Annotated in this window: 45 protein-coding genes and 1 pseudogene (1 of these 46 running past the window's edge); 23 read left to right on the plus strand and 23 right to left on the minus strand. The window is 39.3% G+C overall.

All coding sequences use genetic code 11. The features are described from left to right. Nucleotides 1-1,782 (minus strand): calcium-binding protein (locus ASL19_RS17190; RefSeq protein ID WP_161808613.1); only part of this gene is annotated, 1,782 nt, incomplete at its 3' end. A 223-nt stretch (nucleotides 1,783-2,005) separates the two neighbouring features. On the opposite strand from ASL19_RS17190, the gene dusB reads away from it, so the two are divergent. From dusB to ASL19_RS15280, 3 genes are all read left to right on the plus strand, one after another. Beyond that, entirely contained in the window at nucleotides 2,006-3,028 is a 1,023-nt protein-coding gene (dusB, locus tag ASL19_RS15270) for a tRNA dihydrouridine synthase DusB (RefSeq protein ID WP_006278315.1), read from the plus strand. Between the two features lie 159 nt (nucleotides 3,029-3,187). Beyond that, a complete protein-coding gene (locus ASL19_RS15275; protein ID WP_057178990.1) occupies nucleotides 3,188-5,881 on the plus strand; it encodes an efflux RND transporter permease subunit in 2,694 nt (897 codons plus the stop codon). An 18-nt stretch (nucleotides 5,882-5,899) separates the two neighbouring features. Beyond that, the gene (locus ASL19_RS15280) at nucleotides 5,900-7,138 is read left to right on the plus strand and encodes a hypothetical protein (RefSeq protein ID WP_057178991.1); all 1,239 of its coding nucleotides are present in this window, start codon (nucleotides 5,900-5,902) and stop codon (nucleotides 7,136-7,138) included. On the opposite strand, the gene ASL19_RS15285 is transcribed toward ASL19_RS15280, so the two are convergent. From ASL19_RS15285 to gatA, 3 genes are all read right to left on the minus strand, one after another. Then, on the minus strand, nucleotides 7,127-7,804 hold the full coding sequence (locus ASL19_RS15285) for a uracil-DNA glycosylase family protein (RefSeq protein ID WP_057178992.1): 678 nt from the start codon (nucleotides 7,802-7,804) through the stop codon (nucleotides 7,127-7,129). The genes ASL19_RS15280 and ASL19_RS15285 overlap by 12 nt on opposite strands. A gap of 31 nt (nucleotides 7,805-7,835) precedes the next feature. Beyond that, complete coding sequence (locus ASL19_RS15290) at nucleotides 7,836-8,912, minus strand: helix-turn-helix domain-containing protein (protein WP_057178993.1); 1,077 nt, start codon at nucleotides 8,910-8,912, stop codon at nucleotides 7,836-7,838. 244 nt (nucleotides 8,913-9,156) lie between these two features. Continuing rightward, the gene (gatA, locus tag ASL19_RS15295) at nucleotides 9,157-10,617 is read right to left on the minus strand and encodes an Asp-tRNA(Asn)/Glu-tRNA(Gln) amidotransferase subunit GatA (protein WP_057178994.1); all 1,461 of its coding nucleotides are present in this window, start codon (nucleotides 10,615-10,617) and stop codon (nucleotides 9,157-9,159) included. Between the two features lie 365 nt (nucleotides 10,618-10,982). Here gatA and rpmG point away from each other — a divergent pair, with 365 nt between their 5' ends. The 5 genes from rpmG (at nucleotide 10,983) to ASL19_RS15315 (ending at nucleotide 15,530) form a co-directional block, all read left to right on the plus strand. After that, nucleotides 10,983-11,177, plus strand: coding sequence for a 50S ribosomal protein L33 (rpmG, locus tag ASL19_RS17000; protein ID WP_071985094.1), 195 nt, complete (start codon nucleotides 10,983-10,985; stop codon nucleotides 11,175-11,177). A 3-nt stretch (nucleotides 11,178-11,180) separates the two neighbouring features. Then, on the plus strand, nucleotides 11,181-11,396 hold the full coding sequence (rpsR, locus tag ASL19_RS15300; RefSeq protein WP_057178995.1) for a 30S ribosomal protein S18: 216 nt from the start codon (nucleotides 11,181-11,183) through the stop codon (nucleotides 11,394-11,396). 378 nt (nucleotides 11,397-11,774) lie between these two features. Continuing rightward, a complete protein-coding gene (locus ASL19_RS15305) occupies nucleotides 11,775-13,829 on the plus strand; it encodes a ribonuclease catalytic domain-containing protein (protein ID WP_057178996.1) in 2,055 nt (684 codons plus the stop codon). Nucleotides 13,830-13,975: 146 nt separating this feature from the next. Continuing rightward, the gene (gene radC / locus ASL19_RS15310) at nucleotides 13,976-14,707 is read left to right on the plus strand and encodes a DNA repair protein RadC (protein WP_006278307.1); all 732 of its coding nucleotides are present in this window, start codon (nucleotides 13,976-13,978) and stop codon (nucleotides 14,705-14,707) included. Between the two features lie 82 nt (nucleotides 14,708-14,789). Further along, nucleotides 14,790-15,530 (plus strand): ABC transporter ATP-binding protein, encoded by a 741-nt coding sequence (locus ASL19_RS15315; RefSeq protein ID WP_006278306.1) that lies wholly within the window; start codon nucleotides 14,790-14,792, stop codon nucleotides 15,528-15,530. Between the two features lie 32 nt (nucleotides 15,531-15,562). Here ASL19_RS15315 and ASL19_RS15320 read toward each other — a convergent pair whose 3' ends face one another. Continuing rightward, the gene (locus ASL19_RS15320) at nucleotides 15,563-15,799 is read right to left on the minus strand and encodes a hypothetical protein (RefSeq protein ID WP_057178997.1); all 237 of its coding nucleotides are present in this window, start codon (nucleotides 15,797-15,799) and stop codon (nucleotides 15,563-15,565) included. A gap of 166 nt (nucleotides 15,800-15,965) precedes the next feature. Between ASL19_RS15320 and ASL19_RS18850 the strand changes: the two genes are divergently transcribed. From ASL19_RS18850 to ASL19_RS15345, 6 genes are all read left to right on the plus strand, one after another. Continuing rightward, complete coding sequence (locus ASL19_RS18850) at nucleotides 15,966-16,088, plus strand: hypothetical protein (RefSeq protein WP_006278304.1); 123 nt, start codon at nucleotides 15,966-15,968, stop codon at nucleotides 16,086-16,088. Nucleotides 16,089-16,345: 257 nt separating this feature from the next. Continuing rightward, nucleotides 16,346-18,259, plus strand: a complete 1,914-nt coding sequence (locus ASL19_RS15325) for a glycosyltransferase (protein WP_057178998.1) — start codon at nucleotides 16,346-16,348, stop codon at nucleotides 18,257-18,259. A gap of 3 nt (nucleotides 18,260-18,262) precedes the next feature. After that, nucleotides 18,263-19,411, plus strand: coding sequence for a UDP-galactopyranose mutase (gene glf / locus ASL19_RS15330; RefSeq protein WP_057178999.1), 1,149 nt, complete (start codon nucleotides 18,263-18,265; stop codon nucleotides 19,409-19,411). Further along, a complete protein-coding gene (locus tag ASL19_RS15335) occupies nucleotides 19,401-19,715 on the plus strand; it encodes a hypothetical protein (RefSeq protein ID WP_057179000.1) in 315 nt (104 codons plus the stop codon). The genes glf and ASL19_RS15335 overlap by 11 nt, the downstream gene beginning before the upstream one ends. A gap of 39 nt (nucleotides 19,716-19,754) precedes the next feature. Further along, nucleotides 19,755-21,146, plus strand: a complete 1,392-nt coding sequence (locus ASL19_RS15340; protein ID WP_057179001.1) for a glycosyltransferase family 2 protein — start codon at nucleotides 19,755-19,757, stop codon at nucleotides 21,144-21,146. A gap of 19 nt (nucleotides 21,147-21,165) precedes the next feature. Further along, entirely contained in the window at nucleotides 21,166-22,122 is a 957-nt protein-coding gene (locus ASL19_RS15345; protein ID WP_057179002.1) for a glycosyltransferase family 2 protein, read from the plus strand. Here the strand turns inward: ASL19_RS15345 and ASL19_RS15350 are convergent. Next, nucleotides 22,119-23,669: an ATP-binding protein gene (locus tag ASL19_RS15350; protein ID WP_057179003.1), complete on the minus strand. Its 1,551-nt coding sequence runs from the start codon at nucleotides 23,667-23,669 to the stop codon at nucleotides 22,119-22,121. The two genes, ASL19_RS15345 and ASL19_RS15350, sit on opposite strands and share 4 nt — an antisense overlap. A 141-nt stretch (nucleotides 23,670-23,810) precedes the next feature. Here ASL19_RS15350 and ASL19_RS17005 point away from each other — a divergent pair, with 141 nt between their 5' ends. After that, nucleotides 23,811-23,978: a hypothetical protein gene (locus tag ASL19_RS17005; protein ID WP_200959893.1), complete on the plus strand. Its 168-nt coding sequence runs from the start codon at nucleotides 23,811-23,813 to the stop codon at nucleotides 23,976-23,978. On the opposite strand, the gene ASL19_RS15355 is transcribed toward ASL19_RS17005, so the two are convergent. From ASL19_RS15355 to ASL19_RS15370, 4 genes are all read right to left on the minus strand, one after another. Continuing rightward, entirely contained in the window at nucleotides 23,975-24,667 is a 693-nt protein-coding gene (locus ASL19_RS15355; protein ID WP_057179004.1) for a DevA family ABC transporter ATP-binding protein, read from the minus strand. The two genes, ASL19_RS17005 and ASL19_RS15355, sit on opposite strands and share 4 nt — an antisense overlap. A gap of 54 nt (nucleotides 24,668-24,721) precedes the next feature. Next, entirely contained in the window at nucleotides 24,722-25,894 is a 1,173-nt protein-coding gene (gene devC, locus ASL19_RS15360) for an ABC transporter permease DevC (RefSeq protein WP_057179005.1), read from the minus strand. 55 nt (nucleotides 25,895-25,949) lie between these two features. Then, nucleotides 25,950-27,149, minus strand: coding sequence for an ABC exporter membrane fusion protein (locus tag ASL19_RS15365; protein WP_057179027.1), 1,200 nt, complete (start codon nucleotides 27,147-27,149; stop codon nucleotides 25,950-25,952). A 244-nt stretch (nucleotides 27,150-27,393) separates the two neighbouring features. Further along, nucleotides 27,394-27,717 carry a hypothetical protein gene (locus ASL19_RS15370; protein ID WP_006278292.1) on the minus strand — a complete coding sequence of 108 codons (324 nt, stop codon included), beginning with the start codon at nucleotides 27,715-27,717 and terminating at the stop codon, nucleotides 27,394-27,396. Nucleotides 27,718-28,481: 764 nt separating this feature from the next. Here ASL19_RS15370 and ASL19_RS15375 point away from each other — a divergent pair. From ASL19_RS15375 to ASL19_RS15400, 6 genes are all read left to right on the plus strand, one after another. After that, nucleotides 28,482-35,324, plus strand: coding sequence for a type I polyketide synthase (locus tag ASL19_RS15375; protein WP_057179006.1), 6,843 nt, complete (start codon nucleotides 28,482-28,484; stop codon nucleotides 35,322-35,324). A gap of 168 nt (nucleotides 35,325-35,492) precedes the next feature. Beyond that, a complete protein-coding gene (locus ASL19_RS15380; protein ID WP_057179007.1) occupies nucleotides 35,493-38,300 on the plus strand; it encodes a PfaB family protein in 2,808 nt (935 codons plus the stop codon). 109 nt (nucleotides 38,301-38,409) lie between these two features. Next, nucleotides 38,410-40,074 (plus strand): PfaD family polyunsaturated fatty acid/polyketide biosynthesis protein, encoded by a 1,665-nt coding sequence (locus ASL19_RS15385; RefSeq protein ID WP_057179008.1) that lies wholly within the window; start codon nucleotides 38,410-38,412, stop codon nucleotides 40,072-40,074. After that, nucleotides 40,040-41,413 carry a condensation domain-containing protein gene (locus ASL19_RS15390; RefSeq protein WP_057179009.1) on the plus strand — a complete coding sequence of 458 codons (1,374 nt, stop codon included), beginning with the start codon at nucleotides 40,040-40,042 and terminating at the stop codon, nucleotides 41,411-41,413. Before ASL19_RS15385 ends, ASL19_RS15390 begins: the two co-directional genes overlap by 35 nt. A 39-nt stretch (nucleotides 41,414-41,452) precedes the next feature. After that, nucleotides 41,453-41,740, plus strand: a complete 288-nt coding sequence (locus ASL19_RS15395; RefSeq protein ID WP_057179010.1) for a phosphopantetheine-binding protein — start codon at nucleotides 41,453-41,455, stop codon at nucleotides 41,738-41,740. A gap of 133 nt (nucleotides 41,741-41,873) precedes the next feature. Further along, a complete protein-coding gene (locus tag ASL19_RS15400; protein WP_057179011.1) occupies nucleotides 41,874-43,751 on the plus strand; it encodes a hypothetical protein in 1,878 nt (625 codons plus the stop codon). 28 nt (nucleotides 43,752-43,779) lie between these two features. Here the strand turns inward: ASL19_RS15400 and ASL19_RS15405 are convergent, their stop codons facing one another. From ASL19_RS15405 to acpP, 6 genes and pseudogenes are all read right to left on the minus strand, one after another. After that, nucleotides 43,780-44,292: a L,D-transpeptidase gene (locus tag ASL19_RS15405; RefSeq protein WP_057179012.1), complete on the minus strand. Its 513-nt coding sequence runs from the start codon at nucleotides 44,290-44,292 to the stop codon at nucleotides 43,780-43,782. Between the two features lie 113 nt (nucleotides 44,293-44,405). After that, on the minus strand, nucleotides 44,406-45,257 hold the full coding sequence (locus ASL19_RS15410; RefSeq protein ID WP_071242405.1) for a 6-carboxytetrahydropterin synthase: 852 nt from the start codon (nucleotides 45,255-45,257) through the stop codon (nucleotides 44,406-44,408). A 27-nt stretch (nucleotides 45,258-45,284) separates the two neighbouring features. Then, nucleotides 45,285-45,668: pseudogene (locus ASL19_RS18960) on the minus strand (6-pyruvoyl tetrahydropterin synthase family protein); the annotation flags it as partial. Between the two features lie 144 nt (nucleotides 45,669-45,812). Next, on the minus strand, nucleotides 45,813-47,825 hold the full coding sequence (tkt, locus tag ASL19_RS15415) for a transketolase (RefSeq protein ID WP_057179014.1): 2,013 nt from the start codon (nucleotides 47,823-47,825) through the stop codon (nucleotides 45,813-45,815). Between the two features lie 169 nt (nucleotides 47,826-47,994). Continuing rightward, complete coding sequence (gene fabF, locus ASL19_RS15420; RefSeq protein WP_006278282.1) at nucleotides 47,995-49,242, minus strand: beta-ketoacyl-ACP synthase II; 1,248 nt, start codon at nucleotides 49,240-49,242, stop codon at nucleotides 47,995-47,997. Nucleotides 49,243-49,259: 17 nt separating this feature from the next. Beyond that, nucleotides 49,260-49,526 carry an acyl carrier protein gene (gene acpP, locus ASL19_RS15425; protein ID WP_057179015.1) on the minus strand — a complete coding sequence of 89 codons (267 nt, stop codon included), beginning with the start codon at nucleotides 49,524-49,526 and terminating at the stop codon, nucleotides 49,260-49,262. Between the two features lie 180 nt (nucleotides 49,527-49,706). Here acpP and ASL19_RS15430 point away from each other — a divergent pair, with 180 nt between their 5' ends. Next, nucleotides 49,707-50,597, plus strand: coding sequence for a CoB--CoM heterodisulfide reductase iron-sulfur subunit B family protein (locus ASL19_RS15430; protein WP_006278280.1), 891 nt, complete (start codon nucleotides 49,707-49,709; stop codon nucleotides 50,595-50,597). Nucleotides 50,598-50,603: 6 nt separating this feature from the next. On the opposite strand, the gene ASL19_RS15435 is transcribed toward ASL19_RS15430, so the two are convergent. From ASL19_RS15435 to glmM, 3 genes are all read right to left on the minus strand, one after another. Beyond that, entirely contained in the window at nucleotides 50,604-51,395 is a 792-nt protein-coding gene (locus tag ASL19_RS15435; RefSeq protein WP_057179016.1) for an ion transporter, read from the minus strand. Between the two features lie 85 nt (nucleotides 51,396-51,480). Further along, complete coding sequence (locus ASL19_RS15440; RefSeq protein WP_057179017.1) at nucleotides 51,481-51,978, minus strand: Spy/CpxP family protein refolding chaperone; 498 nt, start codon at nucleotides 51,976-51,978, stop codon at nucleotides 51,481-51,483. A gap of 146 nt (nucleotides 51,979-52,124) precedes the next feature. Continuing rightward, nucleotides 52,125-53,570 (minus strand): phosphoglucosamine mutase, encoded by a 1,446-nt coding sequence (gene glmM, locus ASL19_RS15445; protein ID WP_057179018.1) that lies wholly within the window; start codon nucleotides 53,568-53,570, stop codon nucleotides 52,125-52,127. 248 nt (nucleotides 53,571-53,818) lie between these two features. Here glmM and ASL19_RS15450 point away from each other — a divergent pair, with 248 nt between their 5' ends. Beyond that, entirely contained in the window at nucleotides 53,819-54,535 is a 717-nt protein-coding gene (locus ASL19_RS15450) for a heme oxygenase (biliverdin-producing) (RefSeq protein ID WP_057179019.1), read from the plus strand. 25 nt (nucleotides 54,536-54,560) lie between these two features. Here ASL19_RS15450 and minE read toward each other — a convergent pair whose 3' ends face one another. The 4 genes from minE to ASL19_RS15470 form a co-directional block, all read right to left on the minus strand. After that, entirely contained in the window at nucleotides 54,561-54,860 is a 300-nt protein-coding gene (minE, locus tag ASL19_RS15455) for a cell division topological specificity factor MinE (RefSeq protein WP_057179020.1), read from the minus strand. Between the two features lie 142 nt (nucleotides 54,861-55,002). Continuing rightward, nucleotides 55,003-55,800, minus strand: a complete 798-nt coding sequence (gene minD / locus ASL19_RS15460) for a septum site-determining protein MinD (RefSeq protein ID WP_006278275.1) — start codon at nucleotides 55,798-55,800, stop codon at nucleotides 55,003-55,005. A gap of 71 nt (nucleotides 55,801-55,871) precedes the next feature. After that, nucleotides 55,872-56,753 carry a septum site-determining protein MinC gene (gene minC / locus ASL19_RS15465; protein ID WP_057179021.1) on the minus strand — a complete coding sequence of 294 codons (882 nt, stop codon included), beginning with the start codon at nucleotides 56,751-56,753 and terminating at the stop codon, nucleotides 55,872-55,874. 55 nt (nucleotides 56,754-56,808) lie between these two features. After that, a protein-coding gene (locus tag ASL19_RS15470; protein WP_057179022.1) for a four-carbon acid sugar kinase family protein crosses the window boundary here: on the minus strand, nucleotides 56,809-57,671 show its 3' portion. Its footprint extends 472 nt past the window's final position; the window shows 863 of its 1,335 coding nt (coding positions 473-1,335); its start codon lies beyond the right edge, outside the window; its stop codon occupies nucleotides 56,809-56,811.

Here is a 57,671-nt window from a genome sequence, read left to right on the forward strand (position 1 = left end):
TCTTAAATCCAATACTAAATCTACTTCTAAACTAGTTAGGTCTAGGCTTTGTAGCGTATCACTACCCTCTCCCCCGTCAATACTGTCCCCAGCTTTAGCACTGACTACTATGTCATCCCCTGTTCCCCCGTTAATAACCTGACGACCTGTGCCACCATCAATGGTATCGTTACCATGCCCACCCTCAATTTCATCGTCTCCCCCTTCCCCTTTCAGGATGTCGTTGCCATCTCCACCCCTGATGAGGTCATTGCCATCTCCTCCTGCAATATCATCATTTCCCTCACCCCCAATCAGCTTGTCATCTCCACCATAGCCCCTTAGGTAGTCTGCATAAGCTGTCCCCGTAATCTCAAATATGTCTATATTGCTATAGTTTACTAGTATCTCACGGCCCCACCCAGCGGATACAGGGCGATACGCTTCAAAACTATCTGCCCACATGTTAGTTACCCCATAGCCAGCGTAATTTAAATATCCAAAACTAGCACTGCTATAATCCGCAATTAGGGTGTCTATACCACCCCCACTATTAATACTGCCATTGCTTACTAATAAATTACCAGTAGCTATTATAGTATCATAACCACTGCCTAGGGTCACAGATGATATGCTCTCAAAATTGTTAATGCGGGTGTTATTATCTCCACTTATCTGTTCTGTGGCTCTTAAATCCAATACTAAATCTACTTCTAAACTAGTTAGGTCTAGGCTTTGTAGCGTATCACTACCCTCTCCCCCGTCAATACTGTCCCCAGCTTTAGCACTGACTACTATGTCATCCCCTGTTCCCCCGTTAATAACCTGACGACCTGTGCCACCATCAATGGTATCGTTACCATGCCCACCCTCAATTTCATCGTCTCCCCCTTCCCCTTTCAGGATGTCGTTGCCATCTCCACCCCTGATGAGGTCATTGCCATCTCCTCCTGCAATATCATCATTTCCTTCACCCCCAATTAGCTTATCATCTCCACTGTAGCCCCTTAGGTAGTCTGCATAAGCTGTCCCCGTAATCTCAAATATCTCTATATTGCTATAGTTTACCAATATCTCACGGTTCCAATTCCACAACCTAGGCAATAAAGCTTCAAAACTATCGGTATACATGTTAGTTACCCCATAGCCAGCGTAATTTAAATATCCAAAACTAGCACTGCTATAATCCGCAATTAGGGTGTCTATACCACCCCCACCATCATATGTATCGTTACTTACTAATGCGCTCCCTAACAATTCTAGCCTATCATTGCTGTTACTACCAGTGAAGGTTGCTTGCTCAATTTTAATCACTTCACCACCTAGAGCTATAACAGCAGAATCATCCTCTGCTCTTAGGTTTCTCAAACTCTCATCATCCAGAGTTTTACCCAAGACTAGGGCTGCAAAAATCTCTCCCTCATCACCTGGGGTATCTTTGGCATTCACCTGGGCATCAATGTGATGACCATATTCTTCTAACAGCACTAGCACTAAATCAGCAAGTTTAGCAGCTACCACAAACTGCTCTGACATATATATTTTATCTGTATCTATACTATATGCTCCTAAACTGATGCCCAGTACCTCCTGGTTGACTATCTCTACTAGCGGTAATGCTCCCTTATCTCCTAGTCTCCATTGAGTACGCAGTTCTTTTACCCGCAGCTGATTGTATGTTTGCCCAAAGGCTGTGTCAAATATTTTCCAAAAGTTGGACTGCCCGGCAAATTCTTGCAGGGTCTCAATTAGTGAGGTTAACGCATTATTTAATTTGTTCCTGACCTGATTTTGCTGACTCATTTTTTTATCCTCCCTGGCTAGTAAACTGCAAAATATCAACAATAGGTTTCTTCAACCTAACTTACGTTGGTCTTGTATTTAATTCCACCCACTTAAGTTTAGGAGAAATGCGATCGCCTGCACATGATTCCGGAAAAAGAGCGATCGCTTGCGGTTTTGATATAGTGGAGTAAGATACCCTGTAGGATTAACGAATGCGCTCTTCCCATTTTCTATCCCTCCCATGCTTTCCCCTGATCTAAAATCTCGCCTTTCTCAACCTTTAAAAATCGGCTCCTTTGAGGTTAAAAGCCGGGTTCTACAGTCCCCCTTGTCTGGGGTGACGGATTTAGTGTTTCGTCGCTTGGTGCGTCGCTATGCGCCGGATTCCATGATGTACACTGAAATGGTTAATGCTACGGGTTTACATTATGTTAAACAACTACCCAAAATCATGGAGGTGGACCCTAATGAGCGCCCTATTAGTATTCAGTTATTTGATTGTCGTCCTGATTTTTTAGCAGAAGCAGCAGTGAAAGCAGTAGCAGAGGGTGCAGACACTGTGGATATTAATATGGGCTGTCCGGTGAATAAAATCACTAAAAATGGTGGCGGGTCATCTTTATTACGACAACCAGAGGTAGCAGAAGCTATTGTGAGGGAAGTGGTCAAAGCGGTAAATGTCCCGGTTACGGTGAAAACTCGTATTGGCTGGAGTGATAAAGAAATTACTATTCTAGATTTTGCCAAACGGATGGAAGATGCGGGGGCAAAAATGATTACTGTCCATGGTAGAACTCGTGCCCAGGGTTATAATGGTAATGCTCGTTGGGAATGGATAGCTAAGGTTAAACAAATACTTTCTATTCCAGTGATTGCTAATGGGGATATTTTTTCTGTTGCTGCTGCTGTTAAATGTTTGGCAGAAACTGGAGCAGATGGTGTAATGTGCTCCCGTGGAACTTTGGGATACCCCTTTCTAGTAGGTGAGGTGGATCATTTTTTAAAAACTGGGGAATTATTACCTCCCCCTACTCCCACTCAACGCCTAGAATGTGCTAGAGAACATTTGTATGCTTTGTGGGAATATAAGGGCGATCGCGGGGTACGTCAAGCTCGTAAACATCTTACCTGGTATGCGAAAGATTTTATGGGAGCAGCAGACTTACGAGGGAAGTTAAGCACTATAGAAACTGTACAACAGGGGTTAGACCTAATTGATAAAGCTATAGAAGGTCTCAGAATCCTACCGCTCATTAATGTCTAACCAAACCACTCAGACCTTAACAATCTGGGTAGGTGGGGTGAGCGTGCATGACTCCCCGATAAATCTGGGGTATTCTCGCGGGTTAAGATAAATTTTGAACGAATGATCGGTGGTTTAATGTAATATAGCTAGATGATTGTCCTAGCTACATAACTCCCAATGGTAAAAAATAACTACTCAAAATCCGCACGGGAGATTTTTAATATCTCCAGGTGGGCGATTAAATTTTCATGGCTGACGGTATGCTTCTGGATTGGGGTAACAGCAGCAGGCCTGTTAGCTTTTAGTTCCCTAAAATACGCACTTTTCCCAGATATTACTTTCCCTGTGGTTGTGGTAAATGCTCAAGCACCAATCACCTCAGCTATAGAAACAGAAGAAAAGTTAACTAAACCAATAGAAGCAAGTTTAAAATCTATACCAGGAATTGATAATATTCGTTCTTCTACATATCCAGGACAAAGTGCTATTAGCCTTTTATTTGCAGTTGGCACAAATTTAGAAGGTTCTACTCAAAAAACTACAAGTGTACTCAAGGGCGTAAAACTACCAGCAGGAGCAAGTTATAAAATTATTCCCTTGAATCTAAATGAGTCCTCAGTGGTAAGTTATGCCATTGAAAGTGAATCTAAAAACCTAGATGACTTGCATCAACTGGCAAAAACAAAAATTGTACCGACAATTGAAAACCTAGCGGGGGTACTCAAGGTCTCACTATTGGGCGCTGCACCAAAATCCGCTTTACCGAACACTAGCAGCTTAATTTCAGACAATGGAAATTTAATCAGATTTAATGGCAAAGATGTATTAGCATTTCAGGTGGTAAAACGTGGAGATGCCAATACCTTAGAAGTAGTAGATAAAGTGGAACAAGAAGTCAACAAGCTACGCTCTAGTCTGAAAAGTGTCACATTCACTCTAGCAGCTACTCAAGCAGACTATATTCGCGAAGCTACCCAATCAACTATAAATGCGTTAATAGAAGCTATCATCCTAGCAGTTGTGGTCATTTTTCCCTTTTTATGGAGTTGGCGAGCTACTTTAATTTCTGCTTTAGCAATTCCCATATCTTTACTAGCTACATTGATTGTGATGGCCTATTTTGGCTTTAACTTAGAAACAATTACCTTGTTAGCTTTAGCTTTAATCATTGGTAGTGTAATTGATGATGCTATTATTGATGTAGAAAACATACTACGTCATATTCAAAATGGTCAAAGTTCAAAAGAAGCGGCACACTCAGCTACTGATGAAATCGGTCTAACAGTAGTAGCAGCAACTGCTACAGCTATAGCTGTTTTCTTACCCATTGGTTTAATGGGGGGTGTGGTTGGACAATTTTTCAAACCGTTCGGAATTACTGTTTCTGCAGCTTATATTGCTTCTACATTGGTAGCGCGTACTCTCTCACCGGTATTATCCATTTACTGGCTTAAACCGCCTAAAAAAAGTTACTCCCTGGGACCAATGAGAGGTAAAAAACAGGATTTATTATCAAGTTTGACGAATGTGGGGGACTATGTTAACCAATCCTATGCCAATTTACTGTACTGGTCTCTCAATCACCGAAAAATTGTCATCCTATTGGCTATACTGAGTTTTGTGGCCGGTCTTGCTATTATCCCGTTTATTCCCAAAGGTTTTATACCCAAGTTAGACCGAGGTGAGTTTAATATTAGCTATACTGCACCACTACCAAAAATCCCTGATTTGTCAGCATTACAGCAGTTAAGAACTGCTCAGGATCCTACCGAACCCCTAATTGCCCTCCCTAATCCGCTTCAAGATTCCCTAACAGTGGCAAAAAAACTGGAAGCAGTTGTGAGAAAATACCCAGATGTAGAAACAGTATTTACTACAGTTGGTTCCCGTGGAGGTGAGCCCAATAAGGGCAATCTTTATGTGAAATTAAAAAAAGACCGCCAGCTGAAAACTGCCCAACTACAGGATCAATTACGACAAACTTTACCTAAAATTCCTGGTGTAAATACTAGTGTGGAAGATATTCAATTTGTAGATACTGGAGGAGATAAGCCATTACAAGTGGCCCTGCGCGGCAACGATTTAGCAACTTTAAGTTCAGTATCTAAAAAGATTAAAGAACGTATTATTAACCTACCCGGATTTGCTGATGTGACGGTGACGGGAGATGGCAATCCAAGGAACCAAGTTTTGCAAATCGAACGACTTAATCAGCAGCGAGTGGTCTATATCAGTGCTAATCTGGGTGGCAATTTAACTCTTGGTGATGCTACTGATAGAATTGTGACGGAAGCCAAATCTCTTTTACCTGCTGGTGTAACTCTAGATTTAGGAGGAGACTCTGCTAGACAAAATGAGGTGGTGGGTAGTTTTGTGTCAACCTTACTCTTATCAGCTTTGTGTATTATTCTGGTCTTGGTTTTATTGTTCAAAAGTTGGGTAGATCCTCTGGTTATTGGTGCTTCCTTACCTTTGGCATTAGTAGGAGCTATGTTGGCCTTATTATTCACTAAGAGTGATTTTGGTATGATCTCTCTAATCGGATTTGTGTTTTTGCTAGGACAGGCAAATAAAAATGCAATTTTGTTGGTAGATTATATCAACCAACTACGCCGAGCTGGAATGAAACGCACACAAGCTATTTTGCAAGCAGCACCTGTCAGACTTAGACCAATTATGATTACTACTTTTTCCACCATTTTGGGAATGTTACCTATTGCTTTGGGCTTTGGTGCAGGATCTGAGTTACGATCCCCCATGGCAATTGCGATCGCTGGAGGTTTGGTTACTTCTACTATTCTCAGTCTAGTTGTTGTACCAGTTGTTTATGCCATTTTAGATGATTGGTTTCCCAGGAAGAGTATGAATTGAACTACCAGAACTAAAGATATGACTGATATTCTAATTCTTTCTAATGGACCAGGAGAAGTAACAACTTGGGTACGTCCTGTGGTCATAGCTCTCAGAGAACAATTGGGCAATGATATTTCTCAGGTGAGAATTTCTGTGATTTTATCACCCTGTCCCCATGCTACTGGTAAGGAAGCTAGGATCGCTAAGTCCTATCCACAGGTGAATAGGGTTCAAGCTCCTGAACACTTCTGGGAGTTTGTATTCACGGGCAAAACTGCGGAAAATTGGGATTGGCGTAAAAAAGGTGTGGTGATATTTCTGGGGGGAGATCAGGTTTTCTCTGTAATTGTTGGCAGAAGGTTGGGATACAAAACCCTAGTTTATGCGGAATGGGAAGCTAGATGGCATGGTCTAATTGACTGTTTTGCAGTTATGAACTCCCAGGTGATGAAAAATGTTTCACCCAAGCATATTCATAAGTTTCATGTTGTGGGCGACTTGATGTTAGAAGCTGCTAATAAGGATTATGTAACTTCAAAGTCCCCTAGTTTAGATACTGGAACCCCCTTGGTTGGACTTTTGCCCGGATCCAAACCTGCTAAGTTGACTCAGGGTGTGCCCCTAGAATTAGCTATAGCCGAATATATTTATGCTAAAAGACCCCATACCAAGTTTTTTATACCCGTAGCACCGACTCTAGATTTACTGACCTTGGCCAGTTTTGCCAATCCTCAAAAAAACAAGTTTGCCCAATCCTTTGGTTTTCAAGGTGCATACTTAAAGGATAATTATCTAGAAACTTCTGAGGGGTTAATGGTAGAATTGACTCAAGAAAACCCCGCTTATCACTTGTTATCTTCCTGTGCTATTTGTTTAACTACGGTGGGAGCAAACACTGCTGAACTGGGAGCTTTAGGTGTACCAATGATTGTGTTATTACCTACCCAACAATTAGATGCTATGCGCTCTTGGGATGGTCTACCGGGACTGCTGGCAAATTTACCCGTTGTGGGTTCCAGTTTGGCAAAATTGATTAATTGGTGGTTCCTCCGAAATAAGGGTTTACTGGCCTGGCCTAATATTTGGGCGGGGCGAGAAATTGTCCCGGAATTGGTTGGTAACTTGGCACCTCACGCGGTGGGAGAAATGGTTTTAGACCTGTTAGAAAATCCTCTCAAATTGGCTCAAATGAAACACCAATTACTAACAACTAGGGGTGAAAGTGGCGCTGCGAAACGTTTGGCCCAGCTGGTAGGGACTTTGTTATCTGCTTGATATTTGATCATATCTGTTTCTGATTTGTTGTATGTCTTGCCACATTAACCACTTGGGGGACCCTTGCTCTTTAGAAGGGTTACGTAATAGATAGGAAGGATGAAAAATGGGCATACATAAGCGTCCTTCCCATTCTAACCACTGCCCGCGAATTTTCGTAATTGGCAGCTTGCTACCTGTAACCCCTTTTACAGCAGTAGCACCTGTTAATAAAATGATTTTTGGATCAATCAGGCGGATTTGTTCTAATAGGTACGGTCTACAAGCATCACTTTCCTCTGAAGTAGGAACTCGGTTTTCCGGTGGACGACATTTGACAATGTTGCATATATACACATCCTGCTCTGTGGTCAAATTCACGGATGCCAGGATTTTATCTAACAACTGTCCAGATTTACCCACAAATGGCAAGCCAGTTTCATCTTCATGTTGTCCTGGTGCTTCGCCAATAATCATGATTTTAGCTTGTGGGTTTCCCCTTCCTACCACTGCATGAGTGCGATTTTTACCCAGTCCACACCGATGACAATTTTCACAGTGGAGTGTTAACTCGTTCACATTTACATAGGTTCCCACGGGAACGGGAATTTTGGCATCAGTGGGAATCAGCCCCTTTTGGTCAAGGACTGATTCGTTAAATAGACTTAGTTGGGTGTCGCTGTTCATGAAGATGGCTTTCAACTGTTCCTGGTAGTTTCTATAGCGCCTCGGGTGGGGAAATTTGAGGACCGAAACAACTTCCTATTTTACCATGCTGTATGGGACTTTGATGATTAACATTTGTGGCTTTTTCACCTGACCCACATGATGATGACAAGGAAGGATTAATTGATTGGAAATTTTTGATCCCTTGATTATTTGCCTGTTCGTACATCATGGATAACCCACCTAGAGCACTAGCTACAAGAGCTGTATACCCCAAATATAAGTGAGTCGAACTAAGTTCCATGTTCAATGATCGAGAAGGCTTTTTATTTTTATACCAAGATGGTAGAATTGATTTACAATTGTCGCTTATGGGCAAAGAATTAGCCAAATTAGCTCCATTTAATCCCAAAGCATTACCCATAATTCTAATGAAGCCCCGAATTAACACATCTTCGGGCAATTTTTCCACCTCCCCATTTTCCACTGCTGCCATCTGATTTGGTGATATATAAGTATACATAGTTAGTTTATGTAGGGTTAACCCTTGAGATTCCCTAGCTTTTTTCAGTTGTGCACCTATTTGACGTAAGGCTTCTAATCTCTCTTCCTCCGCTTTTTTTGCAACTAGTTGACTTTTGGAAAGTTTTTGATTTTGCCATGGCCACTTTTTGAATGTTTTTTGTGGATCCGGTTTGTTTTCGCCTTTCACCCTGTCTGGTTTTTGCTCGCTTTTTGGTTTTGGACTCGGATCATTTGGCTGTGATCTATTTTCCAAAACTTGTTCAGATATCTTAACCGTTTGATTGCTGAGTTCTTTTATATCATTACTATCAGTAGAATCATTTTTGCTACTGTCCGTGCTAGTAGCGGATTGTTTGGTGACAAATCGCTCAAAAGTTAGCGCGATCGCTTCTCTACTAATAGCTTGTATTAACTTATTAAAATTAGTGAGCTGTTCATGAGATATGTCAAATAGTTTCTGTGCTTTATCCACAACCGCACGGTAAGCATGGCTATGATACAGCTGGGATTCTACCTCTTTAAGCAGCGATCGCAATTCTTCCTTACTGATTGGCTCAGTGGGATGCCCGGGAACATTTAGGGAGTAAGCAGATGCGGTAGTCATGATTTGAATCTCTTAGTTTTTTTTGTGAGAACATTACTTTTATACTGTTTATTCTGGGATTAATGGTCACATCAGGATTTTTATCCCTAGGGTCTTAAGTTAAGTAAGTGGGTGGAATTAAATATAAGATGAACGTAGGTTGGGTTGAAGTGTGAAACCCAACACCCGCCATCGCCAACCCGTCCTACAAATAATTGTGCCTCCCTACTTAGGTCAATTAAGACTCCCGATAAAATGACTGTAATTATTCGGATATCATGGCAGTTTTTAAATGCCAGTTATTTGACTGCTCATAGGCGTAGGCTACCTGAAAAAGTTGATCCTCCCTTAGCACCTTCCCAATTAATTGCATTCCAATTGGTAAACCCTTGCTATCAAAACCACAGGGCACGCTAATTGCAGGCAATCCAGCTAGATTAACAGGAATAGTCATTAGGTCATTGAGATACATACTTAAAGGGTCTGTTATTTTTTCCCCAGCTTTAAATGCTGTGGTTGGTGCTGTGGGGGTTAGTAGAACATCAACTTTAGTAAATGCCTGTTCAAAATCTTCCTTTATCAAAGTACGAACCTTTTGGGCTTTTAAGTAATAAGCATCATAATAGCCTGCACTTAAAGCATAAGTACCAATCATAATTCGTCGTTTAACTTCTGGTCCAAATCCTATGGCACGGGTGCGGTTATACATGGATAACAAATTATCCGGATCCTGGGCGCGAATCCCATATTTCACACCATCATAACGAGCAAGGTTGGCTGATGCTTCTGACGGAGCAATGATGTAGTAACTGGGAACCCCATAGCGGAAACGAGGACAGGAGATTTCCTGGATTTCTACCCCTAAATCTCTTAATTGGGCGATCGCCTGGTTGACTGCTGAGGAAACCTCCTCATCTAGACCCTCACCAAAGGTTTCCCTAATTACCCCCACTTTGAGTTTTTTCTCTTTTAAATCCGGGGTTAAATTGGCAGTGTAATCGGGAATTTCCACTTTTAAACTGGTGGAGTCGTGAGGATCATAACCGGCGATCGCATTTAACAAAATTGCTGCATCTTCCACGGTTCTACCAAAAGGACCTATTTGATCCAAAGAAGAAGCATAAGCAACCAATCCGTAGCGAGAAACCAGTCCATAAGTAGGTTTCATCCCTACCACACCACAAAAAGAAGCTGGTTGACGGATTGATCCTCCCGTGTCCGAACCCAGGGATACCACACATTCTGCTGCTGCTACTGCTGCTGCTGAACCTCCGGAGGAACCACCGGGAACTGTGGATATATCCCAAGGGTTAGCAGTGGTTTGATAGGCGGAATTTTCCGTAGAACTCCCCATGGCAAACTCATCCAAATTAGTCTTTCCTACTGTCACTGCTCCCATCTGATTTAACTTTTGAGTTACCGTTGACTCATAAGGGGGGATAAACCCTTCCAGAATTTTTGACCCGCAGGTGGTGACAATACCTTTGGTACATAGGTTATCTTTCACACCAATAGGTATGCCCGCCAAAATGCTAATTTCTTCCCCTGAAGCAATCTTACCATCTACATTACCAGCTTGTGCTAAAGCATGTTCCGCAGTAATATTCAAAAAACTGTGTAGCTTTGGTTCTAAAAGGTGAATCCGTTCTAGGTAGTCTTGGACAATTTCAATAGCGGAACGTTCTTTACTGACTAGCTGTTGGTGTAATTGGCGAATGGATGGCATAGATAAATAAATAAAGTAATCAATAATTTTCTTTGGTCTTGTTAAGCTGACCAGTCTGGAGACCCATTGTAATTTCCCGACTGTAACATATATTTTTTCCAAAGTTGAGTAACTCTTCAAAAATTTTCCACAAACCTGGTGTGGATCACCTTTAAATATATTAAATACAAATTGAAGAGAATAAATTCGCTTTAGCTATTGTATCTTGACTAATGAACACCAAGGAATTAATATTTAAAAAGGCATTAGTTAAGCATTGTGGCTATTTGTGGAAAAAGTTGAGCGAGTAGTTGAAAAAATGCGGCTATATGTGAGAAGATAGTTATTTGTGTTAAATTCCTCCCGGCTTTACTGTTTGTAAAATTATGGCTAAGAGCAAAGGTGCCCGCATAATAGTGACACTAGAATGCACCGAGTGTCGAACAAATCCAGACAAGCGTTCTCCAGGCGTTTCTCGCTATACTAGCACCAAGAATCGTCGGAACACGACCAGTCGGTTAGAGCTGAAAAAGTTCTGCCCCCATTGTAATAAGCATACTGTTCACAAGGAAATTAAGTAAAAAATGAGCTATTATCGTCGTCGTCTGTCACCTATTAAACCAGGAGAACCCATAGACTATAAAGATGTTGAGTTACTGCGTAAATTCATGACAGAACGTGGTAAGATCCTACCAAGAAGGATTACTGGGTTGACATCTCAGCAACAACGGCAATTAACTTTGGCGATTAAACGAGCCCGCATTCTAGCCCTGTTGCCATTTATCAATGCCGAAGGGTAAAGCTGTTGGGTGATTTTACCGCGCTGAGAATACAAGCCGTGCTTCTAGGAGGGCCTTTCCTGGGAAACAGGCTTGTTATTTTGAGTGAACCAGTGTATAGTATATAAATAGTTGGCATGAGGCGTGGGCAAGACCTTAAGCGGATGGTAAGCAATCGTAAGACTACTTAGGTAGCAAGTTTCTAACTAAAAGTTCAAGGTCAAGCCTCTAGTCAGATGTTTATAAGCCGTTAGAACGTAATATGGTCAAGTTATACTAAGTTATATAAGTTTAGATAGCTTTATCCACAAACAAACAAGCGGCAGCTGTTAGTCCAGTCAAATTGCCTAATCGAGTGTTAAGATATAGAATTTAAAATTACTAGAAAGTAAGAAGGTTGTGGAGAAGGGGACGCTGGTTGAATTTAGGGTTCAAGGCGATCGCCGACTGGGAGTGGTAGATCGTCCAGACGGTAAGACTCGTTGGTTTGTAGTGGATGAAAGGGGTCAATCCCACAGCCTGGCACCCCGACAAATAACCTATATCATTAGTAACGGAGAGGGTTATAAGTCAACACAGATTCCCAGGTTTTTGGAGCAGGTTGAACCGTACTTAGATCCATCTAGTCTAGAGGTAGCCTGGGAATTGTTGGTAGCTGAGGGAGAAAGTGTCACCCCCAGTCAAATGGCAAATCTACTGTTTTCTGAGACCTTACCATACCAGTGTTATGCCGCCCATTGCTTACTATCGGATGACAAACTATTTTTCAAGCAAAAGGGAGAAGTTTATGAACCGCGTAGTGCTTCCCAGGTAGCAGAAAGAAAACACCAGATAGAAGTAGAAACCCAAAAAGCTCAAGGACAACAGGAATTTTTACTCCGAGTAGAACGGGCACTCAAAGGTGACACAGTAGAATGGCAAAAGTCTGACCGTCAACGTTTAGATGCCCTGGAAAAATATGCTACTTTAGTAGCCGATATTATACGTATGGGGGTAAATTCGGAATCTTTGGTGCGTAACTATCCACCTCCAGGTTCCGTATTAGAAACTATGAATATGCTGGGACGTTCTGCAACTCCCCCAGCAGCTTTGCAATTACTGGTCGACCTAGGGTGGTGGAGTCCCCATGAAAACCTATTCCTGCGTCGTTCCTCAATTCCCATTCAGTTCCCTAGCAAAATATTAGAAGTGGCGCAAGAAATTTTGGATTCCCCACCAGCGGATTTAGATGTTAACCGGTTAGACCTCAAGCATCTTAAAGTCTACACTATTGATGATGAAAGCACTACAGAAATAGATGATGGTTTAAGTTGTGAATTGCTGGAGGATGGAAGACAACGGGTCTGGATACATATTGCTGATCCCACCCGGTGGTTAATACCAGAAGACGAGCTAGATCTAGAGGCCAGGAGACGGGGTAGTACGGTTTACCTACCCACAGGAATGATCCCCATGTTTCCAGAAGTGTTGGCCACAGGTCCCATGAGTCTGATACAGGGAAGGCTTTGTTGTTCCCTCAGCTTCAGCGTAATTCTAGATGATAGTGGTGGGGTTGCAGAGTATAGTATTCATCCCTGCTTAATTAAACCTACCTATCGCCTGACCTACGAAGATGTAGATGAAATGCTAGATTTGGCAGTGCAAGCAGAACCAGAAATTCAAGCGATCGCCGGTTTAGCACAGAAAAGGAAAACCTGGAGGAACAACCAGGGAGCAATCAGTATTACTATGCCAGAAGCGATGATCAAAGTCAAAAATGATGAGATCAGCATAGACATATTGGATGAGTCCCCATCTCGACAATTAGTGGCGGAAATGATGATTTTAGCGGGAGAAGTAGCAGCACGTTATGCTAAAAGCCATAATATTCCCCTACCCTTTCGTGGTCAACCTCAACCGGAACTACCACCGGAAGAGGAATTACTGCAACTCCCTCCAGGGTTTGTGAGATTTTGCGCTCTACGTCGATGTATGCCAAAAAGCGAGATGAGCACAACCCCCCTACGTCATGCAGGTTTAGGACTAGACACTTATACTCAGGCTACTTCCCCTATTCGTCGTTACAGCGACTTACTCACCCACTTTCAACTCAAAGCCCATTTAAGGGGTGAAGAACCACCTTTTTCTGCTGAACAAATCAGAGAGGTGATGATGACTGTGAGCAATACCACCCAAGAATTAACCATGGTAGAACGGCAAACCAACAGATACTACGCCTTAGAATACCTACGTCGTCATCTAGAACAAGTATGGGAGGTGATAGTTTTGATGTGGTTAAGGGAAGATAGTAATCTGGCATTGATTTTATTTGAGGATCTAGGTTTACAACTACCAATGATGTTTAAGCGCTCTGTAAAATTAGGTGAAAGGGTATTAGTCAAGGTAGCTCTTGCAGACCCGCAAAAAGATATCATCCAGTTTCAAGAAATAGTGTATCAAGACGTTGTAAATTAAGTCTTGTCCATACTATTACGTATAATCCAAGTAGAGGAGATGCAAATTTGATTGATTAGCCCTAGAAAATCTGACGATGGATATTTTGGGTTAGTAGGTTGTAAAATAGCCCTAAGTTTTTGTCACACAACCGTACAATCACTGATATGACCTATTGTCTGAGAATAAGTGACCTACCAGAAAATGAGCGTCCGAGGGAAAGACTAATTACCCATGGGGCGAAGGTTTTAGCTACTGCGGAACTGATTGCCATTCTACTAGGAACAGGACAAGGTCCTGGTAAACTATCCGCCGTAGGTTTGGGTCAACACATACTACAAGAACTGGGAAAAGATCAAGGGGATCCCCTAGCTGCTTTGCGGGATGCTACCCCTGCTCAGTTGACTGAAATTCACGGTGTGGGATCTGCAAAGGCCACATCGATTCTAGCTGCGGTGGAACTAGGAAAAAGAGTTTTTCTATCTCGTCCTGCGGAGGGAGCGATTATTGACAGTCCCATAGCAGCTGCGGCTACCCTGAGTCAAGACTTAATGTGGCAAAGTCAAGAAAAATTTGCAGTTTTACTATTAGACGTGAAAAATCGGTTTTTAGGAACGAAAATAATTACCATTGGTACTGCAACTGAAACCTTAGCGTCTCCCCGGGACATTTTTCGAGAGGTAATTCGACACGGTGCAACACGTATGATCATTGCCCATAATCATCCTTCGGGTAATTTAGAGCCTAGCCAAGCAGATATAGACTTGACCAGACAATTGCTATCAGGCGCACAGCTGTTAAATATTCCCATATTAGACCATCTGATATTGGGTAATGGCAATCATCAAAGTTTGCGAGAGATTACTAGTCTTTGGGATGATTTCCCCCAGGAGAATTAGTGGGTCTTTAGGATATGATTATGTCATCCCTGGCGTGGATTTATCTTCCAGCTAGGTGAAATCAATTTATGTACTTATTGTAATGGAAGTAATTCAGCTTAACCAAGTTTCCCTGTGGAGAAGAACACAAGAAGAGTTTTCCTACGATTTAAAAAGAACCCTACTTTCCATTGTGGAAGGTAAATATCGTAAACCCGTGAAAAAATTAGTTTTAGATAATATAAATTTAGTTGTAAAACAAGGGGAGAAAATTGGAATTATTGGTGCTAATGGTTCTGGGAAATCAACACTTTTAAAAATCATTTGTGGCATTTTGCAACCCACCCAGGGCAAGGTACGTATCAATGGCAAAATAGCACCTTTAATCGAATTAGGCGCGGGTTTTGATCCTGATATTTCCGTTATGGATAATATTGTACTTTACGGAGTATTATTAGGATTTTCTAGATCGGAAATGAAAGCAAGAGCATATTCAATTTTAGAATTTGCCGAATTGCAAGATTATGCTTTAGTTCCCGTTAAAGGATTATCCTCTGGGATGGTAGCAAGGTTGGGTTTTGCTATTGCTACGGATGTACAACCAGACATTCTAATTTTAGATGAAGTCTTATCTGTGGGAGATGAAAGATTTAAGCATAAATGTCAACAGCGGATTGAAAGATTTTGGAATGCGGATGCAACAGTTTTAGTGGTCTCCCATGATTTAGAGTTTGTTAAACATTCTTGTCAAAGAATAATTTGGTTAGATCATGGACAGATAAAATATATGGGTGATGGACAGCATGCTGTTCAGTCTTATTTAACTGGTACAGGAGGATTGTAACTCATGGGAAGACCCACGAGTTAGCGAGGAAACTAATTAATCACAATATGTCTTACCAGAATACTCATAACCTCCCCAGGGTTACCAGTTGGCGTGAGATCACTCCAATCAGTTGCATTGGCATAACCAAGCACGTGTAGATAGTGAATCGTACTAATAACCGCCTTTTTCGAGCCAATCAATAGGTGTTTTAGCGGTTCCCGGTGACCAGCTTGTGAAACCACCCTAGAGTCATCAACATTGCTGATAAAGTTTCTGGTGTGTGCCATAATTTATGTGCCTCCATGTTGGGGTGTAAGGTGATCAGAGGTTTCCGCCAAGAAATAGAGATCACCTTACTTTTTCCTAATTATAAAACTATTTGAACAGACATGCAAGTAGTTTATAGAAAATAATTAATAATTTTTGTAAAATTTTTCGACTTGTCAAGCATAAATGAAAAATGCCAGAATCTGGCACTCCCTAATGGGAGATCGCCAAGCACCCCGGTTAGGTAGAGAAAACTCAATATATCCCGTGGGTTTGTTGGGTTTCGTTCCTCAACCCAACCTACAATGACCTGCGATAAGACTGCGCTTTTAGATCGGGAATTGATTCCCGGTCTCCCCCACAGACTTAATTGGGGAATTAATGTACTTCAACACTATGATGGAAAACTAGAGTCAAAAATGGTTAAAGATTACGATTAATACATAATATTGACTTTTTAATTAAGTGTTTATTCGGTTTGCATCTTGATTATTGATTTGCCATAACAGTACAAACAGGATATTCACAAGGATGTGTTTATCCTTTAGATAAAGAACAAAAAATTTATGGTTAATCAACTGGAATTGCCCTCTCTCCATCAGATTCCTCGCCAGAAAATAGAGAACCATCATCTGCAAAATATTATTTTTCCCACAACTACTATTTGTACAGTTGAAGAATTATTTTTTAGGAATAATGACCAGGTAATCTTTAACTATGAGCATCAAATCCTGGAGTTAAAACCGGGTAATCTTGTTAGTTTAGACACATATTTTAATGGTTTTTATGTGGATAATTGGCGAGAATATACTAGTTTAGTAGATATAAATGTCAGTTTAAAGTTTCAAGGTACTGGCAAAGTGAGTCTTTATAACATTGACAGATTAGGTGAAACTAAAACCCTCTTGGCACAAAAAATAATCAAGACTAACACAACCAAGGAATTGGAGGAAATCCTAGTTTTTAAAAATCTGGATATATCATCCTATACGGGAATGATATATTTAGAAATCCTGGCTCTAGAAATGTGTCAGATTAGTCACGGTCACTTTTCAACTTCCGAGCAACCCAAGCAACAGGTAAAAATAGCACTGGTAATTTGTACTTACAAAAGAGAAAAGTATATTCAGAAAAATATTCAATTATTAGGATCACATCTCTCAGAAAATCCCCAATATAGAAATCAATTAGAAGTATGGATCATTGATAATGGTAGAACATTAAATATAGAAGATATTAAAGATATCAATAATAACCTAAAAATTCACCTTATACCTAATAAAAATGCAGGAGGGAGTGGTGGTTTTGCCAGAGGAATGCTGGAAGTAATTGAAAATTCAAATCAGTTCTCTCATATTCTGCTGATGGATGATGACATTCTCTTTCACCCAGAAATTTTTAACAGAGTCTGGGTTTTCTTGAGTTTATGCCATGGAAAATATGCAAAAGAAATTTGTCTTGGCAGTAGTATGTTAAGACTAGATAAGAAATATATACAGCATGAAAAAGGAGCATACTGGAACAGAAGTCAAGGTTTTGTACCCGTCAAGCAGAATATGGACTTAAGGAAATTAAAAGATACCTTGTTCAATGAAGTAGATGAGTATATTGATTACAGTGGTTGGTGGTTTTTTTGTTTTCCGGTTCACATAATCAAAGAGCATGGACTACCATATCCATTTTTTATCAAGGTAGACGATGTAGAATTTTGTCGAAGAATTGGTAAAAAAATCATCATTTTAAATGGTATAAGTGTATGGCATGAACCATTTGAAAATAAAAAAAATCCATCTATTGAATATTACTATTTCCGAAATAGTATGATTTACCATAGTCTATATTTTGAACAAGAATTTAGTAGAATAAAAGCAATCAAATGGTTTTTAAAACCCTTGTTAAGGGAACTATTTTGCTATAGATATGAAACAGCAAAAAGTATTATCAAAGCCACCGTAGATTTCCTCAAAGGTCCCCATGCTTTAGTTGCTAACCATCCCGAAGAAAAGCATAAACAAGTCTGTCAATCTGAGGAAAAAACCAGTAGAAATCCAGACCTATGCTTTGTGTATAAAAAATATTGGGAAAGTGTAGAAAAGACCGAAAGTAAATTACATAGGTTTTGGAGACTTTTAACCCTTAATGGTCATCTTTTACCCGATTGGTTATTTTTTGAGGATGACACATTGAGCGATAAGGGATATAGTATTGTGCCATCTAATAATGGTAGACCCTTAAATACCTTTAGGGTGAAAAAAGTTTTATATTACAACTTAACAACACAGGAAGGATTCATAGTTAAATTTTGCCGGAGAGAATTTTTTAGAATTTTTATATCGGCTTTGTGGTTGGCATTATTAATGATGATTCAACTAGAAAGAACTAAACGGCAATATATAGACTCATTTACTAAATTTACCAGTCCTAATTTCTGGGAAACTTATCTAGAAATAGCCCCACAGTCATCTAAATATGGAGAATAAATTATGTATGACAGAATGTTTGATTTTCTGATTGTTGGAGCTGGTTTTGCTGGTTGCACTCTAGCAAATTGTATAGCTACACAGCTGGATCGTAAAGTTTTGGTAATTGATACTCGTCATCATATTGGTGGTAATGCTTTTGATTGTTATGATAATGCGGGGGTATTAATTCATAAATATGGAGCGCATATTTTTCATACCAATAGTAAAAAAATCATTGATTACCTTTCCCAATTTACTCAATGGCGAGTTTATCAACATCAAGTTTTAGCCAGAGTTGATGGTGATTTATATCCAATTCCTATTAACTTAAATACAATCAACAAAATGTATGGTTTAAATCTTAATAATGAAGAAGTTGCAGATTTTTATGAACAAATTAAGCAAAAATATGACAGAATTGAAAATTCAGAACAAGCTGTAATCAGTAAGGTCGGAAATGATTTATATGAGAAGTTTTTTAAAAACTATACTTATAAACAATGGAATTTATGGCCTCACCAATTAGATGCTTCTGTGTGCGCTCGTATCCCCGTGAGAACAAATAAAGATAACCGTTATTTTGGCGATAAATATCAGTTAATGCCACTACATGGTTATACAAAAATGTTTGAAAATATGTTGGCACATCCCAATATTAAGATTATGCTCAATACAAGCTTTCAAGATGTGGAAAAGTGGTTAAAATTTGACCATTTAATTTATACAGGACCAATTGATCAGTTTTTCGATTACAAATTTGGTCAACTTCCCTATCGTTCCTTACGCTTTGAATTTGAAACTCACGATGTTGAATATTTTCAACCTGTTGCTGTTGTCAATTATCCCAATGATTATGACTTTACAAGAATAGTAGAATCTAAACATATCACGGGACAAAAACACCCGAAAACTACCATTTATTATGAATATCCCCAATCGGAGGGAGACCCATATTATCCCATACCTCGTCCAGAAAATCGTGATTTATTTGAACAATATAAAACTGCTGCAGATAAACTGGCATCAGTAACTTTTGTTGGTAGGTTAGCACAGTACCAATATTACAACATGGATCAGGTGGTTGCTGCTGCTCTCACAGTTTTTGAAAACCGCATTAGTCAACTTTCTTATTATCCTCTTATTACAGGTAAAATCTCTCATGGAAACTAGAATTAACGCTCAAATACAAAGCCAGAATTTATGGGATGGTGCCACTCTCATAGATATCATGCGTAAACAAGCAATTGAATATGATTTTAATAAGGGTAGAATGGTTATTAATTCTATTTTATTAGCTGATAAAACAGAAGTAAACAACCGAGGTTTTTTATTAGATAAAATCAGAGATTATGGTTGTGCATACCAAGGATGGAATCTTTACGCTCCTTATGAGGGCGTTGGGTTTCGTTCCTCAACCCAACCTACGTTCATGTTTAATTCCACTCACCCACTTATCCTATTTATCTTTACATAGTTTGGTCTTTTAACGCCAACTTACCTTAGTCTATGATTTATGAAAATCACTAAAGTCGCTGCTATTATTGTCACATGGAACAAACGTAAGGATGTTTGTGCGGTAATTAAAGACATAGAAAGTCTAGATTTACAGAACATATCTTTGGATATTTTTGTGGTTGATAATGCTTCACAGGATGGAACCCAGAATTATCTTGAACTCCATTATCCACATATCAAAGTTTTACAAACCGGAAAAAACCTTGGTGGTTCTGGTGGTTTTTCCCAAGGGATGAATTTTGTCAGTAACCTTGATTATCAATACATTTGGTTACTTGATAATGATGTACGGTTAGCTCCTTATGCTTTAGTCCCTTTAGTGGAAACTTTAAACACATATGCGGAAGTGGGGTTGGTAGGATCTCAAATTAGGAAGTTAGATAATCCAGATATTGTTCAAGAAATAGGGAGTTATATTCACGAACCCAAAGCCCACTTGCAAACCTATTTAGGTAATTCACCGGTTCAATCTCCAGCAGAAATTTTAAACAGTAAGAATTATCTCACTGTAGATATTTGTGCTGCTGCTTCACTATTATTCAGAAGGGAAATTATTCACCAAATAGGCGTTTTTGAAAACTATTTTTTACACTTTGATGACGTAGAATGGTGTTTGAGAGCTAAACAATTTGGTTGGGTGATTGCTGCTCATCCCGCATCGATTATTTGGCACTGTTCACCGGATTTTAAACAGCGTCCTTGGATTAGTTATTATGATGAACGCAATCTCCTCTATTGTTGGCACAAACACAGACCAGATCTCTTATTAAGACGCTTGAGAATATTATTTCCTAAGTTGGTTTATTATTCCTTAACTGGACGCCATTTTTGGGCATTAATTCATTTGCAAGCTATGACGGACTTCCTGAACCTCATTCAAGGTGAAATGCCCAATTTGTTATCAAGTTTTACTTTAGGAGAAATTTTACCTCATAATGGACAGGTATTAATACAAGATTCTATCTATCAACATATTTGCGATTTTTTAGATGTTAAGCAAGAGCAAAAATTTACTCTCTGGTATCCACCTAACAAATATAATAAGTTATGGGCTTGGGTTTATTTATCATTTATATCTTGTTTTTCTAAACCCGTAGACTTAGCAATTGTCAGCTACTGGAACCCAAATTTTTATTATCTTTTTTTGTCTAAACAACTTTATTTCTTTACCGGTAACGGTTATGTGAAATCCCAGATTTGTTTCACCCAAATTATATTGGATAGTCTGGGAGTAGTGTATGGGTTTTTAAAAATATACCTACGGATGACTCACTTGGTTAAAAAATCTGACAAATCTTTTAATAAGCTGGTTATCTCAAATCTACTTCACCCCTTTTGGGTAAATAAGGTAAAAAAATTGTTGTTGATAATTTCAACTATTTATAGTTAATCTGTCATGAGGGATAATTATGTCAAGTCCAGAATTAGTATCTATAGTTATTTGCACTCTCAACCGTTGTTGTTCTTTGGAAAAAACTCTCAAGTCGTTAAATCAGATTAATTATCGATATTTTGAAGTTATTATTATAGACTCCTCTGATGATGAAAGTACCCGAAAAATGGTGGATGACCTGAAAATGGATTTGGATTTTCCCATTCAAATATTCCGCTCCTCTGTCAAAAACATCAGCGTCTCTAGAAATATGGGCACACAAAAATCATCTGGCAAAATAGTTGCTTTTATTGATGATGACGCAATTCCCCAAAGAGATTGGTTAGATAAGTTACTTACTACATATACTTTAAAAGGCGATAAATGTGCTGGAGTCGGTGGGAGTGTAAAAGATATGACTAAAGCCGATCTTCCTTGGCAATATTATCAGGGTATTACTAATGTTATGAGTCATACTATTCCCATTCGTTTAGGAAAGGTGCCCAACCATAATCAATCCCAGGGTTTTTGGTACAATGGAATGATGGGAACAAATTCATCCTACCGTAAAGAACTGCTGGAAAAAATCAACGGTTATGATGAGTTTTTTGACTATTTTTTGGATGAAACTGATGTTTGCTTACGATTAATTCAAGCTGGTTATGAAATTCACTACTGCGATACAATTGTACATCATTATCCTCAACCCAGCCATAACCGTTATGATCAAAAGCATCTGACCTGTTGGTACTCATTGGCAAAAAATACGACTTATTTCGCTTTAAAGCATGGCTATAATAAAATGCCATCCTGGATATTTATATTACGTTTGAGTTCATTGTTAATTTATCGCTGTTTACTCAGAATATTACGCTTAAAATTCAGTCACAATCTGAATAATCACATTCTATTAGATTATATTAAGCAGGCAATTAAAGGTATATATCTGGGGTGGAGTTATGGTGTTAATACGTCTGTTCACTCCTCGAATTAACCACGAATGACAGTAATACACCTCCCAGCAGGACTAACTACTTCTTGAGTAGTTGTGCGATCGCCTATAGGAGGTAGGTTAGGACGGCGATCGAAAATGACTAGCCATCCAGTTTCCAGGTTTAGTCCAGCAAGGTACTTATCCAATTGTTTCAGTCCTTGACTGAGAGGGTCTTTTCGTTTTGGATGCCAAACTTTCAGTTCTATCCCCATTACCACTTTACCATAACGTAAACAAATATCCATTCTTCCCGAACCAATAGCATATTCCCGTTCTAACCTACCACCACCATTAACCACCCGGTGTAAAAAAGCCATTAGCACTAAATGGGGAGCAATTTCTGGATAGGGGGTGCTTTTCAGTAAGGGTTCTCCGTGTTGTCGCCAAAATTCCAAAAATACTTGTAATAATTTATCAGGCAATAATTCGCCTTGATCACTAAGCCAGTTGGGTTCTATCACCCCTATGGAAGAACGAGTAGTATATGTTAGCACTCTGGGAATAACTTCCCGATAGATGGGATTGGCAATTTCTAACCCCTGATCATTTTTATCCTGACAAAGTCCTAAATCCAGAACGTAGCGAATATCATCTGATGGAACATCTGGTAATTCCTCCCCAGCTAAAATTGGCTCTATAATAGTTCTGACTCTGGGTTCCCGCAGTCTTTCCGCAAGACTATCCAAATGGGTGTCTTGTCGCTGAATCAGAATTTCCTTGGCTTCTTCTATAACTTCAACGGTAATGGGTTGGTTAATGTCCTTCACCACATCTTCCGTAGCTTGACGAGCTAAAGCATTAACCAACCATGGTTGTCCATCGGTTAAATAAAAGGAATATTCCAGAGCTTCTGGTGTGAAAACCTGTCCTGTAGCTGTTGTATGTTGTTCATAAAGAGTCTTTACATCTGTAAAAGTGAAGTTACCCATAGTTAAAGACTCCACCTTAATATTAAAAGGACTTGCCGTATTCAGGCGATCGCCCCCACCGGATTTAACTTTATAGTCCCGTATATCTCGCATACCAATTAAACCTAAAGAATGGGGAAATCCCTGAGGGCGGTTAGGATAACCTGAGCGCAGTTGACGGAGGATGGAAATTAAGGTTTCATCGCTTAGTGCATCGATTTCATCTAAAAAAAACACTAAGGGACGAGGAGAGGTTACTGCCCAATTACTTAAGAATATGCTTAATTGTGAGCTGTTATCAACAGCAGGCCATCGGGTGGGTTGTAGTTCTGATGGTAGACGAAAACAAATGGATTGTTGCCATTCGGTTAAAATAGCTCCCTGCGCTGCTACAGGATCATGAGGGAACGCAGCACCTACTTCAGCAGAAAGCATAACAGCAGTATATTTTCCACCTTCGGTTAATTCTTGGGCTAAGGCCAACATAGCAGTAGTTTTACCCACCTGACGAGGAGCATGAATAACAAAGTAATTTTGTCTATCAATTAGAGTACGCACTTTAGGAAGGCGTTCCGTAGGAGGTAACATGTAGTGAATATCTGATTTACATGGACCTGCTGTGTTGAACCATTTATTCATAGTTGATTTTTATAGATCTTTGACATTCGTGCGATCGCATAAGTAGGGAGGCACAATTACTTGTAGGATGGGTTGAACTATGAAACCTGTCCTACGTTCATCTTATATTTAATTCCACTGATTTGCACAGCCAAAAAGATAATGTGTTTAGCACCAGAAACCCGCAAAGCCAAAATAGTCAAAGAGGTATTATATGGGGATATTTCTTCCAAATGTCCAGCTTCAATCTTACATCGTCAACCACAGGCCAGCTTGTTTTTAGATCTCAACTCTGCTAGAGAAATCTCTCTTGAATCCTCCAACACCTAATTATCAAGCTGAGTAAGTTTACCATCTTCCATTTGAATAATGCGATCGGCAATATCCAAAATACGATTATCATGGGTGACAATTAAAATGGCACAGTTTTGTTCTCTGGCTAATTCCTGCATGATATTGACCACATCTCGACCGGATTTACTATCTAAAGCTGCTGTAGGTTCGTCTGCTAAAACTAATTTAGGGTGACTAACTAAAGCACGTGCAATAGCAACTCTTTGTTTTTGTCCTCCCGACAGATCCTCAGGATAATAATTAATCCTGTTACCTAATTTTACGGACTCAAGGATGGATTGGGATTGCATTCTAGCTTGACCTTGAGGAATATGGGTCTGTAATTCCAAAGACATTTGTACATTTTCTCTAGCTGTTAAAAAGTCTAACAAATTATGTCCTTGAAAAATATAACCTATTTGACGACGTACTTGGACTAACTTCCCGTTTCTAACTCCACATAATTCCTCTCCCAGAAATTTTAAACTTCCTTCTTGAACAGAACGTAAACCACCAATCAAGGTTAGTAGGGTGGTCTTTCCCGATCCGGAAGGACCTGTCATAATCACAATTTCACCAGCGTCAATTCTTAAATTAATGTCAAATAATATCTGGTTCTTTAATTTGGGTTTACCAAAATACTGATTTAAGCCCTCAATTTCTATGATGGGGTTTGAACTTTTCATATTTCCTCCGACTTGGGAAACAACTTTAGACAACTGTGAGAGATGTTAATGTTTTTAAAAAATATCAGCCGGATCTAACTTTCGTAGTTTGTTAGTGGAGAAAAAACCTGAAGTTAAACACATAACCACAGCAGAGATAAATACAATAAATGCTTTATCACCATCCATGACAATGGGTAATTGGGTAGCATTTTTGGCTATGTCGTAAAGTCCTAAAGAGATAGCAAATCCAGGAATGTATCCCAAACCTGCTAAAATTAGAGCCTGTTGAAAAACAACTCTGAGGAGATATTTGTTTTTAAATCCCATGGCTTTGAGGGTAGCAAATTCAATCAAATGGCTGGATATATTACTATAAAGAATTTGGTAAACAACTATGACACCAACCACAAAACCCATAATTACCATCAAGTTAAATACAAAACCGATAGGTGTTCTTAAAGTCCAATAATTTTTTTCAAATTCGATGAAGTCATGACGGTTCATAACCATCACATCTTCGGGTAAGTTAGCTGATAGTTCACCTAATACCCTTTGGGAATCAGCACCAGGTCTTAGATGAATTAACCCTATATCTATTTGATTGGCATTGCGCTCTCGAAAAACTCGCATGAAAGTAGAATCGCTGACAATTAAATTCCCATCAACCCCAAAAGATGGACCAAGACTAAATAAACCACTTACCCTAACTTTATAACCTATTAACCCCAGATAACTGAATATCTCCATGCTGACAGGTTTATTTTGGCTATAGTGTTGGGCAATTGGACCAAACTCAGGACGAGCAGCACGGTCAAAAAATACCTGATCTGGTATTTGGAGTAATTTAAAATCTTGTTGTATTTCTGGCAACTTAAATATTGATTTAACCGGATCAAATCCCAGCACATAAATGGGATATTTCCGCCCAGTTAACGGATTTTTTAACTTAGCAAACTGTACATATAGGGGATCAACTGACTCTACATCCTTAAAACCCAGGGTTTGATATAAACGACTGCGAGGAAAACTTTGGTTAGAAGTTAAGGATTTATATTGAGCACTAATCAAAAATAAATCTCCTTCGATATTCTTATGCAATTGTGTGGCACTAGCATACAGTGCATCTTGAAACCCAATTTGCATAAACATTAAAACAGCAACAAAGGAAATTCCTGCTAGAGCTACAAGAAACCGAACTTTTTGTTTAGCCAGTTGTAGCCAAGCCAGAGGAATATTTAGGATCATTTTGAAGACCTCTTAATTTAAGTTTTTATGTGAATTGACTCCTAACTTTTAACTATTACATGTTGATCCATACCTGAACCTGTAGGTTAGTTAAATCTGCAACCCTTTGGTTGTCTTTAGGATTGTTGATCCGAATTTTGACATCAACTATTTTGTTGTCTGTATCAGCACCAGGACTATTATTAAAAATATTTTGCTGATTAACTTGCAATCCAATATCTGTAACTGTTCCTTGAATTTTCCCTGAAAAAGCATCAGCAGTAATGTCTACAGATTGTCCTAATTTTACTTTTTTAACATCAGTTTCATAAACTTCTGCTACCACATACATTTGCTGGGTTCTCCCTAATTCAGCAATACCTTGACTACTAATTATTTCTCCTGGCCAAGCATTAATTTTTAAAACTTGTCCATCAATCGGTGAACGAATTATACTTAAATCTAATTCTGCTTGAGCTTGGGTAACTGAAGCTTTTGCGCTCGCCAGATCTGCTTTTGCTAGTTGTATATCGGTGGGACGAATTTCTACAATACTGTTGAGTCTTGCTTGAGCTTCATTTATTTGTTTTTGCAAAGTTTCTTGAGTTCTATTTAGTGCTGCTTTTGCTTCATTTATTTGTTGCTGTAGAGTGTCTCTTCTTAGACGTTTACTCTCTGCATTTGAAGCAGAAATTGCTCCATTTTCATATAAATCTTCATATCTCTGATTTTCTCTTTGTGCATTATTTAATTCAGCTTGCAATCTAGCAATTATGGATTTTTGTGCTGATGTTTCACCACGCAATTCTGCTTCCAATCGCCCAATGGTGGCTTTTTGGGCATAAATATCTCCCTGTTTTGCTCCAGCTTCTACTTTTTCTAGATTTGCTTTTGCTACTTCTACTTGTCTGTTAGCCTTTTCTAAAGCTGCAAGATTAGGACTGTAACTGTCTAAAAAGGCAATTAATTGACCTTGGCGAATTTTATCGCCTTTTTTGACTAGAAGTTTTGCTATTCTTATACCTCCTCCCAAGGAATTAGGAGCAGATAACCGAATTATTTCCCCTTGGGGTTCTAGTCTTCCTAAAGCAGCAACACCAGTAATTATTGGACTGGGACTATTAATAGGAATTGCCACCTTGGATTGGGATTTAGTCTGGAAATTTGAAATACTTTGAAAAGATATGAGTAGGGTAGATATAAATGTGGTAGTCGCTAAACTAATTAACAACCAACTTCTAAAATTGACAAGTAAATGCTTTTCTTTGTCTACCATAATTATGCCTTTAGTTATCCGTTTACTATCCCTTAAATCAGGTTTTTTAATGGCCATTGAGCACCTTTTAACCTTGTGGTTTGAGACAAGCTACTTATGATACGGCGGTAGATAGCATTCTTTTGATAACTGCAATTGATATGGTGAATTTTATTTAACAAGATAGAGTTTCAAGATATAGCTAGGAGGATGTATTTTCATCTATTCCTTAGCTATATCCACCTAGAATTTGAATCAGTTCCAATTATTTGTTGAGCATTAGTTCCTTTTTCTTTTTCATAATTGCCAGGTATTCATTGCGAGTTCCGTCAACACGATAGTGATCACAAATTTGACACAATTTGAGAACATCCAAGCGACTGAATACCTTTTGATGTTCAATTCCATTGTCATTACGCCACCGCCAAAATGTGGTTCTATCAATTCGACGTTCCGTGTCAGGCCATCTACGTTTTGATAGAAATCCTACCAATTCATCCTCGTAAAAAGAGTAGCCTTTTGGTAATTTCAGCAGTTCTTCTCTCAACTCATTTAGCGGTATGAGTGGATCTAGTTCAGATAGTCTCATGCCAGCAAGCCCTTATAGTTTATTTTAATTAGCATTTTGCATTTGTCAATATACAAACACCAACAATTGCATGATTTTTATTTGTAATCCTCCATAGTTAAGGGTGGATAAACTGACGAATTGGCAACCTGGATTGGGGATCAATTTGGTGTGAATTTATCTGGTCGCTTGGTTCCCTGTCTATCCACCTGATAAACCAACGGGATGGATTTACATTTACATCATTCAACCAAATACAATAAACTGATTAATGTCCAATTTCAAGCCTTATGCAACAAAATGCTATACTTAATTTTGTGAAGTTTTGTGGGCAAGTTAACTTTGATTACTATTTACTACTCAAATATCTAGATGATCTTTGTTTGATCACAAATTTTAAATTATTCTCTTTCCTTAGATAGATGCAACGCTTGACTATTTTGTTCCACAATCCCAAACCTTAATCCAAAAATTATAGTTTGAGTCAGAACCCTTTTGCTTTTTTTAGTTGTATTTAAGTTGCATAACTGTTGTCAAATATTGTTGGCAAGTTTAATATCAGAATAAATCAGCGGCAAATTAATTTATCTAAGTTACAGGGAAGAGGATAGGATTTTTTTGTTTGGGTTTCTGGAATGTATCCTCACTTTGGCCGCAAAGCATTTTACCAAATTAAACTCAGAAATAATCTATCTTGACATTAGGAACTACTTGTATCCTAAAAACTTGATTTTAAAGTTTGGGGTAAGTTTAACCCATGTAAATTGAAAAAGCAAAATATCGCCATGAATCACGCCAAACTTGAGTCAGATTTAGCACAGTTGCAGGATGAAGTTAGCAATTGTGAACGGGATTTATTAAACTTAATTAAAGGAAAAAAAACCATGGAATATTCTCAAAATCATAATGGTGGTAATCAAAGTAATCAAATTGCCATTATTGGTATGGCTTCCCTATTTCCCCAGTCAAAAAACTTGCAGGAGTATTGGCAGGTAATAGTGGATAAAATAGATTGCATTACGGATGTGCCTGCTTCCCGTTGGAGCGTGGAAGACTATTATGATCCCAATCCTAAAGCACCAGATAAAACTTACTGTAAAAGAGGTGGGTTCATCCCCGATATTGATTTTAATCCTATGGAATTTGGTTTACCACCAAATATTCTAGAAGTGACAGATATTTCTCAATTATTGGGTTTAGTCGTCGCCAAAGCAGCTATGGAAGATGCTGGCTATGGTGAGTCTCAACAGTTTGATCGGGATCGCACAGGGGTAATATTAGGTGTGGCAATTGGTAGACAATTGGCAGTACCTTTGGGGTCACGATTACAATATCCCGTTTGGAAAAAAGTTTTTAAAAACTGTGGACTTTCTGATGATGAGACTGAAAAAGTAATTGAGAAACTGAAAAGTGCCTACATACAATGGGAGGAAAATGCGTTCCCTGGAATGTTGGCTAATGTAATTTCCGGGAGAATTGCCAACCGACTTGATTTGGGCGGAACTAATTGTGTAGTTGATGCTGCTTGCGCCAGTTCCCTGGGCGCACTGAATATGGCAATCAGCGAACTGCTTGCACATCGTGCTGATATGATGATTACAGGTGGGGTTGATACCGATAATTCCATTTTTGCCTATATGTGTTTTAGTAAAACTCCCGCAGTTTCCCCCAGTGAAAAAGTTAGACCATTCGATGTGAATTCCGATGGTATGATGTTAGGTGAGGGCGTGGGAATGTTGGTACTCAAACGTCTGGAAGATGCTGTTAAAGATGGCGATCGCATTTATGCTGTAGTTAAGGGTATTGGCAGTTCCAGTGATGGTAAATACAAAAGCATTTATGCTCCCCATTCCCAAGGACAGGTAAAAGCCATTCGTCGGGCCTATGAAAATGCTGGTTTTGCGCCCCAAACTGTGGGTTTAATTGAAGCTCATGGTACGGGAACTATGGTAGGAGACCCCACGGAATTTACTTCAATCAATCAGGTGTTTGGTGATAATAACTCTCTAAAACAACACATAGCTTTAGGAACGGTTAAATCTCAAATTGGACACACAAAAGCTGCTGCGGGTGCTGCTAGTTTAATTAAAACCGCCTTGGCATTACATCATAAGGTGTTACCACCAACTATTAACATTACCCAACCCCATCCCAAACTGAATATTGAAAATTCTCCCTTTTATTTAAATACGGAAACTAGACCATGGATTAGCAATCAACCGAGACGAGCTGGGGTGAGCGCCTTTGGTTTTGGAGGTACAAATTATCATGTAGTTTTGGAAGAATATGAATCGGAACATCATCAATCATATAGATTACATAATTGCGCTAAGTCAATTTTCTTGAGCGCACCCACAACACCAGAATTATTATCCCAATGTCAACATCTTTATCAACAGTTGGAATCAACAGATAAAGAACAACATTATCAAAGAATAATTGCCGAATCTGAACAATTGATAATTCCTGCTGATCATGCTAGAGTAGGATTCACGATCCTCTCTTTAAGCCAAGCAATAGCCCATTTAGCTATCATTATTGACTTGCTAAAAAATCAACCTTCCGTTGAGTTCTGGGAACATCCTAAAGGAATTTATTATCGTCAACAGGGTATGGAAACAACCGGAAAAGTAGTGGCCTTATTTTCCGGACAAGGTTCCCAATATTTGGAAATGGGAAGAGAATTAGTAATTAACTTTCCTTGTTTACGACAAACCTACTCTCACCTGGATGATTTATTCTCCCGCGAGGGATTAGAACCTCTTTCTCAAGTGGTCTTCCCCACTCCAGTTTTCACTCCACAGGAACGACAAGAACAATTGGAAAAACTGCAAAGAACCGAATATGCACAACCAGCAATAGGAGTATTAAGTGCAGGATTATATAAAATATTGCAGCAAGCTGGATTGAAAGTTGATTTTGTTGCTGGACATAGCTTTGGAGAGTTAACAGCTCTATGGTCTGCAGGTGTATTAACTGAAGAAGATTATTTCTTTCTGGTCAAAGCTAGGGGAAAAGCAATGTCCACACCCCCAGCAGTGGATGCTGGAGGAATGTTAGCAGTAAAAGGTAATATTAGCCAAGTAACGGAATTAATTAAAGACTTTCCCCAAGTTGCTATTGCTAACTATAATTCCCAACAGCAAATAGTTCTAGCTGGGAATAAATCAGAAATTACTCAAGTACAGAATGTTCTGCAATCTAAGGGATTCTCCTGTTTCTTATTAGGGGTTTCCGCTGCTTTCCACACACCCTTAGTCTCCCATGCACAAAAACCCTTTGCCCATGCGATCGCACAAGTGAATTTTCAACCAGCTCGCATTCCGGTTTATAGCAATGTGACAGGAAAATTATATCCTAATGAACCTGCATCCATGCAAAAAATTCTCCAAGAACATTTATTAAATCAGGTGTTATTTCAACAGCAGATTGAGAATATATATCAGGCTGGTGGTAATTGTTTTATTGAGGTTGGTCCGAAAAATGTCCTTACCAATTTAGTTAAAGAAATCCTGATAAACAAGCCTCATATTGCGGTGGCATTAAATGCTAATTATCGTCAGGATAGTGATTTATTATTACGGGAAGCTGTTACCAAATTGAGAGTTTTTGGTGTACCATTAAAAAACTTAGATCCCTATCAGATTCCTGCTAAAATTTCTTCATCTTCCCAGAAAAATGAACAAAAAACTTTGAATATCAGATTGAATGCTACCAATATCAATGACAGATCACAAAAAGCATTTGCCCAGGCTTTAGCAACTGGTCCAGTTATCAAAAAGTCAACAGTTAGTGAAGATAACTATCAAATTCAGCCACAGAAAATATTAGTGGAGAAAAATCCTCAGATAAATCCAGAAATAATCTCATCAAGTATCCTCACTTCAAAAAATAGTTCTCAAGTCAAAAACCATAGTATAGTGGAACCAAAGATGGAAATTCCCGTGGAAAACTATGATCGACTTCTTGATAGTTTAGAACAATCATTAGCGGAATTTACTCGACAGCAAAGTGAAATTAATCAGGTACATCAACAGTCTTTACAAAATCAAATGGAGTACAATAAAACCTTTTACGAATTAATGCAGCAACAGTGTTTGTTCCTAGCTAAGGAAGAAACTAATGAATATCAAGCCCAAACACAACAGTTAGCAATTTCTAGTACGGAACGTAGCATGATGCGACTACATGACCATCAAGCTGAAACTATTCGTATTCATGAAAAATATCTCAATTATCAACAGGAGTATACCAATAATTACTTTCAATTACTTGAGCAGCACTATAGCTTGTTCGAGGTAGGATCTCCTAATGGGTATCCTCATCTTCCATCTTCCCATGTTGCACAAAGTGACCCACCAGCACAAAAGTTAATTTATCCTCTGGAACCGGAAAATAATTCCCAGAATAATCTACCTGACATTACAGTTGGTTTCCCCATAGCTACCTACCTTGATAAAGAAAAACTGAGGGACACCCTGATCAATATTGTCAGTGATAAAACGGGTTATCCTGTGGAAATGTTGGACTTGTCAATGGACATTGAAGCAGATTTAGGAATTGACTCTATCAAAAGAGTGGAAATTCTGGGAGGACTTTTAGAACTTTACCCCGATCTACCCAGACCTAACCCAGAAGAATTAGCGCAATTGGCAACTCTGGAACAAATTGCTGAGTATATAAACAACTTAATTACACAGGTGTATGAAAATCAACCCGTAGAGGAGACAGTAGGGAGCGGAAAATCTCCCTTATCTCAAGAAATCCCTGTAAAAGCAATCAACGAACAGACAGCAACCATAGAAACCCCATCACCTGTTACCGAACTTGATAATCATCCACAATTCTTGGTTTTATCCCATGAAGATTCATTAGATAGATCCCATCAACCAACAATCACCATTCCCGATAATTTAAGTCAGATCTTGCTCACTATTGTGAGTGATAAAACAGGTTATCCTGCAGAAATGTTAGACCTGTCCATGGATATGGAAGCAGATTTAGGAATTGACTCTATCAAAAGAGTAGAAATTCTGGGAGGACTTTTAGAACTTTACCCCGATCTACCCAGACCTAACCCAGAAGAATTAGCACAATTGCGGACCCTGGGAGAAATTGCTGAGTATATGCGCAATCAAGCTGAAACTGTGGAGAGGTCGAATTTATCCCCATTAGAAAAACCAGATATGTCAACCACGGAAGTAGGGGATAAAATCCTGCGCCTTCCAGTGCAATTAAAACCACTTCCTCAACCAGACAGTTTAGATTTAACCATTCCAGAAAATCACTTTGTCTTAATTACTAATGATGGTTCAGAAGTTACCCATAGGTTAGTAGCTAAGCTCGCAGATAAAGGATGTAAAACTGTTGTTTTAACCTTTCCATGCTTGGAGTCAAACCTATCGGAGGAGATTGCTCAAATCAGATTAAACGATTGGCATGAAGAAACTTTGCAAGAACATTTGACCGAACTTACCACCAAGTTTGGTCCTGTGGGTGGTTTTATTCATCTACATCCTAACTCCAACAATAATTTGGGAATGGATAAAGCCATTGTTCAGCACGTGTTTTTAATTGCCAAACACCTGAAGGAAGATCTCAATCAACTGGCTAAAAAAGAACGTGCTTGCTTTTTTGCAGTTGTGAGATTAGATGGTGAATTAGGAACGGCAAAAACTCACAACTTTAGTCCCATTAGCGGAGGATTATTTGGACTAACTAAAAGTTTAAATCAAGAATGGCCAGAAGTATTTTGTCGTACCCTGGATTTAAGTCCTGATTTAGATGCAGACACAACTGTAAAACATATTCTGGCTGAATTGCAAGATCCTAATTTATTAGTTACCGAGGTAGGATACAATCAAATAGACAGGTTTACCTTAGTAGCAGAACCTGGTAAATCATCCATCATTCCCGATTCATTAAATATTACTAAAAACCAGGTTTTTTTAGTTAGTGGTGGTGCTAAGGGAATTACTGCCAAATGTGTAATCAAATTGGCTGAAGAATACCAATGCAAGTTTATTCTTTTAGGACGTTCTAGTGCAGAAATTGAACCTGTTTGGTCTGAAGGATATGAAGATGAAAATGAACTGAAACGACGAATCATGGAAGATTTTCTGGCCAAGGGAGAAAAACCCAGTCCCATAATGGTGCAGAAAAAATATCAGACCATTTCCTCCCAAAGAGAAATACACAATACATTAAAAGCAATTACTGAAGCAGGAGGAAAAGCAGAATATGTCTGTGTTGATATTACCGATGGTATGATGTTGAGAGAAAAGCTAACACCTATAATTGACCAATTTGGTACTATAACTGGAATCATTCATGGTGCAGGTAACTTAGCAGATAAAAGAATTGAGAAAAAGACGGTTCAAGATTTTGAAACAGTTTATGCTGCCAAAGTCCAGGGTTTAGAAAACCTACTCCATATTGTGGAAACAAATCAACTGGAATATTTAATCCTATTTTCTTCAGTAGTGGGATTTTATGGTAATGTTGGACAGACGGACTATGCAATAGCCAACGAAATTCTCAACAAATCAGCTCATGTAATTAAACATAAACACCCTAATTGTCATGTAGTTTCCATTAATTGGGGTCCTTGGGATAGTGGTATGGTTTCTCCAGAATTACAGACAGCATTTGCACAACGAGGAATTAAAACCATTCCCCAAGAACTGGGTAGTAGTATCTTAGTTGATCAACTAAGAAATAGTGATTCAACTATGACCCAAGTAGTAATTGGTAGTCCCTTAGTCTATATTCCTTCTACCTTGTCTAGTGAACTAAAAACCCATCAAATTACCCGTCAATTAAAGTTAAACTATAACCCATTTTTACAGGATCATGTGATTGCGGGTAATCCTGTTCTTCCCGCAACTTGTGGACTGTCCTGGATATCTAGCAGTTGTGAACAACTCTATCCTGGTTTCCAAACTTTCCACTGTCCTAACTTTAAAGTCCTTAAAGGAATTGTTTTTGACCAAAATTCCCCCCATGAATATATTCTTGAAATTCAAGAAGTCGCTAAAATTGATAATCAAGAAATTCAGCTTGCAGGCAAAATTAGTAGTGTTACCAACCATGGAAAAATCAGATATCATTTCAGTAGCAACCTGATTTTGAAAAGACAAATTACTCCAGCTGATAACTATGAATTTTTCAACCTAACCCAAGATGGGCAATTCCTAGCCAGCAATTCCCTACTGTATCAAACTGGTGGTGGTAGTTTATTTCATGGTAATACTTTTCAAGGGGTAAAATCTGTGTTAAATATCAGTCCCGGTAAACTGACTATGAAATGTGAACTACCCGAACCCACATTATACCAACAGGGACAATTCACAGTACAGACTCTTAACCCCTATATAGCAGACGTGCAGATACATTCTCTGTGGATTTGGACTCAACATTTTCATCAGGTTGGTTGTTTACCATCAGAAATTGAAAATTTTGAACAATTTGTACCCGTTCCCTTTGGAGAAACATTTTATGTAACTTGTGAAATCAAATCCAAAACTGAATCTTATGTAGTTGCTGATGTAATTACTCACAATCAAAAAGGACAAGTTTATAATCGGATGAAGGGAGCAAAAGGCACAATCTTACCCAATAGCTACTAATAACCAAATTCAGTCAAGGTAAGTGGGTGGGTGGAATTAAATATAAGATGAACGTAGGTTGGGTTGAAGTATGAAACCCAACACCACGGGTTACGCTACCAAATAATTGTGCCTCCCTACTTAATTGAGCTTTGTAATACTCGTCAAATTTAAAAATGGAGAATTTTCATGCAGGAGTTAATAGGAAATCTATTTCAGAAAATGGCAATTGTGGGGTTAGATTGCCTAGTGAGTGGTTCTCAGGAACTAGATAGTTTTGAACGTAGTATTTATGAAGGAAAGCAGAATTTTGCACCTATTAACTATAATCTTGAGCCATCATGGAAAATTCCTTTACCACAGATAGAAAATTTATCACCACCACAAAAACTAATGTTAAAGGTGGCTGAGAATACTCTCAAAACTGCTAACTTAAGTCAAGAAACTCAAATAGCAGTGATATTGGTGAGTAGGTTCCAAAGTGACCACCAAAATAAATTGGCTAGTTATATTTCCCAGTTATGGAATGCAACAAGTCCAGCATTCGCTGAAGAAAAATCGGTCTTTTCAGCATTAGATTTAGCACAAAAACTACTCACTAAAAATCAAGTAAATGCTGTTTTAATAGCAGCAATAGATTGGGATGACACAAATTCTAAAAATTTTGAGACTCATACAGGTCAACAGACTCTCAGCTATGATCAAAATGCTACTAAGACTTTGTCAGGAGAAGGAATAGCAACAATAATTTTGCAACTGGAAGAAACGGCCAAACAACAAAATTCTCACATTTATGCAGTAATTGATGCTGTCAGTATAGTGGATAAGTATCCAGACCAAGCACAAGCAGTTACCCGCTGTTGTCAAGCAGCTTTTGAGATAGCAGAAGTTACAGCTAAAGATATTGGTTATATAGAAGTTCATGCTAGTGGTATTGAGGAAGAGGATGATGCGGAAGTTCAAGGTTTAATCACTGCTTACAAAACTCAAAAGTCTAATTTAACCTGTGCTTTAGGTAGTGTGAAGACTAATATTGGTGACACTCATACCGCGTCAGGAATGATGAGTTTGATTAAAACTGCACTTTGTTTATATCATCGTTATATCCCAGCTGTTCCCCAATGGACTGGTGTGAAGAAATTAGATATTTGGCATGACACTCCTTTTTATTTTGCCACCCAATCCAAACCCTGGTTTTTAGAAATAAACACCTCTAAAAGAATAGCTGCTATTAACAGCATAGAAACTGACAGGAATATACATATAATTCTTTCAGAAACAAGCAGTGAACTAGAACGGAGTAGTAAATATTTGGACCAAATGCCCTATTATCTATTTCCCATAGGTGGTGAAAATCAGTCCTCTCTGCTAGAAAAAATGATGAAATTGCAAGATTATTTGAAGCAAAATCATTCTTCTCTATCTCACCTAGCAAGGCAAACATTTCAAGAATTTCAAAATTACCAAAGATCCCAAAATACATACGCCATAAAAAACTATATTGTTGCAATTATCGGCAGAAATTTAGAAGAATTAATCCAAGAAATAGACAGAGGTATTGAGGGAATCAAGGGTGCATTTGCTACCGGAAAAGATTGGCAAACTCCCCTAGGTAGTTATTTCACAATTAATCCCCTGGCCAAAAAAGGTAAAATAGCCTATGTTTATCCTGGATCGTTTACATCTTATATAGGATTAGGAAGAAGTCTATTTCGACTATTCCCTAAAATTTACGATGACCGAGTAATTAATAATGTGTATGAACGGGTAGCTAACATCGAAAAAATTCTTTATCCTCGCACCATCAATAAGGTGACCAGTAGAGAATTAGAAGCCATAGAACAGCAACTAATAGATGACCCGGTAGCCATGCTAGAATCGGAGGTTGGCTTTGCTGGATTAATTACCGCAATTTTTAAAAACTATTTTCATCTCCAACCTCAGTGTGCTTTTGGTTATAGTCTGGGTGAAACTAGTATGATGTTAGCGCAAGGTATTTGGACTAGTTTTAAAAAAACCAGTGATTATTTAAATGCTTCCCCCCTATTTAAGACCGAACTTTCTGGACCAAAAAATGCTGTTCGTCAAGCTTGGGCATTACCCCTAGATGATAATAACAAGAATCAAGATTTTTGGGGTAACTATATTGTTCTTTGTCCAGTTTCTCAGGTGAAAGAAGCAATCAAAGATGAAAATCGGGTTTATATTCCCTTGATTAATACACCAGATGAAGTAGTCATTGCTGGAGAAAAACAAGCCTGTCAAAGGGTAATTGCAAAACTTCAGTGCGATGCTTTTCCTACCTCCATTGATCATGTCATTCATTGTCCACCCATGCGATCGCAGTATGGAGAACTGGTGAAAATGAACACTTTGCCAATTCAACATATTCCGGGGATAACTTTTTACTCTGGTGCTAATTATGAACCATTTACCATAGACAGTGAAATTATTGGGAATAACATAGCAAAAAATCTTTGTTACCAACTGGATTTTCCTCGGTTAATTAACCGGGTTTATGATGACAACATTAGAATATTTATCGAAGTAGGGGTTGGTGGTAACTGTTCAAGATGGATTAGTTCAACCCTGAAGGAAAAAGAACATCTTGCTGTCTCTTTAAACAGAAGAGGTGTGGAAGACCACACTTCAATTGTGAGAGCTTTAGGTAGATTAGTTAGTCATCAAGTTTCCTTAGACCTATCACCTTTATATGGTCTGACTAATATAGAACAGGTCAATTCTTATTCACCAACCCAATGGGATAAGAATCATGCTGTAAATTTACCAAAGTCGGCAAAAATCTTCAAGTCTATTCTCCCCTATTCTTTGCAGTCTCAGTATAAAAAATTGAGTCAGAATCATGCAATGATAAATCAAGCCCATAGCCTTTTATTAAAATCTCGGCAAGTAGCATTCCAGCAAATGAGTTCTTTGATTGGGCAAAAAATAGAGGTTTATCAATGGAAAATTGACCAAGCTAATAGAATTAAATAGGATCTATATCAAACAAGGGGGAGGAGTGGGTGGGAAGTATTAGCTCAATATTCTCCTGCTCGCAGGTTTCCCCAATCACTTACATCACTTACAACAAAGGTTTTCCACAATGTTAGTCAGAGAAAATATCATCAATCTAGACATTAATCGAGATAATTATCTGAGAGTTTCTAATTTATTTATTAATCATCTTATTAACCATCGCCCATGGCAAGGTGATTTTAATACGGTTGCATTCGACGCAAAAGAAATCAAATCAAAGTTGAGACTCTTAGAAAAACCTTGTTATGTAGTCAGACATGAAAATAAAATCGGTATTACCAATGAAGAAAGTGTATCTGGGGGTAGCACCCAGCTAGAAATGTTAATGACAGTTCCTTCCCTAACAACTGCACAACTAGGGGATGAAAATTTTCTCAAGTCTTATGGTGTAAAATATGCTTATATGACTGGAGCAATGGCCCAGGGAATAGCATCAGAAGAAATGGTAATTGCATTGGGGAGAGCGGGAATTTTAAGCATCTTTGGTGCAGGTGGTTTATCTCCCTCTCGTGTGGAAAAAGCCATTGCTAAAATTCAACATTCCCTAAATCAAAACCCTTACGGTTTTAACTTACTCCATAGTCCTAGTGAACCAGCAATAGAACGACATAGCGTAGATTTGTACCTAAAATACCATGTGAAAGTAGTTGAAGCATCAGCCTTTTTAGATTTAACTGACAACATAGTTTATTATCGAGCTGCGGGATTGAGTTTAAATTCAGCCAATGAAATTGAAATCCGAAATAAAGTTATTGCTAAAATTTCCCGTCAAGAGGTAGCAGCAAAATTTTTACATCCTGCTCCCACTCAAATTCTCAAACAACTAGTAGCACAAGGTTTAATTAGTGAACTACAAGCTAATCTTGCCAGTCAAATTCCCATGGCCGATGATATCACGGTAGAAGCTGATTCGGGAGGACATACGGATAATCGTCCCCTAATTTGTTTATTACCTTCTATCTTGGAACTAAGAAATGAAATTCAAAATCAATACAATTATAAACATCCAGTAAGAATTGGCGTAGCTGGGGGAATTTCCACACCTAAATCAGCTCTAGCTGCTTTTATTATGGGTGCTGCTTATGTTGTTACCGGTTCCATAAATCAATCTTGTATTGAAGCTGGAACTTCTGCACACACAAAGCAATTATTAGCCCAAGCTCAAATGGCTGATGTGATGATGGCTCCAGCAGCTGATATGTTTGAAATGGGTGTGAAATTACAAGTTCTCAAACGAGGAACTCTTTTTCCCCTCCGCGCTCAAAAATTATATGAGTTATACAAAACCTATCAATCAATAGAGGAAATTCCCGACTCAGAAAGAGATAAATTAGAAAAACAAGTTTTTAAAAAATCTTGGCAAGAAGTTTGGCAAGAGACAATTAATTATTTATCTCAAAGAAATCCAGAAAAGTTAACCAAAGCAGCAAACAATCCTAAATTGAAAATGGCATTAATTTTCCGTTGGTATTTAGGACTCTCTTCTCGTTGGTCTAATACTGGAGAAAAGGGTAGAGAAATTGATTATCAAATTTGGTGCGGACCAGCTATGGGTAGCTTTAATGATTGGGTGCGAGGTTCTTATTTAGCTGAAACTCAAAAACGTCAAGTTGTTGAAGTTGCTAACCATATTATGACGGGAGCAGCATTTCTATATCGTGTCCAAAACCTAAAAATTCAAGGATTACAAATTCCCAATGAGTATACTCAATATATTCCAGAAAAACTCTAAATATTTTTTTAATCCTGTCAATAAAAGACAATTGAGTAGTTTAGAAACTACTATGGAACTTCTCAACCAACGCGCTAAAACTTGGAATTTGGTTACTATTAGTCGCATTCGAGGCCATATCCAAAAACCAGTTTTGAGAGAAGCTCTAGATCTTTTGCAGTATGGTCATTTAGTTCTGAATTCTCATATTGTTACCCATCAGCATAATTTTCAAAATCGGTTTTATTTGCAAGCAGGTACTACAGAAGAAATACCTTTACGGATGGTAATTAATTCGGAGGAGAAACAATGGCAAGAAGTTGTTAATCAGGAAATGAATCAACCAATTGATAGTGGTAGATACCTGATGCGAGTGGTACTAATTATTAATCGGGAAAACCCAAAGGTTAATTATCTAGTGACTACCCTACATCATGCAATTGCTGATGGGTTATCAAGTGTTAATCTACATTCGGAAATATTCACCTATTATGAACAAATCACCTCCGGTAATCTGTTAAACCCGGTTAGTACTTTACCCCCATTACCACCACCAGAAAAACTATTGGGTCATTTACAAGGAGCAAAGTTAAATGGATGGATATTACTGTTAAAGATCGCCTGGGAGAAACTGACTAACCCTCCACAAACTTTAAAAGTGGAAAAATATGTTCCCATTTCCCAGAGGAACTCCCAAATAATTCATAGACAAATATTATCAGATACAGCTGAAAAGTTTTTTGCCCAATGTCGAGCAGAAAATGCTACGGTGCAGAGCGTCTTATCTGCTGCTATGCTATTGACAGTAGCTAAAAAAATTCTCAACCAGCAGCGTAAGTCCATTCGATTAAATTGTCTATCCTACTTTGATTTAAGAAGACGGTTACAACCACCCATCAATGAACAGAATATTGGTCTATTAGCCACATCCCAGATGAGTTTTCACACTGTCACAACCAACACCTATTTTTGGGATCTGGCCAGGAGGATTAAACGAACCCTAGCAGCAAGTATCCACAGAGGGGATATTTTTAAAATGGTATTTCTTGCTAAACATCTGATTAACTTTTGCTTTCTATTTCCTCATCAAATTGCTGCTAGTGTTTCCGTTTCTAATATTGGTAAGGTTAACATCCCTGGAATATATGGTGAATTACAACTAGAAGAAATTAGTTTTGCGGGTTCCCATGCACTATATGCAGGTATGTTTATCCTTCATGTTGCCACTTTTCAAGGCAAGATGTTATTAAATTTCGTCTTTTCCCAACCTTCCCTCAGTCAGGACACTATGGAAAACCTGGTGAATGAATTTATGAAAGTGATTGAAGAAATTTCCCTTTTACCATCTCAGATATCATGAATTAAAGATTTGAATGATTAAGAAACTGGAGGTAAATAGATGAGTCAAATGACTAAGCTAAATAGTGCTGGGGATATTGAACACTGGTTAGTTAATAACATTGCTTTCATATTAGGAGTAAATCCAGAAGAAATAGATATTAAACAACCTTTAGATAGTTACGGTTTAGATTCACAACAAGCTATGATTTTAGCAAGTAAAGCCGAAAAACTTTTGGGGTTTAAATTGTCCCTGATGTACTTGTGGTACTATCCCACAATTCAACAATTAGCACAACGATTAGCTCAAGAATTAGAAAATTCCTCCTCAGAAATATTGCAAATTTAAGATTTTCCAGTTTTCCTCCTCTAAGACTGACACTGGGACTGAATGGAGGACTATACAATCCGTTCAGCCAAGTGTCTTTTTTTCTCCCAGCTTTTTATCATTAATCACTTTTTTTCATATTGGAGACTTAGTCATGAACGCATCAGAAATCTTAGCACTTCTAACTAAGCAAGGTGTGGAATTTTGGATCGAGAATCACCAACTAAATATCCGCTCTCCCAAAGGAATAATTACACCGGAAATGCAAGCGGAAATTGCTACCCACAAAGGAGATATTTTGGCCTTATTGCAAGAAATGGATATCTGTAGCAACTCTACCCCAGAAAATCCCATTTCTGGTATTAGTATACAAACCATTGGTAAATTGATTGGGGGTTTCACAAGTGAACTACCTATAGAATATCAACCCCCCATTATTAACCCACACATTATGGCTAAAAACCTCAGTGTCACCTTTAGACCCTTACCCAATGGGTATGATAATCATAGAATTATTAAATTCCGTCAGGACTTAGCCATTAAATTAAAAAATTTGGGTGTTGCTGTGGTTCCTTGGCAAGATTCTATTAGGGACTTTTGTTATAGAATTAATGTTCCCATTGTTAATTGGCATTATTCTTTTACCATTAAGGGGGTAAGGTCAGAAATTGATGCAGTAATAGATGTAGCAAGGCCCAATTCATGGTTGAGAAAGTTGGGTATATTTGTCGCTGAAAGTATTTACACTTTATTTTATCGTTGGTTAATCAAGAAACAAAATATGTCTGTTGTACAAATTGCTAGACTAAGTAGTTGGGCCGAAGACCATGCTGCTAAATACGTTGAAGATCCCACCAATACTCAAGTGATCATTCTTAGCGACATCGATGATAAATTTGTGAGTCCATTAACTCACTATCAAGAGAAAATTAGTATTGGGATTAACACCTTGATTCAAACGTTTTCTGAAATAGTAATTGGGGTGTCTAAAGAACAAATCTCTATCCTAAATATGAATTTATCTGATTCTATTTTTCCTAGGACAGAAATTGATGATTTTATATTAAAATCCCTAATTCCTAAAATTTATGTTCCCATTACCCCCCTATTAATGAATAGATTTGAACTGGGAGTCTATAATCCCTATCTATCTCCCTATGCTCATAAATTAGCAAAGTTAGGCAAGGAACTGACCTCAACAGGTTTGTTTCCACCAGGTTTTAAATTGGCGGAGGTGATTAAAAGAAAATCCCATAGGGATATAGTTAATGTTATCGTTAATGGGAGAACGGGGGTTTCCTATGGTTTTATAGCCTATATAGAACCACCTTCCTATGTGGGAGAAAGGGAAATAAGTGCCACCCAATGGGAAGATTTATTGGCAATTCCTGGATTGAATAGTGATGAAGTGCGCAAAAATCAATCAGGTAGACGGTTTTTAAAAACACGGATTGGTGGAGATTATATATTTAAGCAAATTCCCGATATTTGGTTAGTTAGTTCCCGCTCAGGTTCCAATAAAACAGACCTGAGTCTGGAACAGGATGTTCTTCGCATTGGACTAACCAATAATTTACATCTCCAATTACCTCCAGCACATAATTCCCACAAATCCGACATTAAACCTTCTTACGATATTTATGTCATGCTGGCAATTAGTTTGTCTGCTGCTTTATACGCACCAGAACTAATTGAAAATGGAGCCCCCATCATTCACTTTCATGGTTATCCCGCTTTTGATTGGTTTCAAGAGGATGAATTTTGTTTTGGTGTTGATAATCCTTCTGTACCCTGTGGTACTTATGAGTCGGGTGTGTTTAATTTTCTAGGTCTTGCCAATTTCTCCGCTCAACCAACAAAACATATCAAACTAGTCAGTTTAATAGAACCAGACCATGGTACTAATTTAATTGCTCGAGACACAGAATATTTAATTGATAGGTTGAAACATGGTTGTATCGCTGATAAAATTGAACTTGGTGGTCAGCATTTTGCTTCTTTAAGAACTAATTTGACCAGGAATATCCAATAAATAACTAGGAGAATAGAAATAGTATAAGCTATTGTTGAACTACTACAGGTGTACCTACACTAGCCCAGTTAAATATTAACTTAGCACGGTTAGGAGGGAGATTTATACAACCATGACTTACCGGTGTACCAAAACGTTTATGCCAGTATGCTCCATGAATAGCATAACTACCATGATAATATAGAGTATAGGGAACATTGCCAATATTATATCCCCTACCCCGCATGCGAGTAGTTTTATGTTTACTTTGAACCCTGAATCTACCCACAGGAGTGGGAGTTGACTTTTTACCAGAGGAAACTTTAAATGTGTAGACGCGTCTTTTACCTTCCCAAGCAGTCAACTTTTGCTGTGATAGGTCCACCTGAATCCATCGCTCTGAAGATTTTTTAGGAATAGCTATAGCTATATTCTGAGATGGTTTGTTTACCAGAGTTTGATCTGGTAAAGGAGTAAGAACACCAATGGTTAGGGTCAATAGTATGATCTTTAATCTATTTACCCAATTGAGATCATGTAGCTTGGACTTGTTCCTATTCATGGGATGGTCCTCTAGTTTGTAGAATTCTGCTTTACATATATTTGAGTGAACCTTTTGAAAACTGCTTGTAACCCCATTCCCCCCAAGCTAATACTAGACTAATGCTTTCTAGGTTAAACTGCTGCTAGTTCACGGTATATCCGATCAACTTTGCTCTCTTCTATATCTCTAGCATAAATTTCGCAGGAATTGTTGGGACTTTCAATTAGTTTAACCTTGTGCAGTTTTGCTCCTAATTCTTCAATGGGCGATCGCACTACATTGGTAATATAAACAGCAATATTTTCTGCAGTTGGTACAACCTCGGTAAAATAGGGGAGGTCTTGATTTAAGAAACTATGATCCATAGGTTCAATGACATAGTGTTGAATTATCTGATTTAATCCCACCAAATCAACACTCATTCCCGTGACTGAATCTATCTCCCCTTGAACCGTCACTTCCAAATAATAATTGTGTCCGTGACCATTAATGCGAGAGCATTTGCCATAAATAGTCTGATTTTTCTCCAAACTAAGGGTAGGATCGGCCAACCGGTGTGCTGCGCTAAAACCCGTAGCTACACTGAAAAATATTTCTGAGTCCTTACCTTCATACTCTACCCACAAGTGGTCACTTTCAAATAATTTTACCCGGGACAATTTCACCCCCAGTTGACTAATGGGAAACTGCAGCAAATCACTCATGTATCGGGCAATATTTTCCGTAGTAGGAACTATATGGGATGTAGAAAAGTAGGGAATATCTTCATTAATACAGGAATGGTCAAATAATTCCAGGATCTCCCGTTCTACAATTTCATGTAAACAGCCAAGGTCCACAATCATTCCCGTGCGTCCATCCATTTCTCCTTCCACAGTCACTTCTAAATGATAATTATGTCCATGGGTACGGGTACATTTGCCATATTTTTCTGCACTTAGATTGGGTGCTAACCGATGTGCAGCGCTGAAATGACTTCTCACGGTTAAGGAACTTTTTTCCCCTTCATATTCTGTCCACAGTTGGGGATGTTCAAATAGCTGCACGCGCACCAAGGGTAAATGAGGTGCCAGACGGTTCCAAATTACCCTAGCAATATTCTCCGTGGTGGGTAGGGTGGCTTGAAATTCCTCCCACACCTCATTGAGGTAAGAAAAGTCCAGCTCGCTGGTAACTTCACTCTTAATTACCTGTTTCACATCAGATAGATTAAGTACCATTCCATATTCATCCAGTTCACCCGACATGGAAATGAATAGCACGTAATTATGTCCATGTCCAGGAAATTTCGCGCACGGACCAAATTTTTCCACACTTTGCGCTTCACCAAGTTCTGGCAACCAATACCGATGACTTGCCGAAAATTGGGCGCGCCTATTTATGATACATTCCATGATTGCACTAAGAACGGATTTTAATATTTCTTTATCTTTGACTGCTTTCAGTGTAGTCTAATTTGTTGCAGGTTGACAACTTACCAAGAAAAAGGGTAGGACTTTATTCCTACCCTGCATATAACCATTAAATATCTCAGGTGACTAACCTAACAATGCTTGAGCTTTAGCTACCACATTGTCAACGGTAAATCCAAATTTCTCCAGACAAATGCCACCTGGCGCAGAAGCACCAAATCTGTCAATACTAACAGCATCACCTTCAATTCCAATATATTTGTGCCAGCCAAAACTGCTTCCAGCTTCTACAACTAGACGCTTGGTTACTGCCTTTGGTAACACCGACTCTTTATAGGAACTATCTTGCTCTTCAAACAAGTCTGTAGAAGGCATAGAAACTACGCGCACCTTCTTACCTGTAGCAGTTAGTTTTTCAGCAGCGCCTACACACAGGCTTAATTCTGAACCTGTGCCAATAAGGATGATATCTGGTGTACCTTGAGAATCTAAAATGATATAACCACCCTTAGTCACACCCTCCACAGATGTACCTGCTAAGTTGGGAACATTTTGTCTAGTGAAAGCCAACAGGGTAGGAGCATTTTGTTTAGCTCTGGTAATAGCTACAGTGTAAGCTCCAGAAGATTCATTGCCATCAGCAGGACGAATCACTGTCAGGTTAGGAATCGCACGAAGAGAAGCTAAGGTTTCAATCGGTTGGTGGGTTGGACCATCTTCCCCCTGACCAATGGAGTCGTGAGTCATTACCCAAATTACTCCAGCTTCAGACAAAGCAGACAGGCGAATAGCAGCCCGCATATAGTCAGTGAAAATTAGGAAGGTCGCACCATAAGGAATTAAACCTGAGCCATGTAAAGCCATGCCATTACAGATGGCACCCATAGCATGTTCTCTGACCCCGAAGTGAATATTACGGTTTTGGAATTGACCCTTTTGGAAGTCTCCTTCACCCTTAATTTCCGTTAGGTTGGAGTGGGTGAGGTCAGCAGAACCACCAATCAGCTCTGGTAAAACCCCAGCCAATTTATTCAGACAGGTTTCCGAATGCTTCCGGGTGGGTAATGCTTTGTCTGCTGCTGTGTAGGTGGGAAGAACTTGATTCCAACCATCGGGCAATTTACCACTGACCAGACGTTCAAATTCTGCTGCTTCTTGGGGATATTTAGCTTTGTAGTCTGCAAAAGCCTTATTCCATTCCTTCTCATAATCAGCACCACGACCTACTGCTTTACCTAGGTGACTAATTACATCTTGGGGAACCACAAAAGGTTCATATTCCCAACCTAGGTTTTTGCGGGTTAAAGCTACTTCATCACCGCCCAAAGCCGCACCATGAACACCCGCTGTATTGGCCTTATTAGGAGAACCATAACCAATGGTAGTTGTTACCTTAATCATGGTTGGTTTGTCCTTAACCGACTTTGCTGATTCTATAGCTGCTGCGATCGCATTTATGTCGGTATTACCATTTTCCACATGCAGGACGTGCCATCCATAAGCTTCAAAACGTTTGGAAACATCCTCAGTAAAAGCAACATCTGTGGAGCCATCGATGGAGATATGGTTATCGTCATAGAGAGCAATTAGCTTACCTAACCCGTAGTGACCAGCCAAGGAAGCTGCTTCACCGGAAACACCTTCCATATTACATCCATCACCAAGGATAACATAAGTGTAGTGGTCTACAATAGTGGATCCGGGTTTGTTAAATTTAGCAGCTAGGTGAGCTTCCGCCATAGCCAAACCAACTGCATTGGCAATTCCCTGACCCAAAGGACCAGTAGTTACCTCTACACCAGCTGTTTCAAAATTTTCTGGGTGTCCAGGAGTTCTAGAACCCCATTGACGAAATTGTTTAATATCCTCAATGGTGACGCTATCATAACCGGTAAGATACAGCATAGCATACTGCAACATACAACCATGACCAGCGGATAAGACAAAACGATCCCTATTAAACCAGCGAGGATTTTTAGGGTTGTAGCGCATGAACTTATCCCACAGCACAAAAGCCATAGGAGCTGCTCCCATGGGGAGTCCAGGGTGTCCAGACTTAGATTTTTCTATAGCATCAACAGCTAAGAAACGAATTGAGTTAATACAAAGTTCTTCGAGGGATTGGGTTACAACAGCCATAATCTCTTGTTTTTAAGGATGGGTGAGGAATTTTTGATAGCTTGGCTTTTTGCTTGGGGGACATTATTTAATGATCCCAGCACTTATATCATCCCATTTTGGCTGTAGATGGACAAGCGGGATCTGATGAGTTTTTAGTAGTTCTTGGTGATGAATCTGAGCTGGGTTCCTAATGGTACTTCCTAAAGGCAATAGTCACATTATGACCTCCAAAACCAAAGGAGTTAGATAGGGCCACTTCTACCCTTACTTCACGGCTTTTATGGGGTACATAATCTAAATCACACCCCGGATCTGGATTATCCAAGTGTATTGTAGGGGGGACTCGATCATTGGCGATCGCCAGAATTGTAGCCACAGCTTCTATTCCTCCCGAACCACCCAATAGATGACCGGTCATAGATTTAGTGGAACTAATTGGGATATTATAAGCATAATCACCCAAAGCTTTTTTAATAGCCGCCGTTTCTGTGACATCATTAGCTGGGGTGCTAGTACCATGAGCATTGATATAACTAATCATAGCTGGTGTTAGTTCACCATCTCTCATGGCCAATTCCATAGCTTTAGCAGCACCCAAACCACCTGGTACAGGAGAGGTAATATGATAAGCATCACAGGTCATGCCATAGCCTACCATTTCCCCATATATTCGCGCACCCCTAGTCAAAGCATGTTCTAACTCTTCCAGAATTAGAATTCCTGAACCTTCCCCCATTACAAACCCATCCCTGTCCCGATCAAATGGACGACAGGCCGTTTCAGGATCATTTTTAGTAGATAAAGCCCTAGCAGCAGCAAATCCAGCCACAGAAAGAGGTGTAATTGCTGCCTCCGTACCCCCACAAATCATTGCTTGGGCATATCCATTTTGAATAATCCGAAAAGCATCACCAATAGCATTAGACCCAGCAGCACAGGCAGTAACCGCACAGGAATTGGGACCTTTAGCACCCGTATGGATTGCTGTTAACCCTGCGGCCATATTGGCAATCATCATTGGGATCATAAATGGACTACAGCGATCTGGACCTTTATTCAGGTACACAGTCTGCTGATCCTCCAACACCTTAATTCCCCCCACGCCCGAACCGATCATGACACCTATGTGTTCGGCATTGAGGTCATTGATAACTAATTGCGCGTCCGAAAGAGCTTGTTTGGCCGCCCCAATGCCAAATTGAGCAAACCGGTCTGTACGTTTAGCTTCCTTCTTCTCCATGTAATCACAGGGGTCAAATTTCTTCACTTCTCCCGCGATTCGGCAGTCGTGCTTGGACGGATCAAATGCTGTGATGTAGTCTATCCCATTCCTTCCGTCTAAGAGTCCTTCCCAATATTCCCAGGGTGTTTTACCAATAGGTGTAATCGCGCCAACACCTGTTACAACAACGCGATTACGTTTATAGTCTGTCATGATTCAGTATCCAAGACCTATAATGCGGACTCAGGAGCATTATTTATGATGTAATCTACTGCTTCCTGAACTGTAGTAATTTTTTCAGCAGCTTCATCGGGAATTTCCACCCCAAATTCCTCTTCCAGGGCCATTACCAATTCCACCGTATCCAAAGAATCCGCCGACAAGTCATTGGCAAAACTTGCCTCGGGGATAACTGTTTTAGCCTCAGCACTTAGTTGGTCAACCACAATTTTCTTTACTCTCTGAAAAGTTTTGTCAAAAATTTCATTCGCGCTCATATAACAAACATTCCTTAACTTCTTGCTAGATCTGCTCACCGTGGACAATTTTTCCTGAGCATATACATCTTATCGGAAAGGGTGGTAACTAGCTAGTATTTTTCCAACTATCCACGTGCTATAATTTCGCATAAGGCAATCCCCTGGGGAAACGCCAATTATTTATTGCTTCTTACACTCATGCTCAAATACGCCTACTACCCTGGTTGTGTAGCCCAGGGCGCTTGTCGGGAGCTGGATATTTCCACTCGTGCTCTGACCCAATCTTTAGGGATTGAACTGGTAGAAATTAAAAAGGCCGCCTGCTGCGGTTCAGGAACCTTTAAGGAAGATTCCCAATTGTTAGAGGACACTGTTAATGCTCGCAATATAGCTTTAGCAGAGGAATTAAACCTACCTTTGTTAACCCACTGTAGCACTTGCCAGGGTGTGATCGGTCGTGTAAATGAACGACTTAAACACTGTCAAGAAAATAATCCGGTCTATTTAAACCAAGTTAATGGACTATTAACAAAAGAAAACTGTTCCCCTTACCAGGGTAACACAGAAGTAAAACACATTTTATATGCTCTGATTCAAGACTATGGTTTGGAGAAAATAGGTCAGCGTCTGACTCGTAAATTAAGTAATCTTAAATGTGCTGCATTTTATGGTTGTTATTTACTGCGTTCAGAAAAACATCCTAATGAAGATCCCTTTCGCCCTGAAGGAATGGAAAACATATTTAGGGTTTTAGGTGCTACCCCAATATATTATCGTGGTAGAAATCAATGTTGTGGTTGGCCCCTTTCCAGCTACGGGACAAATGAGTCTTTTAAAATGGCAGGAATGCACATTGAAGAAGCTATATCCCAAGGTGCGGATTGTATTGTGACACCTTGTCCCCTTTGTCATTTGAACCTAGATTCTCGTCAACCAGAAATAGAAAAAGTGATATCGAAAAAACTACAATTGCCTATTTTACATTTACCCCAATTAATTGCCCTAGGTCTGGGAATTAGTCCCCAATTACTAGGTTTGGAACGTCATATTGTTTCCACTAAACCGGTTTTGGAAAAATTAGGAATCTGATTACTATTATTGCGGAGAAACCTGCGGTAATTTTGCACCACACCTTTTACAAAATAGAGCGTCACCATCATGAAAAGCTAAACCACAACTTGAACAAGTGTTCTCTACCTGATTAGAGGTTTTTAAAAATCTTTTAATCAAATCCCCCACTTGCCAAGGAATCAAGGCCACACCGGTTAAAATCATGAACACAGTTAATAACCGTCCCCACTCAGAAACAGGTGTCACATCCCCAAATCCTACAGTTGTCATGGTGACTACCGAGAAATAAAAAGCATCTAAAAAGGTGTTAAACCTTTCATGGTTAATCGGATGTTCAACCTGATAAATCAAACCTGAATACACAAAAATGATGGCAAATAAGGTAAATAATATCCGGGCAAAAATTACACTATCTTCACTAATACTAAAAAATAGGAACTTTTTATCGATGAATCTCAGTAATCTTAAAATTCTTAACCATCTCAATAATCGAATAAATCTAATATCCACAAACCCAATAAAGTATGGAATGATTGCCATCAGGTCAATGATTGAATAAATACTAAAAAAATATTTCCCTTTCTGCTTTGCGCTCCATAAACGCAATAAGTACTCTCCGGTAAATATGGCTAGTATACAGGTGTTTAAGATGCTCAGTTCCGTACGAGCATCAGGAGAAATATTATAGGTTTCTACTACAAATATTGCCGATGACAACAAGACCAATAATGCTATTACGAAATTAACTATCTGGCCAACAGGGGTTGTTAAATCTGTTAAGTAAAATTGGATTTTCTCCCTATTGAATAGGTTCATAATAAATTATGATTTAAGGTAAGTAAGGTAAGCAAGTCGATTTGGTATGTCCCCATTGTACCACCAAAAATGCTACCTATTACCATCACCTATATTGACGACGATTCCTTTGTTGGAATTGCTGCCATTGTGCTCTTTGTTCAGGAGTTAATACGGACTGTATTTGTTGTCTGGATGATGCTCTGATTTCTCGAATTTGATTTTTTTGCCCATCTGTTAAACCCAAAGAACGCAAAACATCACCCATGTGACCACGTCTTCCATAGTATCTTGGTTTTGACTCACTAGGGTTGGGATATTCTGTCTCACGTTGTTTCACTGCTGCTTGGAATTTAATCTTTTGTTCCGGTGTGAGAACACCCTCAATTTTACTATGGGTATCACGACGGATATCTCGTATTTTAGCTTGTTGCTCTGAGGTCAAATTCAACCTTTGAAATGAATTTCGTTTTTCTCTGGTTTGATTAACTGGTGTTCCTGTTAATAGTGTCCTTTCACTAGCAAAAGCACTCTGAGAAACTCCACCCACCACTAACAAAGTGATCAGCCCAAAGCTAAAAAGTTTTTTAGAGTTAACTCTCATCGTTTTTCACCTCAATAAAATCAATTTCTATTCTATCTTTCCAGGTTGACCCTGTTAACCAGAGATTGGTTCCCACCCTTCCGGATATTTTTCGGTCATTTTGAAACTGCTGGGGGGTTTAAGTCCTAAACCCCCTTAGATTGGTCTTAACCCAAATGCTTCTGCACTTGTAAAACTATTTCCCTAGTCCAGTAGTTAACCAGTTCCCTATCCCTAGCTTCCACCATTACTCTAATAACCGGTTCTGTACCAGATGCACGAACCAATATTCTACCACTATCTCCCATTGCTACTTCAGCAAGAGCGATCGCCTGTTGTATAGGTTGACATTTTTCCCATCCCAAGCGTTGTTCCCTATCTTCCACGCGGACGTTTTGTAGGACTTGGGGATAGGTTTGAAAACTCTCATCTACCATCTGTGCTAGAGAAACTCCCCCTATTTTGACTATGGAGGCTAAATGCAATGCTGTCAATAGTCCATCTCCAGTCATACCATAATGACGACAAAGAATATGTCCGGACTGCTCCCCTCCTAACATTCCCCCTGTTTTTAGCATTTCTGCTTGCACGTATTGGTCCCCAACTGCTGTGCGAATTAATTTACCACCTTGCTGTTCCCACGCTCTTTCAAATCCTAGGTTGGCCATGACTGTGGAAATAATTAGGTTGTCTGGCAATTTTCTTTCCCCCTGCAACTGACAACCCCAAAGGTACAAAATATAGTCCCCATTAACTTGTCTACCTAAATTATCCACCGCCAATACCCGATCCGCATCCCCATCAAAGGCGAATCCTATATGCGCTCCATATTCTTTTACAGCATCCGCTAAAATGTCCAAATGGGTAGAACCACAATTCACATTAATGCGATCGCCATCCGGTTGGTTATGTAAACAAATTACGTCAGCTCCCATCTGGGTAAATATGGTTGGTGCTATTCCCACAGCAGCTCCCCAGGCCACATCTAAAACTATCTTCATTCCTGAAAGATTTACCTGATTTTGTAATGGATGTTGCAGTGCTTTACCGTAATTTCCGATTAAGTCTGTTCTCAGGTAGTGTTTACCCCATTGTTTAGGACTACTACTAGGTGTAGTTTTACCACGCAGTCCCGATTCTATTGCGACCTGTAGTTCCTTGGATAATTTTGTACCCTCGGAACCGAAAATCTTAATACCGTTGTCTTCCGGTGGATTGTGACTCGCAGAAATCATTACCCCACCCATGGCGGAGGTAATGCTAGTCAGATAAGCTACACAAGGCGTGGGGCATAAACCCAAGTACCACACTTCTAAACCCGCTGCAGTTAAACCTGCACTCAAAGCCATGGCCAGCATATCACTGGAATTTCTGGAATCTTGACCCAGAATAATCGGTCCATCATCCACACTGTGATCCCGCAGAACCATACCCGCCCAAAAACCTATTTGTAAAGCCAGAGGTGCGCTTAATAGCTCTCCTACCTTGCCCCGAATACCATCAGTGCCAAATAAAGGTGTTGCAGGTAAAGGTATGAGGTTCAGAGCAAAACTACTTTCTGTTTTCAATTCTTTTGACACCAAGCTTTGAGTCCGATTCATAGAAGAAACCATTTTTAACACTCCACACCATCACCAAAAATCAGCAGAATTTTGATTACACTTATAACACGTTAATATTTATCCCACAATTGTTTCTCTTACCAGAAGTACTGGGTATAAACTATTTTACGGCATTCCCAACTTAATGAATTTTAATATAAATTCTCATCATAAAGTTCTAATGTAACTTTTTAGTGGGATTTTTGACAATTTGTTGTAAAAACCCCAACAGTTGACTTTTTAAAGTAGAGAAATTTAACATGAGCAGTAATTTAGCCTCCAAGTTACGAGTAGGAACCAAAAAAGCACACACCATGGCAGAAAACGTAGGTTTTGTCAAGTGTTTTCTCAAAGGAGTTGTAGAAAAAAACTCATATCGCAAGTTAGTTGCTAACTTTTATTTCATTTACTCAGCAATGGAAGAGGAAATGGAAAAACATAAAACCCACCCGGTTGTGGGCAAAATTTATTTTCCAGAACTGAACCGCAAGCGCAGTTTAGAACAGGATTTAGCCTACTACTATGGTTATAACTGGCGAGAGCAGATTCAATTATCCTCTGCTGGTGAAGCATACGTAAAACGTATTCGGGAAATTTCCGCCACAGCACCAGAATTATTAGTTGCACACTCCTACACCCGTTATTTAGGAGATCTCTCCGGTGGACAAATTCTCAAAAACATTGCCGTAACCGCAATGAACCTCACAGCAGGTGAAGGTACTAGTTTTTATGAATTTGCAGATATTAGCGATGAGAAGTCATTTAAAACTCAATATAGACAAAATCTAGACGCTATGCCCATTGATAATCAAACAGGCGATCGCATTGTAGAGGAAGCCAATGCAGCTTTTGGTGTGAACATGAAAATGTTCCAAGAATTGGAAGGGAATTTGATTAAGGCCATTGGTATCATGGTTTACAATGCCTTAACCCGGAAACGGTCAAAAGGTAGCACGGAACTAGTAATTGCTGAGTAGTAGTTCTCCCAATTGCAGGTGGCCACTAGCTCCCTGCAGAACTATCAGCCAATTCCGATGTAACCCCCTTTACTCTTCGAATGGGCAAGTTAGCGATCAAAGCGGTGGTACGTTGGTCACTTTCTAAAGAAAACTCGGAGCCATTAGTGTCAATTTCTACATATCTACAAACAACCTCCAAAATTTCCTGACGCATTTTATCCAGGGTTTGGGGGTCTATGCTAGAGCGGTCATGGGCGATAACCACTTGTAGTCGACGCTTCACCTGATTGCGACTGGTGTCGGTTGTGCGGACAAAAAGTTTTTCTAAAAGTTCAACAATCATTGCTAGTACTTGCCGAGAATTGAAAAATAAGTTATGTGTAACAAGATCCCTGATAAAGTATTGAAAATACACTATAAGGATTGTCTTGTTTTTCAGCCCCTGATTTAAAAAGTTGGTAAATATTCTTGTGTCCTGGTTGAGTTTATTTCCACAACAATTTACGCAAGCGCAGTAGGAGGTTGTCATTACTCGAATCAAGGTCGAGAAATTCCACAGTTCCCCCTTCTAATCTGCGAGCAATGTTTTCGAATGCTACAGAGGCCATAGAAGGTGTTTCTGACAACACCAGTGGTTCCCCCTTGTTGGTGGAGACTATCACACGTTCATCATCGGGAATGACTCCGATTAGGGGAATAGCAAGAATTTCTTGTACGTCCTCCACTGACATCATATCATTAGCTCTCACCATTGCTGGTCTAATCCGGTTGACTATTAAATGAATTTTTTTAATATCTTGTGCTTCTAGTAGTCCCACCACTCGGTCAGCATCACGAACAGAAGAAATCTCCGGTGTGGTGACAATAAGAGCTTCGCGAGCAGCATTAATAGCGTTTTTGAACCCCATTTCAATCCCTGCTGGACTGTCTATCAATACATACTCATATTTTCGCGCCAGTTCATCTACCAGCAATTTCATTTGTTCTGGTGTAACAGCATCTTTAGTACGATTTTGAGCTGCTGGGAGCAACACCAGATTTGGTTGTCGCTTATCCTTCACTAAAGCTTGCTCTAGGCGACATTCTCCCCCTAGAACTTCCAGTGCTGTATAAACTATGCGGTTTTCTAGTCCTAATAACAGATCTAAATTTCTCAGTCCAAAATCCGCATCCACCAGGGCTACCTTGCGCCCAGTCTTGGCTAAGGCCATGCCTAGATTTGCGGAAACTGTGGTTTTACCCACTCCTCCTTTACCGGAGGTAGTTACAATAATACGACTCATGATAGCAACGGATTTAATTGAGTTAGGCAGCAACAGCAGTCAATCAATAGCACTTAACTTTCTGGCTAAAGCTATATTTTACTTAGCTGATTCCTAGAAAAGCTAGTGGCTCTGGCAATACGAATACCATTATTAGTGATATACGCAACCTCTGGAAAAAAGCTGGTTAGTGATTTTTCCGGAGACCTGGCTAAAGCATCGGCAATTCTGATTTGAGTTGGCTCCATTTGCAGGGCCATGATTAAAGATTCCCTGTTTCCCCCTGCACCAGCATGGGCCACTCCTCGTAAACGTCCCCACACCATAATGTCCCCTTTTGCCACCACAATACCACCAGGATTGATGTCTCCTAAAATAACTACCGTTCCAGGATGGCGAATTTCCCCCCCAGATCTGATAGTTGTTTCTAAATACAAAGCATCTGCTAGAGCTTTCGGATTTTCTTGGGTGTCATTACCAAAGGATGTTTGTATTTTCGTCTGCTCAACGGAACATCCTATTGTACAAGCTGCGATCGCAGTTTGTCTCCTGCTGGTAATTACTAGTTTTAATTCCAGTTGCAGGTCATTTAAGGTATCTTGCAGCTGTTGTAACTGCCTACTATCTAATAGGCGATCTTTTGCCACCAAATGTAATACACTATTGGGCTGACGCAGGCGATCGCTCCCTTTAAGACGCTGTTGGATTTGTTGCCAAATTTCTGACCAGGTAAACGTGGTAGCTGGTGCTTGGGATTCAGTGGGCAAGATTAATAGTATTTTACCATCCTCTGTTTTTATCTGGACTTGAACATTGTGGTTTATATTGTGATTAATACTGTAGTTAAGAGAGTCCGATGGAAGACCGTTCTCATCCAACTCAGTCTTCTCTGGGGGACTAACCTCTATATTGTTCATAACATGACCTGACTCTAGTTCCAAATTTGCTACCGACTTGCGAACATGATAATTCATAGTTTTTCCCGATTTTTGCACTGCTAACTACCAAGTATCCATCCCAAATTCCCAATTACTTGGCTGGATTAGTAATGGTTAGTCGTTGACAAATTGTAGCTAATCCATCCACATTACCTACATTACCTGGAAATAAAACCAGCGGTAGATTAGGGAAATGAGGATGATCAGATGGGGTAATGACCATGGAGCACCCGGGCAAGATTTGACCCAATAACCTAGCGGAGGTCAGGGCAAGTCCCGTACTCAACACATCGTTAGAAGTTATACCTCCTTTACTGATAAGAAATCCTATGTCCCTGGGTAGTCCCCGGACGATATCCATTAACAAAGCTGAAACCCTAAGTCCAAAGTCTAACCTGGTTTTAACATCTGGAAAAGTCAATTCTTGACGACTGGTGAAGACCACTGGTATTTTGTCTGCATGATGTACCTGTTCTACCTGCTCCAGAATTTCTTTTAAAAGTTCCCCAGATTCATTTACCGATTCATAGAGGAGTTTGGCCACATTCACTTCTATTCCCACCGTTTGAGGAATTTTTAACAATGACTCCAATTGTTGGGTGGTTTTTTTCACGTGGGATCCTACAATTACTGCTCCTGGCTTACCACCGCGCACGTACCTAGCCATATTTTCTGGGGCGATGGGTTGGGGAGGTAAATTGGCTAAAGCGGTTAATATACTAGCAGCAGAACGGAACAAAAAGCGTTTACCCTGAGTAGCGGCGGTCAATATGTCCCTCGCAAACATGTTGAGGTCTTCCTGGGTTTCTCCATCAACTACTCCACACTGATTATTGTGTAGTGTTAATAATCTACTCAAACTCCCCTGACGCATATCTTCCAGGGTAAATTTGGTGACTGCACTTTCCGGTATGCGCCCTTGAGTTTTTTCCTCAACATATTTAGGTAGATAAC

This window comes from Cylindrospermopsis sp. CR12, from assembly GCF_001432185.1.
Lineage (GTDB): Bacteria > Cyanobacteriota > Cyanobacteriia > Cyanobacteriales > Nostocaceae > Raphidiopsis > Raphidiopsis raciborskii.

Coding starts and splice junctions, on each gene's coding strand:
- dusB (WP_006278315.1), top strand. CDS start 2,006: ATGCTTTCCCCTGATCTAAAATCTCGCCTTTCTCAACCTTTAAAAATC.
- ASL19_RS15275 (WP_057178990.1), top strand. CDS start 3,188: ATGGTAAAAAATAACTACTCAAAATCCGCACGGGAGATTTTTAATATC.
- ASL19_RS15280 (WP_057178991.1), top strand. CDS start 5,900: ATGACTGATATTCTAATTCTTTCTAATGGACCAGGAGAAGTAACAACT.
- ASL19_RS15285 (WP_057178992.1), bottom strand. CDS start 7,804: ATGAACAGCGACACCCAACTAAGTCTATTTAACGAATCAGTCCTTGAC.
- ASL19_RS15290 (WP_057178993.1), bottom strand. CDS start 8,912: ATGACTACCGCATCTGCTTACTCCCTAAATGTTCCCGGGCATCCCACT.
- gatA (WP_057178994.1), bottom strand. CDS start 10,617: ATGCCATCCATTCGCCAATTACACCAACAGCTAGTCAGTAAAGAACGT.
- rpmG (WP_071985094.1), top strand. CDS start 10,983: ATGGCTAAGAGCAAAGGTGCCCGCATAATAGTGACACTAGAATGCACC.
- rpsR (WP_057178995.1), top strand. CDS start 11,181: ATGAGCTATTATCGTCGTCGTCTGTCACCTATTAAACCAGGAGAACCC.
- radC (WP_006278307.1), top strand. CDS start 13,976: ATGACCTATTGTCTGAGAATAAGTGACCTACCAGAAAATGAGCGTCCG.
- ASL19_RS15315 (WP_006278306.1), top strand. CDS start 14,790: ATGGAAGTAATTCAGCTTAACCAAGTTTCCCTGTGGAGAAGAACACAA.
- ASL19_RS15320 (WP_057178997.1), bottom strand. CDS start 15,799: ATGGCACACACCAGAAACTTTATCAGCAATGTTGATGACTCTAGGGTG.
- ASL19_RS18850 (WP_006278304.1), top strand. CDS start 15,966: ATGAAAAATGCCAGAATCTGGCACTCCCTAATGGGAGATCGCCAAGCA.
- ASL19_RS15325 (WP_057178998.1), top strand. CDS start 16,346: ATGGTTAATCAACTGGAATTGCCCTCTCTCCATCAGATTCCTCGCCAG.
- glf (WP_057178999.1), top strand. CDS start 18,263: ATGTATGACAGAATGTTTGATTTTCTGATTGTTGGAGCTGGTTTTGCT.
- ASL19_RS15335 (WP_057179000.1), top strand. CDS start 19,401: ATGGAAACTAGAATTAACGCTCAAATACAAAGCCAGAATTTATGGGAT.
- ASL19_RS15340 (WP_057179001.1), top strand. CDS start 19,755: ATGAAAATCACTAAAGTCGCTGCTATTATTGTCACATGGAACAAACGT.
- ASL19_RS15345 (WP_057179002.1), top strand. CDS start 21,166: ATGTCAAGTCCAGAATTAGTATCTATAGTTATTTGCACTCTCAACCGT.
- ASL19_RS15350 (WP_057179003.1), bottom strand. CDS start 23,669: ATGAATAAATGGTTCAACACAGCAGGTCCATGTAAATCAGATATTCAC.
- ASL19_RS17005 (WP_200959893.1), top strand. CDS start 23,811: ATGTGTTTAGCACCAGAAACCCGCAAAGCCAAAATAGTCAAAGAGGTA.
- ASL19_RS15355 (WP_057179004.1), bottom strand. CDS start 24,667: ATGAAAAGTTCAAACCCCATCATAGAAATTGAGGGCTTAAATCAGTAT.
- devC (WP_057179005.1), bottom strand. CDS start 25,894: ATGATCCTAAATATTCCTCTGGCTTGGCTACAACTGGCTAAACAAAAA.
- ASL19_RS15365 (WP_057179027.1), bottom strand. CDS start 27,149: ATGGTAGACAAAGAAAAGCATTTACTTGTCAATTTTAGAAGTTGGTTG.
- ASL19_RS15370 (WP_006278292.1), bottom strand. CDS start 27,717: ATGAGACTATCTGAACTAGATCCACTCATACCGCTAAATGAGTTGAGA.
- ASL19_RS15375 (WP_057179006.1), top strand. CDS start 28,482: ATGAATCACGCCAAACTTGAGTCAGATTTAGCACAGTTGCAGGATGAA.
- ASL19_RS15380 (WP_057179007.1), top strand. CDS start 35,493: ATGCAGGAGTTAATAGGAAATCTATTTCAGAAAATGGCAATTGTGGGG.
- ASL19_RS15385 (WP_057179008.1), top strand. CDS start 38,410: ATGTTAGTCAGAGAAAATATCATCAATCTAGACATTAATCGAGATAAT.
- ASL19_RS15390 (WP_057179009.1), top strand. CDS start 40,040: ATGAGTATACTCAATATATTCCAGAAAAACTCTAAATATTTTTTTAAT.
- ASL19_RS15395 (WP_057179010.1), top strand. CDS start 41,453: ATGAGTCAAATGACTAAGCTAAATAGTGCTGGGGATATTGAACACTGG.
- ASL19_RS15400 (WP_057179011.1), top strand. CDS start 41,874: ATGAACGCATCAGAAATCTTAGCACTTCTAACTAAGCAAGGTGTGGAA.
- ASL19_RS15405 (WP_057179012.1), bottom strand. CDS start 44,292: ATGAATAGGAACAAGTCCAAGCTACATGATCTCAATTGGGTAAATAGA.
- tkt (WP_057179014.1), bottom strand. CDS start 47,825: ATGGCTGTTGTAACCCAATCCCTCGAAGAACTTTGTATTAACTCAATT.
- fabF (WP_006278282.1), bottom strand. CDS start 49,242: ATGACAGACTATAAACGTAATCGCGTTGTTGTAACAGGTGTTGGCGCG.
- acpP (WP_057179015.1), bottom strand. CDS start 49,526: ATGAGCGCGAATGAAATTTTTGACAAAACTTTTCAGAGAGTAAAGAAA.
- ASL19_RS15430 (WP_006278280.1), top strand. CDS start 49,707: ATGCTCAAATACGCCTACTACCCTGGTTGTGTAGCCCAGGGCGCTTGT.
- ASL19_RS15435 (WP_057179016.1), bottom strand. CDS start 51,395: ATGAACCTATTCAATAGGGAGAAAATCCAATTTTACTTAACAGATTTA.
- ASL19_RS15440 (WP_057179017.1), bottom strand. CDS start 51,978: ATGAGAGTTAACTCTAAAAAACTTTTTAGCTTTGGGCTGATCACTTTG.
- glmM (WP_057179018.1), bottom strand. CDS start 53,570: ATGGTTTCTTCTATGAATCGGACTCAAAGCTTGGTGTCAAAAGAATTG.
- ASL19_RS15450 (WP_057179019.1), top strand. CDS start 53,819: ATGAGCAGTAATTTAGCCTCCAAGTTACGAGTAGGAACCAAAAAAGCA.
- minE (WP_057179020.1), bottom strand. CDS start 54,860: ATGATTGTTGAACTTTTAGAAAAACTTTTTGTCCGCACAACCGACACC.
- minD (WP_006278275.1), bottom strand. CDS start 55,800: ATGAGTCGTATTATTGTAACTACCTCCGGTAAAGGAGGAGTGGGTAAA.
- minC (WP_057179021.1), bottom strand. CDS start 56,753: ATGAATTATCATGTTCGCAAGTCGGTAGCAAATTTGGAACTAGAGTCA.